Origin of the sequence: Treponema bryantii (assembly GCF_900113965.1) — a bacterium.
In the GTDB taxonomy this organism is placed as follows: domain Bacteria; phylum Spirochaetota; class Spirochaetia; order Treponematales; family Treponemataceae; genus Treponema_D; species Treponema_D bryantii_A.
Map to the genome: position 1 here is coordinate 57,672 of NZ_FORI01000010.1, position 56,874 is coordinate 114,545.

The window sequence follows — 56,874 nt, forward strand, 5'->3', positions numbered from 1 at the left end:
AGGAGAGTCTTTGTCTCTTGCTTTGACAACTTCCAATTATCCTGTAATTGCATACTACGATGCAGACAATGGTGTTCTAAAAGTTGCTCGTGCCTTAAGTACTACACCAAAAGGTGGTGCTGCTACATGGAAAGTTCAGGATGTTTTATCTTCAACAGATAAAAACTACAAGACTATGGTAGACTACATTTCCTGTGATATTGATTCAAATGGTATTCTTCATATTGTATTCCAGAATACAAAGGGTGAATTATGCTATATCAAGTCAAACAATGCTTCTGCTGATGGCGCTGCAAAGTACACCTTTGGGCAAAGTGTTGTTGTTGCAGATTCTGCTACAAACATTGACCTTACATTACATGGAACAACACCATACATTTCATACCTTACCCGTGTAAACAGCTTTGATGGTATGAACATTGCCTTCTGGGATTCAACTCTTGATTTGAATTGCGATGGTACAGCAGAAGGTGGTTGGGAAACAATGACTGCAGCATTGAGTCAGAAAGTCTCAAATGTAAAGTCTTGTATCGAAGCTCATCCAAATCCAACAACAAATGGAGTTGATTGGGAAGCAGCAGTAGGCTTTACACCTGGAGATCTCTACCGTGTAGCTTACTATGTTGGAAACGGTAAGGGCCACTAGAAAAAAAATCCACTTGACCCCACCGGCCAAGTGGTATGTATTTAAAACATAAAGCGGCACAGCGCAATCAAGCGTCTTGCCTCCGTAGTTGGTTATGTCCTTGTGGACAAGGCCCGCCTACAGTGCTGCAGACACAGAAGGCGGGCTATTTTTTTCTTTTATGCTTGTACCGGAGTGGTTTTCTGAAGTTCAAGAACCTGCTCGAGGGAAAGACCTGAGTAATGAGCAACCTTTTCAGGTGGAAGATTATCAGCTAACATTGTTTTTGCTGTTTCCACAGCTTTATTCTGTTCGCCTTCTTTTAAGCCTTCTTTAAAGCCTGCTTCTTTGCCTTCGCGGAAGGATTGTGACAAATGATGTTTAAAATCCATAAACTGTTTTCTCCACTGTGTATTACGCTTAGCGTCTTCAACAAGCTTTACGATTTTATCAGCAAAGGCACTTGTGCTCTTATTGCTGGTAACCAATTGTAAAAATGATTTCTGTTCTTTATTTAATATTTTATCATAATTATTTGCAATAAAAAAGTATTTATAACTACGATCATTCAGCTTTAAGTCCGGTTGTTCGATACAGGTATTTTCAAATGTATATTTAGCAAGTCCTTTTCCGAAGATATCCGGAACACAGATAAATATGATGTAGCTTGTTTTTAAATCTATATAATCTGTTCCTGCATTTAAATCGTCTAAGTCTAATGCACTTTGATAAAACCGTGAACGTTCTGGCAGTTCTTTTGTATCAGTTGCCTGCATTTCAAGATTAAAGGCACGCTTTGCTCCAACTGCATAAACATCGAGCCTGATTGCTTTCTTACCGAAATCTATGTCAACATATTCTTCCTGTGTCATTTCGATATGGTCAATCTTTATTTCAAGAAGAATCTCGAGCAGCTGTTTGCAGACATCCGGATTATATCGCATAACTTTATAAAAAATGAAGTTATTAGCGATTGTTGCATTTTTCCATTCTTCTTCTGGGGTTGGAATTGTATTTGGATTTGTTTCTGGTGTACACATCTTGTGCCTCCTTGTAGTTTTGGGGTGTAAGGATAAAATCCTCTACCTATAAAGTAGTTTTGATATGACGTTTTTGACAAAAATTTGGGAAAAAAGTGATAAATTTTTATAAGAAATTTATGAAAAGGCCATACATTAGGAAGCGTATTTCAAACCAAATGTAAGATTCAGGTGCCCCAAGCGTGGAGCAACGCCGAAGGCGGCCACTGGAGCGAACGAACGAAGTGGGTGAGTGAAGCGGCTGAGCACCAGCGAATTGCGGAAGGCGTCTTGGACGGAAAATTCGGGCTGGTATTCTTAAAATGGAGACAGCTATGACTTCATATGAAGCTTTTTACACAGCGAGTTTGCGAAGTATTCGACGGAGTTTTAATTATTCAGGCTTGAACGGTGCTTTCTTTCTGAAGTTCAAGGACTTTTTCGAGGGGGAGGCCGGTTATTTCAGAAATATCAGAAGTGGGATAATTCTTTTTCAGCATATTCACAGCAGTTTCGATAGCTTTCTCTGTACGACCATCTTGTCGCCATGTATTTATGGCTAATTCTTCATCAAATTCTGTCATACACATACCGATTACCTCCGCCTTATTGACTTTGAAAAAGTCTCCAAGCAGTTCTTGTTTTATTGCCTCATCTACCGCTGTTTCAACTGCTTTCTGATTATCCATGCCTGCAGCAATATTTGCAGTTATCATCGAAATAAACTTTGTATAATGATACAACGGAGTACAGTTTTTGTTAAGAGGAACATTCTCATCAGGACGAAGATTTAGTACGGTTGCAGTCCATTCAAATTGCTCTTCATCCCTTGGTTCTCCAAGAAATGAATCCGAAAGTTTTAATTTGATAGTTTCAGGTTCTGTTTCTTTACCATGATAGAAAACAAAGAATCTTGGACGGGGTATCATTACTTTCTGGGTACTGAGGATGGTCATTTTATTTTTAACTAGATACTTTTGATAAAGTATTGAAAAATAAATAAAACCTCTTAATGGCATATTCGGATTCCAGGAACTTTGTTCTTCGTATAAATTCATTTCTGTATCAAAAATAAATGAAATATCATTGTGCATAGATATAAATAAAACATTTTCAATTGTATTAATCACAAGTGCATCTGCGTCTGTAATATTTGTTCCATTCAGCGCATTATAAAGCTGAAGTCTCCAGCGTTTACTTTGTTCCGTGTCTTTTCCAAAGATGAACTTAAATAATCTGTCTTTGTACTCACGATTAATTGTTGGTGCTACTTCATTTTCCATAAATCAACCTCGCTTATTATTTTTCTCCCATATATAAAGTAGTTTTGATATGACGTTTTTGACAAAAATTTAGAAAAAAAATTGGAATCTCGCTAAAAATTTTTTTGATAACACTATACATTTGCTATCAGTTCTATCTTATGTTATAGTTTAAGTGAGGTTTGTTGATGAAATTTTCTCGAAGAAAAATGGTTATTGTTTTGATTACTGTCGTAGTTTTAATAATTGTAATTCTGGCTATAATCTTTGGATCGAAGAGCTCTTCAAAAAAATCTGATTTAATTTCTGTTGGTTTTTATAATATTGGTGCTGCTCAGGAAAAAGCTTTTACAGAGCAGCTTACAAAAATCTGCGTGAGTGAAAATCAAAAGATTTCTTTTTATACATTCAATTCTGAAACAACTATTAAAGAGCAGATTCAGAAAAAGCATATTAATCTTATATTTGCAGCAGACGGTTATGCACTGGAAAACTCTCTATTTTTTGTAAAAGATGATGTTGATATACCTTATAGTTTCACTTCAGGTATGTATTCTTCTATGAGAGAGGCTGTCGTTACACGTGATGGAAAAGTAAGAGCGGTTCCTATAATTTTTGATAATTTTGAAATTGATATTAATATCTCTCAATTTAAAATGTCTGGTTTGGAACGCATTGCAACCTGGGATGATATTGAAAAACTTGCTAAAAAGATTTCTTCAGATGATTATTCACCTATAAGCTTTGCTGGTGCTGAGCCGGTTTTTCTGCTTGATTTTTTAGGGGCCTTAGGAGAAGCCGTAGACGGCGTTGAAGCCTATAACAAAGCTGCTCAAATTCTGAAAAATGCTGAAGGAGTTGGGGTAGAAGCAGCTGCTTTTGATGCTGAGAAAATTTTCAATGCACTTTTTATAGATCCAGATGCTCCGTTACCTTACAGTTTTTATTACCTTAAGCAATTGGTTGATAAGGGGCTTATTTCGCATTCTTCAAGAGAGTTTGTTCATCAAGATATAAACTCAATGGCAAACTATCGCAAGACTGATATTTTCTTTACAACTCTTTCAGTTCACAGAACTCTTGAAGATTATGCTTTGTCGGGATTTAGTTCGATTTATGTTCCTTCTAAAAGAACACCAGACCAGAGGGCTTTTACTGCTACTACTACTTATGCTGTACCGCTGGCTGCTGATGAAAAAACTAATCTTCTCGTTGAAAAATTGCTCAGCCCAGAAGTTCAGGAATCTCTTTGCCGCGTAACCGGCATTGCTCCAGTCCTTTCCAACTCCCGCGTCCCAGACAAACAGTCCGACGATGCCCGCTACTGGATTGCCTCAACAACCAAACCTCTGGCTGGCCTTGGTCACGAAGCCGCCTTTACATCACCCCAACTGAAACAACTTTCGTCATTTATTCTCGATAAGTTGTTCTTCTAAATAACCGCAGGATAAAACAAAGTCCTTGCTTTTTCACGGCAAGGGTATTTTATTTTGTTGACATAACACTTGTACAATTGTACAATGCAAATATGAGCGAAATTATTATTGATTCTGTTTGTATTTTGGAATTTCTCTTAAATCGCAAATCCAAGGAGGTTGTCCAGAATACGGTTGGAAAATCTCGTCTTCTTGCACCGGATTGTCTTCCTTGCGAAATTGGAAATGCGGTTAGTAAGTTAATCAAGAAAAGTCTTATTACTGTGGTTGATGGAGTTGCGGTATATCATGAATTGGCTCGAATTCCAATCAGATTTATAGAACCTGATATTCCGAGCTCAATAGTGATTGCAGGAGAATCAGGTTGCAGCGCATACGAAGCTTATTATATTTCTTTGGCAAAGCAGCTTTCTTTACCTCTATTTACTATGAATGAAAATATGAAAGAAATTGCAATTTCGAGAGGGGTAAAATGCTTGTAGTTACATATTCAGAAGCCAGACAGAATTTTGCATCTATTTTGGATAAAGCTAAAAGCGAAGGAGCAGTTTTAGTTAAACGTGCTGATGGTTCTGTATTTCGCATTACACCAGAGGGTGGAGGAGAGTCTCCGTTTGCAGGTGTAAAAACTTTGTTTAATTTGAATATTGATGATATTCAAAATGCATTGAAAGAAGATTAATAGAATTTGAGGTGCAAATTTTGCACCTCAAGTTAAGGATTTATGATAATAAGTATTGATAACTTGCAGGAAAAACTTTATCTCATACGTGGTGTTCAGATAATGTTGGATAAAGATTTGGCAGAAATTTATGGATATTCTGTAAAAGCCTTTAATCAGCAGGTAAAAAATAATATAGAAAAATTTGCAGAAGATTTTCGTTTTCAACTTACGGATGAAGAAGTACAGAATCTTTCAAGGTCGAAATTTTCGACCTTGAACAACGATACGAATGATTTGCGGTCAAAAAATTTGACCGCAATTATAAGTCCAATGAGTCGAAGTAATCCATATGCCTTTACAGAACAGGGCATATACATGTTGATGACAGTCCTTAAAGGCGAAATTGCAACAAAACAAAGTATTGCTTTAATCCGCCTCTTTAAACAAATGAAAGATTTTATTCTCCAAAGACAAAACCTTTTATCAAGTCCAGAATTATTGCAGATTTCTTTACAAACAGCAGAAAATACTAAAGATATTCAGGAAATAAAAAATAATATGGTTTCCAAAGATGAACTGACTCATGTGATTAAAGACTTTACTGACCCGAATATCAAAAAGGATTATTTATTTTTTAATGGTGAAACAGTCGAAGCGGACATTACTTATTCGACAATTTATTCTTCTGCTAAGAAGACTATTTATATTATTGATAATTATATTGGCCTGAAGACTCTCGTGCTCTTAAAATCAGCTAATCCTAACGTACAAATAACAATATTCAGCGATAATATTGGAAACAGGTTGCATAAGAATGAATTCTCCGATTTCTGTAAAGAGTACCCAGGAGTGCATGTTTCTTTTATAAAGACTAATGGTGTTTATCATGACAGATATATCATTATAGACTTTGGAACACCTGACGAAATTATTTATCATTGCGGCGGCTCTTCAAAGGATGCAGGGACAAAAGTTACTTCAATTTCGCAGGTTGAAGATAAAAGTAACTATCAAACTATGATTCTTACCCTTTTAAAAAATCAGACTCTTGTTTTGTAATGAAATAACGAGGAAAGAATGCCAGATAAGACAAAACTTGCGCAGATTCAAAAGAAGATTGGGTATCATTTTAATAATGTGAATCTTTTGCAGCAGGCTTTTACACGTAAGTCATTTGCTTCTAGAAATAAACAGCAGAATAATGAAATCCTCGAGAAGGTATAACATGGTAAACCAAAATCTTTTTCATCTTTGAATGGATCGTCTTTACAGATGGATAGACTCTTTTTAACCATTTCAGGAAGTTTTTGGGAAAGATTCTTTAAAAAAAACTTAAATAACAATATAATTTTAGGAAAACTAAGTTTAGGACGGAAAATATGGATTTGATGAAGCTTCAGAATGGTAGTGATATTCGTGGTGTTGCAATTGAAGGTGTTGAGGGGGAGAATGTAAATCTTACTCCGCAGATTGCAAAGCAGATTGGTTGTGCTTATGTTAGCTGGCTGGCAAAGAAGCTGGATGTGGACGCTACTTCGCTGCATCTTGGTGTTGGCCGTGATTCGCGCGTTACAGGGCCGGATCTTGCAGATGCTCTTATTGATGGTATGGTGAGCGCCGGTGCAACTGTTGTTGATTGTGGAATGGCAACTACTCCGGCTATGTTTATGTCTATTGTTTTTCCGGAGACAAACTTCAACGGTTCTGCAATGATTACTGCAAGCCATCTTCCTTTCAACCGCAATGGTATTAAGTTTTTTGATGATGATGGTGGTCTTGAGCATGAGGATATTACAGAAATCCTGAATCTTGCAGGCTTCCTTAATCCTGCAAAAATTAATGTTCCTGTTGAAAAACTCGACCTTCTTTCTATTTATGCTGAATATCTTAAAAATAAAATTGCTGATGGACTTGCTTCTCTTGGTAAGGGCGATAAGCCTCTTGCAGGACTTCACATTGTTGTAGACAGTGGTAATGGTGCTTCAGGATTCTTTGTTGATAAGATTCTTCAGCCGCTTGGTGCAGATACAACCGGAAGCCAGTTCCTTGAGCCGGACGGAATGTTCCCTAATCATATTCCGAACCCAGAAAACAAACAGGCTATGGAAGCAATCCGCTCGGCCGTTCTCAACAACAAGGCTGATCTTGGTTTGATTTTTGATACTGATGTTGACCGTATGTCTGCTGTTTTGAGTGACGGCAGCGAAATCAACCGTGACTCTATCATCGCTATGATCGCCGCAATTCTTGCTCCTGAATATCCTGGTTCAACTATCATCACAGACAGCGTTACTTCTGATCGTCTTACATACTTCCTTCAGGATGTTCTTGGTCTTAAGCATCTTTGCTATATGCGTGGTTACAAGAACGTAATCAACAAGCAGAAGGAATTGAATGCTAAAGGAATTGTTGCTCCTCTTGCTATGGAAACTTCGGGACATGGTGCTCTTAAAGATAACTACTTCCTTGATGATGGAGCCTTCCTTGCCGTTAAACTTGTAATTGCTCTTGCTCAGGCTAATGCTCAGGGAAAGAAGCTCGACAGTCTTATTGAAAAACTTCCTCCGCTTGTTGAAGAAGGTGAATACCGCTTTAAGATTTCTGGAGATGATTTTAAGGCTTATGGTCAGGGTGTTCTTGATGAGTTCAAAAAACGTGCTCAGGCTGCAGGCTATGAAATGCCACAGTCGTACGAAGGAATCCGTCTTTCATTTAAGGGAGATGATGTTCAGGGCTGGATGCTTTTGAGACTCAGCTTGCACGATCCTGTTATGCCACTCAACATTGAAGGTGCACGCAAGGGTGATGTAGCAAAGCTCGTAGAGATTGCCCGCCAGCTCACCGACGGTTTTGACAGATTGGACCGCTCTTGCTTAAAATAGCCCCACGAAAGCCGTCACTGACTTCTCCGGCGCCATAATGAGGGTATCCATAAGCGTAAGGCCTATGCGGGTACACGGCAGCAGCCGGAAAAAATCCTTTTGAACTTCAAGAGGAACATCGCCGAATCCAGGACTGTAACGAGGTTTCGTTTTCAGCCCCTGCGAACCGGCGATTTTTTTTATCTCATCATTTACAAAATCAACAACTTCTTCTATATACATGGCACCGGTTGCCTGCAGAATACTTGCATAAACCGGGTCGAGTGAACTGTTCTTACGAATGAGCGCATCTACCTGAGGTCCAATTGTAGCCGCGAGCAGTGCAACTTGAGAACAGCCCGAAAGGTTTGTGCTGAGGTCGCGGGAGTGGAGTGTAACGTCGGCGAAACGAAGTGTTCCGGTGGTTGAGCTTGCCGAAACTACCGCAGATGTCAGTTCGTTCATTGATAAATCAAACACTTCAAACACCGCCTGTGGCTTCATCACAGCCTGCATTTCGCGGGCTGCTTTTTCCATAAGCGCTGTCACATCACTTTCTGGGCCGGCTGCTTTTCTGTAGCCCAGATAACGTGCCACTTCCTTAAAATCTGGTGAAAAATCATTACTATCTGGAAAAAGAAATGTTGCACTCATAGTTGGAAGTATAATTCATTTTTGATAAAATATAAATCATGGAAAATTACAAGAAAGAATTTATTGATTTTATGGTCAGCTGTGGAGTGCTGAAGTTCGGGTCGTTTACTCTTAAGAGCGGAAGACAGTCACCTTTCTTTATGAATGCCGGTGGTTATGTTACTGGCGGCCAGCTTGCTAAGCTTGGAAGATATTATGCACAGGCAATTCACGACAATTTTGGCGATGATGTTGATGTGTTCTTTGGTCCAGCTTACAAGGGTATTCCTCTTGCTGTTGTAACAGCCGTTGCTTACAGCGAGCTTTATGGAAAAGAAATCAAATACTGCTGTGATCGTAAGGAAGAAAAAGATCATGGTGCAGATAAGGGCGCAATCCTTGGTTATAAGATTCAGGATGGCGACCGCGTTGTAATTATTGAAGATGTAACTACTTCTGGAAAATCAATCGAAGAAGTGTATCCAAAAATCAAAGCACTTGAGACTACTCCAGGTTCAATCAAAATCGTTGGTGAAATTGTAAGTTTGAATCGTGAAGAGCGTGCACCAGAAAGTGACAAGGCTGCCCTTGATGTAATTTCAGAAAAATACGGATTCCCGGCTCGTGCAATTGTTTCTATGAGCGACGTTGTGGAAGCACTTTATACAAACGGTGATAAGAAAATTATCACAGATGAGATTAAAACTCAGCTTGACGCGTACTATGCCGAGTGGGGTTGCAAATAGAAGCACACACACGGTGGTTGAGTAGGCCGAAGGCCGTATCGAAACCATAATCTATTAGAAAACGAGGACCACAAATGAAAAATCGAAAAATAATATCTTTATTTATTTTACTTGCATTTACTTTCTCGGCTTATGCCAAAAAGCCAAAGTCTAGTGAAAATGAATATCCAAAATCAATTGTTGCTTTATCACCTAGTGCTGCAGAAATTCTTTTCGCGGTAGGTGCCGGCGATCAGGTTGCTGCTGTAAGTGAATATACAGACTATCCTGCAGAAGCTGCTGCAAAGCCTGTTGTTGGCGGTTTTGATGGAAAAACTTTGAGCATTGAAACAATCATGTCGTTTAAGCCGGATCTGGTTTATCTTACAGAAGGCATGCATAACTTTTTGATTTCAACTTTGGAGAGTAATGGAATTGCCTATTATATTTCTAAGGGTGAATCAATTGCTTCTGTTGAACAGGAAATTCTTGATGTTGGTAAATTGACTGGTCACGAAAAAGAAGCTGCAAAAGTTGTAGATGGTATGGAGAAAAAACTGAAGAAGGTTGCTAATGCAGCAAAGAAGAGTGGTGCTGTAAAGGTTTACTATGAAGTTTGGAATGCTCCATATATGTCTGTTGGAACAACTTCGTTTATCAATGATGTAATTGTAAAAGCCGGCGGCGAAAATATTTTTGGTGATTTGACAGATGCATATCCAATGGTAAGTGAAGAAACAATTATTTCTCGCGAGCCTGCAGTAATTCTTATTCCTTCAAGCACAGGAATGGAAGCATCTGCTGTTGGACTTCGCAACGGCTGGTCAGATATTCCTGCAGTAAAGAACGGACGTGTTTATGTTGTAAATGATAATGTTTACACAAGACCAGGTCCAAGAATTGCAGATGTTGTTGTTGAACTTGCTGATTTATTGAAATAATAGTGAAACGAGATATTATCTGGAAAATCTTATCTCCCATCCTCTTAATCATTTCTGTGATTCTTGCCTTAATGCTTGGCGCGGAAAAGGTTAGCCTTGCGGCTGTTTTTGGACAGGGAGATAAGTTCGATAATATCATTCTATGGCAGCTGCGGCTTCCCCGTGTGCTGCTTGTTTTTTTAACAGGACTTTTACTTGGCGGAAGCGGTGCTGTGTTTCAGCTGTTTTTCCGAAATCCACTGGCAGAGCCGGGAATTATGGGGATCAGTTCCGGAGCAACGCTTGGCGCAGTTATTGCAAGCATTGTGCCGGGTGTAATGGCACTCACCGGTAAAGGTGGAGTAGGGGCCTATATATCGCCGGTAAATCTTTGTGCCTTTGCGGGGGCCCTCGTTGCAGGCCTTCTCGTGACATCTCTTGCTTTCAGTCGCGGTGGAAAATCTTCGTCTGTAATGCTGCTGCTTTGCGGTACAGCGCTTGGCACCCTGTACTCTTCAATAAGCTCAATGCTGCTTCTCACCTGCAACAAAGAGTTGCATTCGATATACACCTGGATTCTCGGAAGCTTTAACGGCCGCGGCTGGAATGAGATTCTGTTCATTTTGTTGCCTTCTGCGGTTTCTATAATACTTATGTGCCTAGTGGCGCGCCCGCTCGACTTACTCACCGGTGGCGAAAAATCCGCCGCCGCGCTCGGCGTCGAAGTCAACAAGCTTCGCGTCCTCGTTCTACTTTGCGGTGCTCTCGCTGTGAGCGCCGCCGTGTGTGCGGGCGGCACCATCGGTTTTGTTGGATTAATTGCCCCGCATATAGTTCGTAAGTTCCTCGGCCCGCGCGCCCGCACCCTCGTTCCATTCAGCATGATCTTCGGGGCTACGCTTCTTTTACTCTCAGATACCTTTGCGCGAGTTGTAATTGCGCCAGGCGAACTTCCTGCGGGAATCATCACGTCGATTCTTGGAGTTCCGTTCTTCTTAACTCTATGCCTGGGAGGTAAGAAATGAAAGTGACGAAATTGCCGGTGGTTGAGCTTGCCGAAACCACCGCGGCCACAGAACTCCGGATTTCAAACCTCAATGCTTCCTACAAAGAGACTCCAATTCTTCGTGACATAAATCTCTCCCTTCTCCAGGGCGAGTTTGTCTGCTTGTGCGGCCCGAACGGCGCGGGTAAATCCACGCTGCTTTCGGTAATGGCAGGGGTGCAGGACGCAGCTTTGAAGGTGACTGGCGAGGTACGCTGGTTGAGTGCCCGGTCCCTGACCGGCGAGGTTGCTGAGCGGAGTCGAAGCACCGATGGGGCGAGTGAACCGGAAATGGAGCAGACCTCGGTTAATCTTCAGAAACTCGCCCGCCGCGACGCCGCCCGAATCATCGCGTACCTTCAGCAAAATGAATATTCTGAGTGGGATTTTACGGTTCACAACTACGTGCTTCAGGGGCGGTACGCGCACGCTCAAAGTGGATTTTTCGGACGGTTTGGTCCTGCGAACTACACCGCTGCGGACAATGCTGTGGTGGACGGAGTGCTTGCGGACCTCTCCCTCCAGCAATTTGCCAACCGCACAATTCATACGCTTTCCGGCGGCGAGTTCCAGAAAGTTCGTCTTGCGCGTGCGCTCGCACAAACTCCAAAGTTTCTCCTGCTGGACGAACCGGCCGCAAACCTGGACTACGTTTTTGAGCCTCACCTTATGCAGCTGCTTAGCGACACCGCGCATTCAAAAAACATCGGAATCCTTGCGGCCGTTCACGACATCAACCTTGCCGCCCGCTATGCAGACAAAATCATCCTGCTTCCGCCTGCGCGAACCTCGGCCAACTCGGAGACCTCTGCAAGCACTGAGACCTCTGCCAGTTCAAAAAAATCCGTGCTTTCCGGCACACCCTCTGATATAATGAATACAGATAACTTAAAGTTTACATTTGGAGTTGATTTCGAATGCAGAGAGATAAAGTCTTTTCAATCATTACAATAGCCTGTTTTTGTACAATCCTTCTGATTCCAATTGGTCTTGCCCTCATGTGGTTTCAGACAAAATGGAAAACCAAGCGAAAAATCATAATCACTTCTGCCGGCTCTCTTTTGTACATTGCCATTGTTGCCTTTGTGCTTCTGCTTGAGCCTTCGTATAACACGGGTGGAATTTCCCTTCCGTTCAAATATTATGGCGGAGAAACAGCTTATGAGGCTTCGGCAAATCCTGGCCGTCCATCAAAAAAAGACAAGAAAGTTTCTCCTGCTTCAAATAAAAAACAAAAATCAGATTCAGAGCAGTCTGAAGCGGAAGAAGAGCGTATTCCGCGTTCTGTAAAAAAACAGAGTGGTCGTGCTCTTGGCCGCGGTTTTTATATCTTCCTGTTTTTTGTAATTGTGATGATTTTGATTCTCTGGCGTAATTTTCGTTCGGCCGGAAAAAAGGATGAGTACGAAAATCCTTATGTCGATACGAATCTTTATAAACTTCCACTTGCCGATGATGCGAAAATGCCTCTTGTTCACTTTCTGCGCTTAAAGGCTGCTCAGGGTGAAAAAATCTTATATGCAACTGAAACTGTTCAAAAGGATAATGAAGGGGATTTTGTTGTAACTGATAAACGGGTTGTGATTTTCTCGAAAACCGGAACAACTGAAGTTCCTCTTACGGCTCTGTCTGCTGTTCTTTCGGTTTCGAATAGTGTAATGCAGCTTACTGCTTCCGGCGAAGAAGGCGAGCAGAAGTATTATGTCTTCCTGCCGGAAAGTCAGATGAAGTTTGCCCTGGCGATTGTAAAGTGGGCGTACTCTAAAGCTTAAACTTGCGGTCTTCCGGCTCTTTTGCTTCGCGGTAAAGAATTGCTGTAAAGCCGATGATGCGAACGAGTGTTGCGTCGCACTTTTCGCAGATTTCTGAGGTAAGCTCTTTTACTTCGTCCTTATATTCGTTGAACTTTACTTTGAGAAGTTCGTGAGAAGCAAGAGAATTTTCTACCATCTGAATAAGGCCATCAGTTACTCCGGCGCCGCCAACAATTACAACCGGCTGAAGGTCATGTGCTTCTTTTTCGAGATATTTTCTCTGTTTACTGGTTAATTCAATCATGTGCTCTATTTTAGTGATTAAACGAGCTTCACGCAACCGTACGCAGTATCGCTGTAAGTCTTGAAGTCATCAATGATGCGCCGTGCCTTTTCCGAGACCTCAGAGAGCCGACTTATGTTATTGGCATCTACGGTGGTTGAGTAGGCCGAAGGCCGTATCGAAATCATAACTAGTGGATTTATATACCTCTGCTTAACTCTCAGATTGACACAAAAATAACTATCGTTAGTTAGTTCACACTCTGTGTGTTCGATAGAAGTCATTGTTCGGAAAGTTCTAAAGTAATTTCTGAGTTTTTCTATGTTTGTAGATTGCTTCGGCTCCGCCTCGCAATGACAATCTTCGTCATTGCGAGCGAAGCGAAGCAATCCATTTAATTTCTCCATCACCTGGCTTTCACTTAATGTCATAAAATCCTCTTCACTAAGTATGCCTTCTTTTTCTGCGAGGTTCATAATCTGGCCAAGAAGGTGGAGGGTAAGTTTGTTTTCATTCAGCTGAAGAATATGACCAATCATGCAAAAGTGTTCACAATAAAGCTCTGCAATTTCAACATGTTTAAAACCAAGCTCATCCTTTCCATCTTCATTTTTTAAAATGACAAGGTCGTTGTAACACTGGCGAATCTCATCCATTGTCCAGCTTCCGTCCAAAGCCATTCCCGAAGGAAACATATACTCCAGGCGGTCTGCACTCAACTGCGGAATCTCGTTATCTGCAATAGGGTAAATATGATAGTCTTCTACCTGAGCGGGAGTCAGACCATCTTCGCTAAGCAATCGGCCTAACTCAGCATCTCCACGAATAATTCTCGCTGTCGGCTCCTCAGTAGCAGTTTGAGTAAGCGCATCACCTTTTCTAAAATCAGAAACATGCGAAAAAACTGGAGTAGAAATATCGTGCAAAAGACCTGCAATTGTCTGTGCCTTATCATGGGTAAAATGCCACACAATAAGAGCAACACCAAGGCTGTGATCTAAGCGTGAATAAAAAAATCGATTTTTATAAAGAGGTGTCCAGTCGGTGCCGCACAAAAGCCCAACTCCAGAGAGGCGCTTGAGTACAGGCAGCTCAAGATACCGGTTCAGAAAAACCGGCCAGTCGTCCTTAGGACAGAGAATCTCAAAATATTCGGAAATATCATAATTTCTGGCAGGGTGCTGCGAAAGCATCGTCTGCCAGTCGTAGGAATCAAAGTAGTTCATATGCTCATCGTCATGCTGAACTTGTTTCAGCATCTGAGTAAGGCCGCTGGCGGCCGGTGATAAATAGCAAAGCGTTAAAAAAATTGCGAAAGCAATTTTTAGCTTTACCATATAAAACAGATCCCGAAACAAGTTCGGGATGACAGTCTATTGTTTAATCTTCACATCCAGCTGGTTGAATGGAATTGAAATGCCTGCTTCGTCGAGCACCTGCTTGATTGCAATGTAAAGATCATTCTTTGTCTGCAGGAAATCAACCGGCTTAAACCATACTGCCACAACAAGATTAATGCTGCTTGCGTCAAAACCATCAAACCATACTGCCGGTTCAGGATTTTTCAGAACAGTAGGGCAAAGTTCCGGAGCCTTTTTCAATACTTCAAGAGCCTTCTTCATATCTGTTGAATAATCAACTCCAACCTTGAGTGTAAGGCGGCGCTTGTTATGATATGAATTGTTTGTAAGATTGCTGTTAATAATAGTAGAGTTTGGAATACGAACCATCTGATTGTCGTAAGTGTGAACGCGGATTGAAAGAAGCTTAACTTCATCAACAATACCAGTTACATCACCAACAATGATTGTATCGCCAACGTGAATGGAACCTTCTGTCAAAACGAAAAGGCCGCTAATCAGATTGCTCACCGAGGTCTGCGCTGCAAAACCGATTGCAACTCCGGCAATTCCAGCTGCTCCCCAGATGGCTTTAAGATTGATTCCAAAAAGTCCAAGTACATAAAGTACTATGATTATATAAAAGATATATTTCAGAAAACGAATTATGATGGCAGTTCGCTGAGCGGGAAGTTTTGCTTCCGGCACCTTACGGATTGCCTTGGCTATGAGACGGAACGCAAGCCAGATTACAAAAATAATCAGAAGGGTTCCAATAAGCTTAAAAAGATGTTCCCAGGTAAGAAGTCCTTTTACCCATGTCAGAAAAGAACTTGTCTGACTCAAAAGTACGTCGTTTGCGGCCTGACTAGCGGCTTCGCCAATAGAACTAATAGTATCACTCATTCTTAAAATGTATATCCAATTTTATTTGATTTCAAGTATTTCGGTGGTTACATGACGTAGAACTCAGCTATTATGTTTACACAGATCACTAATTATACACTCTTCGCACTTAGGCGCACGTGCCGTACACACATAACGTCCGTGGAGTAAAATCCAGTGATGGGCGTCGTGTAAGAACTCGGCGGGTATGCGCTCGAGCAGGCTTTTTTCTACGGTCTCAGGAGTATTTCCTTCTGCAAGACCAATTTTTGGTGCAACACGGAGCAGATGTGTATCTACCGGCATGGTTGGTTCATGAAAAATCACATTCAAAACTACGTTTGCAGTTTTGCGGCCAACGCCTGGCAGTGTCATTAGAGCCTCACGGTTTCCTGGAACTTCGCCGCCAAAATCATCAATCAGCTTTTGGGAAAGTCCCAATACATGTTTTGCCTTATTCTTATAGAGTCCGATTGTTTTGATATAGGAGATTAGCCCTTCTTCGCCAAGGGCAAGCATTTTTTGAGGGGTGTCGGCCACTTTGAAAAGCGGACCTGTTGCTTTGTTTACGCCTTTGTCGGTGGTCTGCGCACTGAGCACTACGGCCACCAGCAGCGTAAACGGATTTACGTATTCGAGTTCAGAAACCGGGGCAGGATTCGCATCCCGCCACCGTCTGAAGATCTCAATCATTTCCTGTTTGGAAAGTAAAGTCATTATTTTACCGCAGCTTTAAGCTCTTCAACCTTATCAGTCTTTTCCCAAGGGAATCCGTCGCGGCCAAAGTGTCCGTAAGATGCTGTCTTGCGGTAAATTGGCTGTTTAAGGTTCAAAGTTTTTACGATTCCAGCTGGTGTACAGTCGAATACCTTTTCTACTGCAGCTTCAATAGTATTGCGTGGAGCCTTTTCAGTTCCGAAAGTTTCAACCATGATAGAAACAGGGAAAGGAACTCCGATTGCATAAGCAAGTTCAACTTCTGCACGGTCTGCAAGACCAGCTGCAACAACGTTCTTTGCAATGTAGCGTGCCATGTAAGCAGCAGAGCGGTCTACCTTAGATGGGTCTTTTCCAGAGAAAGCACCACCACCGTGGCGTCCCATTCCACCGTATGTATCTACGATGATTTTGCGTCCTGTAAGACCAGAGTCTCCGTCTGGACCTCCAATTACAAACTTTCCTGTTGGGTTGATAAAGTACTTTGTATCACCCTTAAGAAGTCCTGTTGGCTCAAGAACAGGTTTAATAATCTGTTCTATGATTGTGTTTTTGATTGTGTCGTAATCTACATCAGGATTGTGCTGGTGAGAAACAACTACAGTGTCGATGCGGCAAGGTTTGTTGTTTTCATCATACTCAATTGTTACCTGAGATTTAGCATCCGGGCGGAGCCATTTAATAGTTCCGTTGTGGCGTAATTCATGAGCACGAAGAAGAATCTGATGTGAATAGTAAACTGGAGCTGGCATCAAAGCTGGTGTTTCGTTACAAGCGTAACCGAACATCATACCCTGGTCTCCTGCACCCTGCTGACCTTCGTATTCATCAAGACCTTTTCCTACAACACCCTGGTTGATATCTGCTGACTGAGCGTGAAGGCGGTTCATGAAAATACAGTTAGCACCGTCAAGTCCAATTTCCGGAGCATTATAACCGATATCCAAAGCGACACCGCGGGCAATTTTTTCAACCTGAGCATTGAACTTCTTTGTAAACTCAGCATCAACCTTGATATTCTGGAAACCGATTTCACCACCAACCATCAAAAAGTCAGTTGTAGAGAAAGATTCACAGGCAACGTGGGCATCTTTGTCCAAAGAAAGACAGTAATCGAGAACTGCATCAGAAACCTGATCACAAAGTTTATCTGGGTGACCTTCACCTACAGATTCAGATGTAAATAAATAATGATTGTTAGATAAGACAGACATATTAGTCTCCTATTTAGCAAGAATTTTTCTTCTCATACGAGAAGAAGGCCGCCCTGCAATTTGGATAACTCGGCGGCATGATGATCATAAAATAGTCTCCCTACTATATTGCATAAAAAAGAAAAATGCAATATTTTAATAAAAAAGGTTAGGGGAAGGAGATATCATGTCATTAAAAAAGTCTTTTTCGAAAGATAAGCAGACATGCAAAGTTACATTTACAGTATCTAAAGAAGCTGCTCAAGGTGCAAAATCCATTAATCTTGCTGGTGATTTCAACAGCTGGAGCAGTACAGACACTCCCCTTACCTTAGGAAGCGACGGCAGTTTTTCTGTAACACTTGAACTTGCCGCAGACCGTGAATATCAGTTCCGTTACCTTTTAGACGGTTGCCGCTGGGAAAATGACTGGAAAGCAGATAAATACATTCCAGCACCTTTCAGCAACGCTGACAATTCTGTGGTAGTAACCCGCCAGTAATTCGAATGGTGATTTCGATACGCCCTACGGGCTACTCAATCACCGGTGGTTGAGTGTTCGCGAAGCGAATGTATCGAAACCACCAGTTACAATCTATCAATCTCCAACTTTATCATCCAGCTTAAAATTCACCAGATTATCCAGATTCTCAATTTCTTTTATAAAATTAACAAGACTTAGTCTGTCCGGTGTTTTTGTTGTAAATACAAGTGTAGTCTGATTTTCAGGCTTGTTATATTCAATATTCATGTCATGAATTATAAAGCCGTATCGAAGCATAATTTCTGACAAGAGTTCTTTTTGAATATCAGTTCCTGAAAAGGTAATTGTAAAAAGTTTAGATTTAGCAGCAGGGAAAATCTTCTTTTCCAGACGGTTCATAATAAAAAGCACTACAGCAAGCGCAATCATTGTAAGGAAGGCTGGAATATAAAGAGCAGCTCCGCAGGCAAGTCCAACGGCCGAAGCTGTAAAAATAATTGCTGCAGTTGTAAGGCCACGGATATTAAGACCGTAGCGCATAATTGCACCACCACCAATAAAGCCGATTCCTGAGGCAACTCCGGCAGCAATTCGGGTAGGGTCACCGGTTACATTAAAGTTTTCTGCCATATAAATAGAAAGAATAGAAAGCAGACACGAAGAAATACTGATCAAAACAAGGGTTCTGATTCCAACTGAATGCTGGCGAGACTTTCTTTCAATTCCAAGACAAAAGCCGCATACAAAGCTTACTAATATTCTAACGGCATAATCAGCATAAAGTTCGTAATTCATATAATCTCCAAATAGATCCTGAAACAAGTTCAGGATGACAGCTAACGGAACAGTGCAAAACCTGTAGAAACTTTTCCGCCAACCTTATTCCATCCGCAGGCCTGTTTTACAGTCTGAGGATTTTTCATAGATTCTACGGTATTGAGGGCCGAAACAACCCAGTCTGCAATTGCATCTTCATTTTTATAAAGTTCATTTGAATATGCACATTTAGCAAGAACAACAGAAAGATAGTCGCGGTCTGCAACGTTGGTAGAAAAGTTTTCTGCAAGAGAGCAGAAGGCTGCCTGTGCCGCATGAACAATTGTGCTTGCCGGAACAATACCTGCTGTTTTAGAAGAAATCATTTCATATTTAGAAGGATATTCTTTTACAAGGAACAAAACAGAAATCTTTTCTTTTCGCTGATCAATACGCTTAAGAAGCTCAGTTGCAGCATAAACAAAGCCGCTGATCATTGTATCAATACCATTTGAAATATCTTCTGTGCGGTCCAGCTCAAACTGAGTGCAGAAATGAGAAGCGTCAAAGTAAAAAACTGCTTCATCAAGATTTTCAAGCTTAGTTTCTGCGCGGATAATGACAGAATGAGAAGAAACTGCCGAAGATTTATTCCAGGTAGTTGCAAAAATGTTTTCTGATTCAAATTTTGTGGCGTCGGCTTCTGATTTTGCAGTACCAAAAACCTTACGGCCTGAATCTGCCAGAACTTCGGCAAAGCCAAGGCTTTCCGGCAAATCTTTTCCTATAAACAGCATGTTAGACATATCATTAATTATAACACACTATGGCATTGCATTCCATACTATGTTATAATGATAAGCTATGAAAGTTTGGATTAAATATTTGATTGGCCTTGCATTAGGTGTACTTGCAGCCTTTATTCTTCCTATTGAAAATGCTGCTTTTGCAAATGCGATTGCGTTTCTTACAGAGCTTTTTATAAGAGTAGGAAGATATGTAGTAGTTCCACTGCTTTTTACCAGTGCAGTTGTTGCTGTTTGTAAACTTAGAACTTCCAAACTCCTGCTTAAAACAACAGGTTTAACCTTTCTCATCATTGTAGCATCTTCGCTTATCCTTACCCTCGTAGGACTTGCTTCTATTCTGATAGTAAAGCTTCCCCGTATTCCAATCACAGTAGATGTTGCAACAGATGCCTTCCATCTTGATGTAAAGGGAATGATTCTTTCAATGTTCCCATATTCAGGCTTTGAAGCTTTGCGTGAAGGTTCTTTCCTTCTGGTTTGTCTTGTATTCGCCTTTATTATTGGTTGGGAAAGTGCTTCAGAAGAGACAGCCTTTAAGCCTGTTTTCGCACTTGCTGATTCGCTTTCAAACCTTTTCTATAATATTGCAAACTTCTTTACAGAAATCATGTCTATTCTCTGTATTGCAATTGTCTGCTACTGGACAATTGATTTCCGTAATGTAATTGAACCTGGAATCTATACTCCAATGGTAATTATGTTCCTGGTTGATTTTGTAATTATTGCAGGAATTATTTATCCGGTTATTCTTCATTTTGTATGTCATGACCCTCATCCATACAAAGTGCTTTATGCAAGCATTGCTCCACTGATTCTTTCTTTCTTTGGTGGAGATTCAAACCTTGTAATTCCTCTTGCAAACCGTCACCTGCGCGACAGTCTTGGAATTCGCCGTCGCTGCCGTGGTTTTACTTACCCAATGTTCTCTATTTTTGCCCGCGGTGGTTCTGCCCTTGTAGCTACAATTTCGTTTATTCTGATCTGGCGTTCTTATTCAAGTCTTCGTATTCCAGTTGCAGATATCATGTGGATTTTTAGTTTGTCCTTTGGACTTTCCTTCCTGCTCGGAGGTATTCCTTCTGGCGGAGCTTTTGTTCTTCTTACAATTCTTTGTTCTAAATATGCCCGTGGTTTTGAGACAAGCTTCCTCTTGCTAAAGCCTGCTTCTATGGTAATTTGTTCTTTTGCAGCATTGTTTGATACACTTACTGCAATGGTTGGTAGTTATATAGTTGCCGTAAAGACAAAGAATATAGAACATCATTCAATTACACATTTTATTTAAGCCTAGGCAAGCTGTGCTTGCCGAATAATGATAAAAATTCTTGTTTTTTCTGAAGTTTGAGATATAATAATTCGAATTAGAGGCTTAGTTTGGGAATACCAGTTGAAGAGATTGTTACAGGCCGAAAGACCTTTTTTATATTGCCAGATACATCTTTGATGCCGGAATCTTTTCTGGATGATTATTTTGCACTTGGATACGAATGTTATTATGTTCCATTTGATAAGAGAATTAATGTTCAGAAAAAGGTAAAAGTAATAACATCTCTTTTTAAGGATTTGATTATTTTCTTCAATATTGATTATGAACTTCCTGGTTTAGACTGGGAAGATTATATCTATGATTATATTCATGAATATAATAATGCAAATTCGGTAGGTATTCTTTATACAAAACGTCAGTCAAAGCTTGAAAAAACTCAGCTGGAGCGTAAATATCTTTATGAATATGGCTGCCGCTGTGGTTGTATTCAGCTTGAGTATCAGAAAAATAATAATTTCGACTTGATTGGAAAGATTCTGTTTGCAAATCAGGCTCAGGGACGTCGTAAAACTATCCGTGCCTTGTGTTCTTCTTCTTGTACTTATACTTATTACAGAGGTCAGAATTATAATGATCCTGTAACCGGAAGTCTTCAGGATATAAGCCTTTCTCATTTTACTATTCTTGTATCTGGAGATGATTTGGGAATTAAGCTTTACGAAAAGATTCAGGATATTCACTTCAATCTTAAGGGCTTTCTTTTCCGTTCTGGTGCAATTCTTGCTATGGAGCGTCCTGTTAATGGCGGAATGCTCTATGTATTCTCTTTTATAAACTCTAATGGCTCTGCAGGTCTTGATGATAGAATCCGTGAGCAGCTGATTCCAGCTCTTTATAAGATTCTTTCAAATAACTGTAATCATCTTCTGGACCAGACCTATGCCGCAACTCCAGATGACCTTCCACCTGAAGATTCTGACGAGTCCGGAGATAATTAAGCGCCCTGTCATCCTTTGACAATTCCCTGTCATCCTGAACTTGTTTCAGGATCTTATTTCAATAGATTCCGAAACAAGTTCGGAATGACAGACTTTTCTATTCACAAAGCTTTGACTTTCTACTAAAATATCTCCCACTATGGAATTTACACAAGAAACTATCGACGCACTTTCAGTTAATGAAGTGGAAATTATGAAAAAAATTGCTGCAGAGCTTAATATCCGCGTGCAGCAGGTGAGTGCAGTTATCAGCCTGGTTGAAGAAGGATGTACAATCCCGTTCATCAGCCGTTACCGCAAGGAAAAGCATGACAATCTTGATGAGGTTCAGGTTCGTGACTGTGACCACCTCTATAAATCATATCACAACCTTGAAGACCGCCGCCTTGAAATCGTAAAGGGCGTTTTTGCTCAGGGAAAACTCACAGAAACTCTTTATAACGCAATTATGTCTGCCACAACAATGACAGCATTGGAAGACCTCTGGGCTCCCTTCAAGAAAAAGAAGAAGACCCGCGGTATGATTGCTGCAGAAAAAGGCCTTGAACCACTTGCAGATTTCATTCTTGCAGACCATGATGACGCTGCAGTTGAGAAAGAAGCAGAAAAGTTCATTAAAACTGATAATGAAGATGCTGCTTTGAACGTAGAAACTGCTTTGGACGCCCTCGCTGGTGCAAAAGATATTATTGCAGAGCGCGTAAGCCAGGAAACTTCTAACCGCGAAGCTGTTCACGACCTTTATATGAGAACCGGTACAATCAAAACAAAGGGTATTGTTCCGGAAGGTCAGGATGCTGCTGTTGCAGAAAATACTTCTACTTATAAGATGTACTGGGATTACACAGAGCCTTTGAACGAAGTAAAACCACACCGCATTCTTGCAATTAACCGCGGTGAACGTGAAGCTGCCCTTGAAGTTACAATTGATGTTGATGTTGACGCAGCCGTTGCAGATCTTCAGCGCCGTGCAGACATTCACAATAACTATCATAAAGATGCAATTGAAGATGGTGTAGTTCGCTTGCTTTCTCCTGCCGTTGTCCGTGAAATCCGCAGTGACGAAGCAGACGAAGCTGATGTTCACGGAATCGGTATTTTCAGCGAAAACCTCAAAAACCTTTTGATGACTCAGCCTATTAAGGGAAGCCGCGTTCTTGGTGTTGACCCTGGTATCAGAACTGGTACAAAGTGTGCTGCCCTCGACGAAACAGGTAAATATCTTGGTTATTTCAAGTTCTTCCAGGTAACAGATCCAGATGGCTCATACAAAATGATTAACGATGCCATCGATAAGTATGATATTCAGGTAGTTGCTGTAGGTAATGGTACCGGCTCTCAGGAAGTTCAGGCAATTGTAAGCAAGGTTATCAGCGATAACTATAATGATGTAGTTTATACAGTTGTTGATGAATCAGGTGCTTCTGTTTACTCGGCAAGTGATATTGCCCGCGAAGAGTTCCCGGACCTCGACCTTACAATCCGTGGTGCCATCTCTATGGGCCGCCGTCTCCAGGACCCTCTTTCAGAACTCGTAAAAATTGACCCTAAGGCAATTGGTGTAGGTCTTTATCAGCACGATGTAAATCAGAAAAAACTTGCTGAGCAGCTTGATGAAGTTGTAGGCTCGGTTGTAAACAACGTTGGTGTAAACCTCAATACTGCTTCATACTCACTTTTGAAGTACGTTTCTGGAATCAATTCAACTACTGCAAAGAAGATTGTTGCTTACCGTGACCAGAACGGCAAAATCAAGAGCCGCGAAGACCTTAAAAACGTTCCTGGTCTTGGTCCAAAAGCCTTTGAGCAGTGTGCCGGCTTCCTTAAGATTGCAGAAAGCTCAGATCCACTCGATAATACCTGGGTTCACCCTGAAAACTACGACGCAGCCCGCGAGGTTCTTCCATATATCCAGAAAAAAGAAAAGGTTCCTGCTGACCTTATTAAGAAACTGGCAGAAAAATACAATATCGGCGAAACAACCGTCCGCGACATTGTAGACGAGCTTCAAAAGCCAAACCGCGACCCTCGCGACGGCTATCCAGCTCCAATCATGCAGAAAGGCGTTTTGCAGTTTGAAGACCTTAAAGAAGGTATGAAAGTTACCGGTAAAATCAAAAACGTAGTAGATTTCGGTGCCTTTGTTGATATTGGTTTGCACGAAACAGGTCTTGTTCACCTTAGTGAGCTTTCAGACAGCTTCGTAGAAAATCCTATGGATGTTGTAAAAGTAGGTGATGTTCACGAGTTTACAATCATCGAACTGGACCGCGACCGCCGCCGAATCGCCCTTTCTCTTAAGAGTGATGCTGCAAGCCGTGCCGGAACAGGCCAGAAGAGCACAGCCCGCCGCTACAGCCCTCGTGACAATGCAGGTTCTGGAAGTGGAACAGGTCGCCGCGTTGTTGTTGTAAAGAAGGGTGGTGCTGCTGGAAATGCCAGCGGTTTCGACAAGCTCAACCGCCGAGATGGTCGCGACGACAACCGTCGTTCTCAGACATACGACCGCAATTCTGGTGACGATGGAATGAGCTACAACCCATTCGCAGCCTTCTTTAACAATAAAAAGTAGCAAAATCCGTTTAACACTTTTTTCAAAAAAATACTTGGAAAAAGTGTTTATTTTGTATATCATGCGTGTTATAATACGTATGGTATACATATTATATATATTTAATAATATTAATTTAATAATACAAAAAGTCTTTTTATAAAATCCCAAAAGTCACAGAATATTGAACGAGGTATATATATAGAATACCATATTTCCGCTGTTGCGGACTAAGGAGGTTCTTATGAAAAAAATAGCAGGTGCTATAATTTCAATAGGATTAATTTTGGCGTTATCCGGTTGTCATTGGGAAATTCCTGAGACCATCTCTGTAAAAAGTGATGCAGAGTACAATTTCTCTCTGGGAACTTTTGAAAAAGAACTGGATAATGACATGAGTTTATCATCAATGACGGGAGATGCAGGTAAAGATAAAGAGGGAATCAATACCTACGATTATTTCCCAGGGAAATTAGATAAGAATACACAGCACTTCCTTATGGAAGTTGAAGCTATGAAGCTTACTATTTTTACAAAAGCACAGATTGAAACACTGCTAACAACATTAGCAACACAGGAATCATTTGAAGTTGGTACAGATATTCCTTTTACTCTGTCAGGTAATGATCACGGAAGTACAGATCTCGATTTTAATCCTTCATCAATGCTTTCTGGCATGAAAGATGCTTTTGGTTCAGATATGTCTGGAAAGATTTCTTTTGCATCAGTTCCAATGTATTTATACAGCGAAACAGCAGAAGGTCTTACAGCGGAAGTAAAACTTAAGATGTACTATGCATATGATTCAAACGGAAGTGGTACAATGGCACAGCGTGGAACCAGCGAAACATATATTCTTGGTTCTGATTCTGGATATGATTCAATCACAAATACTCCAAAACCTGCATATGCAAAAGAAGAATCTACAATCATTACTAATCTTGCACAGACAAATTACATTTCTTTAATTCCAATGGAAGAGCTTATTAATGCCGAAGGTATTGAAGAAGATGATAAGCTGTATGTTGATTATGAGATTCATTCTTTGACTGGATCAGTTTCACGTGCATATCTTGAATCACTTGTTGCTGCAGATAAGGATTTAGAGCTTAAGCTTTTCACACTCATTGATATTCCTGTTAAGTTCAAAGTTTCAGACACAGAAGATTTAAAACTTGATCTTAGCGAAATGACAAAATCAGATGGATCTTCTGGTTCAGATCCTTCAACTCCTTCTTCAGGAGATGAATCTTCAAAAAGCTCAGATTTTGAAAAGTATCTACAGATAATCGATACTCTTAAGGTTAAGTATATTGCTTACAAATTGCCATTCTACGCAACTTCTGGAATGAAGCTTGGAATTGATCTGGTTGGAGACGGAAACTTTGAATATTCAAGCCTGTCTGTAGTAGATAAGAACAAAACTATTACAGAAGACGATAAGGGACTTATCACCTTGCCATATACAACAGTTCAGAAGTTGAAAGACACAAGCAGCTTTACTCCAAATATTCAGATTCTGATGTCTAAGAGTTCAGTGTTCTCTATTCCTCGTGAAAAGGCTATTGAGATGAATATTGAATTAAGTCTTAAGACAGACGGTGTCGTTCAGGTAAAATAAGGAGGTAGTATATGAAAAAAATTCTTGCTTGTATTTTTGCAGTTTCAGTAATTACTACTGCTGCCTTTTCTAAGAACTTTTTCTCACAGCGCTTTTTCGAAATTAAAGTCGGAACAGATGTAGATTTTTCAAACAATCTCTTTGCAATGAACGACTTCATGAAAAAGGATCTTGTAATTGATTTGCGCAAGATTGCAGATGATTGCCCTGAAGAAGGTTTTAATATCCGTGCTGATTTAGCTCCAGTATCCGAAATTAATCTTAATATCAAAGACTTCCACCTTGGACTTTCTTCTGGTATTGAGATGTATGAAAGCTTGTCTGTAGGAAAAGATCTTTTTGATTTTCTTGGTTACGGAAACTCAATTGGCGAAACTCTTAATTTCAGCTTGAATAATGATACAGATGTTTTTGCCTTTTCTCAGCTTTCTGTTGGCTTTAAAATTGCCAGACTTAAGATTCGTGTTGAACCTGCTGTATTTATGCCAATTCTTTCAGTTCGTGGTGGCGGTGGATCTGTTACAGTATTGAATGATGCAGACGGCAACGTAAACATGGGAATAGATCTTAATCTTGATGTTTACTCTGCAATTGAACTCAAGAAGAATGATGAAGGAAGCGTTTCTTTCGACGTAGATAAAATCGAATCAATTCTTACGAGTGGCTATGGTTTTGACTTAGGTGGTGGAGTTGCTCTGGACCTTACAAAATCTCTTACACTAGATACAACTTGTCGTATTCCAATTATTCCAGGCCATTTGAATTATAAGTCAAATGTTCAGGGTGGATTCGATTACAAGATGAAGCTTTCAGATTTTGAAAATGCTGAAAAAACTGAACGCGAAACAACAGTTACAAACATGGAAGATTCGCTTGCAGTTCATCGTCCTTTGAAACTTGATGTTTATCTTAATAAGAACTTCCTTGGTTCACTTTTTAATGCCCGTGCCGGTGCTGGTTTTGGTATTAGAAGACCATTCAGCGATTATGCAGTATTCTATCCTGAATACTATCTTGGCTTTGGAATTAATCTTATTGATATTATTAAGGTTGGCGTTTCAACACAGTATAAAGACCAGCTCTTTATCCATCAGCTTGGAACAACCTTTAATATCCGTTTAATCCAGCTTGATTTGGGAATCTCTTCTCAGTCTTCAAGCTTCAAAAAGAGCCTTTCTGTTGGTGGTGTAGGCGCTTACGCTTACGTAACAGTGGGATTCTAAATGCATAGGCGGCTCGCTAGTCTCGCCGCTTGAGGCATTATCATGATGAAACTAAAAAGAGTTGCTGTTGCAACTCTTTTTTTTAACGTTTCTTCGATTTTAGCCTTGTTTGGGCTATTTTTTTGCTCCGAGTCCAACCTTAGAATCTTCGACATTTAGAATCCTTTGTGTCATTGACTCAAATCTCCCCATATTATACAATTATTTACCATTTATTTTTTAAGAGGACTGAAGATGTTTAAAATTATTGAAAAAAAACAGCTTTCTGCCGGTGTATTTTATATGAAGGTTACTGCTCCTGAAATTGCACGCAACCGCAAGGCAGGACAGTTTGTTATCGTTCAGGTTGATCTGGACTTTGGTGAGCGTATTCCGCTTACAATCGCTGATGCAAATGCCGAAGAGGGCTGGATTGCTCTCGTTTTCCAGGCTGTTGGTGCATCTACTTTGAAACTTTCTTTGAAAGAGGCTGGTGAGGAACTTCCTGCTGTGCTCGGTCCTCTTGGAAATCCATCTAAAATCGAAAAATATGACCGCCCTGTACTTGTTGTTGGTGGTGGTTTTGGTGTTGCTCCATGTTACCCAATCGTTCAGGCTCACAAGGCTATCGGAAACAAGGTAATCATGGTTATCTGTGCACGCAATAAAGACCTTTTGATTTATGTTGATGAAATGAAGGCTCTTGCAGACGAAGTAATCATTATGACTGATGATGGTTCTGCCGGCCGCCAGGGTGTTTCTACAGTACCTGTAAAGGAAATGTGTGAAAGCCAGTGCCCACCAGCAGAAGTTATCGCAATTGGACCTCCAATTATGATGAAGTTCTGTGCTCTTACAACTAAGGAGTACGGCGTTAAAACAACAGTTTCTTTGAACACAATTATGATTGACGGAACCGGAATGTGCGGTGGCTGTCGTGTATCTGTTGGCGGAGAAACAAAGTTCGTTTGTGTAGACGGTCCAGAGTTCGATGCTCACATTGTAGACTGGGACAACATGATGATGCGTATGAAGTCTTTCAAGCCACGTGAACAGGAAGATTTCCACAAGTGCAAAATTGGTTTGGGCATTGAGAAATAGACCTACGGTGGTTGAGTAGGCCGGAGGCCGTATCGAAACCACCACTAATGGAGATAACAATGATAAACGTACAAGAAGAACTTAATAAAATTAATGATTTGATTAAGGCTAACGGCAAGCTCACTGCTAAAGACCGCAATGCCATTCCTCAGATGGAAATGCCTGCCCGTGATCCAAAGGTTCGCGCCCGCCAGATGGACGAGGTTGCTCTTGGTTTCAGCAAGGAGCAGGCTATTGTAGAAGCTAACCGCTGTCTTCAGTGTGCAAAGCCATTTTGTATGGAAGGCTGCCCTGTAAATATTGATATCCCGGGCTTTATCCGCGAAATCGCTAACGAAAACTTTAAGGCCGCTGTTGATACAATCAAAAAGACATCTCTCCTCCCTGCAATCTGTGGACGTGTTTGTCCTCAGGAAAAGCAGTGTCAGGGTAAGTGTACAGTTGGTAAGGTTTGGAAGAACCCTGAAAAGGCTGTTTCTATCGGCCGCCTGGAACGCTTTGTTGCAGACTGGGAGCGCGAAAACAATCAGGTAACTATGCCTGAGGTTGCTCCAGCTACAGGAAAAAAGGTAGCAGTTATCGGTTCTGGTCCTGCTGGTCTTACAGTTGCTGCAGACTGTGCTCGTGCCGGTCATGAAGTTACTGTATTTGAAGCCTTCCACAAGTGTGGTGGTGTAATGATGTACGGTATTCCTGAATTCCGTCTTCCAAAGAAAATTGTTCAGGACGAAATTGAAAATCTTAAGAAAATCGGCGTAAAGTTTGAAACAAACTTCCTTGTTGGCCGTACAGATACACTCGATCAGCTTCTTTCAGAAAAGGGCTTTGATGCTGCTTTCGTTGGAACAGGTGCTGGTCTTCCAAAGTTCTTGAACATTCCTGGAGAAAACCTTATTGGTGTATTCTCTGCAAACGAATATCTTACCCGTGCAAACCTTATGAAGGGTTACGATAAAGACCACGCTGCAACTCCAATTTACGAAGCAAAGCACGTAGTTGTTTGTGGTGCCGGAAACGTTGCAATGGATGCTGCCCGCATGGCATTCCGCCTTGGCGCAGAAACTGTTGATGTTGTTTACCGCCGTACAAGAAACGAAATGCCAGCCCGTCTCGAAGAGATTGGTCACGCAGAAGAAGAAGGCGTAAACTTCCGCTTCCTCGAAAACCCTGTAGAAGTTCTCGGCAACGAAGAAGGTAAGGTTGTAGGTGTACGCTGTCTCAGCTATGAACTCGGTGAACCAGACGAATCAGGACGCCGCTCTCCAGTACCTATTCCAGGTTCAGAGCACGACGTTCCTTGTGACGCAATGATTGTTGCCCTTGGAAACGGTTCAAACCCACTTCTCGTAAGCACAACTCCAGGTCTCGACGCTGACAAGCGCGGTCACATCCTCGTAGACGAAAAGCAGGCTACACACCACGCCAAAGTATGGGCCGGTGGAGACATCGTTCTCGGTGCCGCTACAGTTATCCTCGCTATGGGTGAAGGAAGAAAGGCTGCTGCAGGTATCAACGAGTACCTCGCGAAATAAACGGAATCCACGGTGGTTGAGTAGCCCGAAGGGCGTATCGAAACCACCGCAGATGCAAAAGGAAAAGGAGATTTCAATTGACTTGAAATCTCCTTTTTTATTATATTTAACTTGTAAAGCATTCCGTGCAGAAGAACATTTCCAACGAACAGATTACATTTATTAGTATGCACGTGATTATTAGATTGCCGTATTGAGCACGGCAATGACAGTTTATTATCTTCGTTTTTTCTTTACCATAATTCAGGCCGGGGGTTGGACAGGCACTGAAAAACTAATGTCTCATTTTAAGGAATGGTTATGGATAAAACAATCAAAGAAACAATCCATGCAAAAGGAATAGAAATCGGTATTTATACTACTGATTTTGAAAATGAGTTTATTTCCCTTACTGATATAGCGCGATATAAGAGTGATGACCCTTCGGCTGTTATTCAGAACTGGATGCGTAATCGTGATGTAATTGAGTTTTTGGGATTATGGGAAACTATGCATAATCCTGATTTTAAACGCCTCGAATTCGAGGGGTTTAAAAAAGCTGCTGGTGCAAATGCGTTTACTTTATCACCACAAAAATGGATAAATGCAACAAGCGCTATAGGAATTGTTTCAAAATCAGGTAGGTACGGTGGTGGAACTTTTGCGCATTCTGATATAGCAATGGAATTTGCGTCCTGGATTTCCGCAGATGAGGCAGATTTGTTGAATGTTGCCTTGTTTGGACAGACAGCTTCAGAATGGCGAAAAGAAAATTCAGGAAAGAAGGGAAATATTCGTGATTATGCGGACTTGCATCATCTTCTAGTTCTTGCAAATCAAGGCCTGGACTTTTCATCACAGAAAATTTTGCCAATTACTGATAAAACAGATGATTAAAATTTGTAACGTACTGCGTCACAAATTTTATTAATCGAGAAACTGGTGGTTTCGGTACATTTCGCTATGCGAAGTACTCAACCACCGGTCTTTTTTCTCCGATAATCAAAATATGGCACAGAAAAAAAAATCATCTAAGAAAAAGAACAATACTTTATTTGCAGCAGCTTGTGTTTTACTCGGCCTGCTGATCATTTTAATCATATTCCTTGTAAAAAAAGACCAGATTTTTACAAATCTTAAAGAAACAGCCTTTTTTGACAGAGTTTTCGGTACAACTCCAACAGTAATTGAAAACCATGAACCGGCTGAACCTAAAGAAACAGAAACAATTCCTCTTAAGAATGATGAAATTACAATCCAAATAGAAACTGAAGAGCCAAAAACAGTTTCTGCAAAACCAAAAGATGAGGTGGTTTCGACAAACTCAACTACTGCAAATAGTACTCCGGTAACTGAGAAAGAAACTGCAAAGACAGAAACTCCTAAATCAGAAGATAAGCCAAAAACAGAAAAGCCTGCAGCTACAGGCACAACAGAACTGCAGCTTTGCTTTGTAAATATAGATGGTGATGGTTCAGTTGGCCGCCAGCTAATTAAAAGAAAGGTCCCAAAAAGCGATTCTCCGCTTACAACAGCCATCAATCTGCTTCTCCAGGGCCCAGATACCACCAAATCCGCAGAACGCAACTGCATGTCCTTAATCCCAGCCGGCACAAAGCTTTTAAGCGCCAAAGTATCCGGCGGCGTTGCATATTTGAATTTCAATGAAAATTTTGAAATAAACACATACGGAGTAGAAGGCTACATCCATCAGCTAGAACAGGTAGTTTTCACCGCAACATCATTCTCTACAGTTACAAGTGTTCAGTTCCTAATTGAAGGCGAAAAACGTGATTATTTAGGAAGTGAAGGTGTATTAATAGCATCTCCTCTTTCGAGAAGTTCATTTTAATAAGATTTAATTAATCAGTATATGTGAGATTTTGGTGCGTAGTCGGAAATCATATCAGGCTGCCTCGAGAAGTTTTGGCGCTTAGCCATCGAAAACAAATAAGCGGTTTTTCTTTGAAAAACCGCTTATTTGTTAACACAAAAAACTGGCTCGCGAGCAGCCTGATGTGATTTACGACGTGAGCACCAAAAGGTCACAAGATGTCAGTTGATTACTTATATGATTTCACAATCTTATCAAAATAAGAAGCTGCTTTCAGATACGCTGTCTGATAAGTTGAGATTGAAAAATAATCAAATCCCGCATCCTTATTCCGAGTCAAAATCTTAGTAAGACAAACGTTAGTATCATTCTCCGGGAAATAAGAAGTAGTAATAATCTTATAACTGTCCTTAGCCGCAGTATAAGTAATTTCAGCATTCTTATAATCAATATAAGACCCTTCCGAGCTCTCAAGCAGCTTTCTCTGAACATATAAATCATTTAATTTCTTATTCTCAGAAACCTGTGGAAGAACAGACATTGTAACAAGCGATTCATTACCCAAAGTCCAGAAGTTTTCCATTTTCTGTTCCCAGTTTTCGTCCAGAGTTACAGAACGGTTTTCAAACTTGCAGATCTTTGATTTTGCGGTTGGTCTTGTTGCTTTCTGAACAGAAGGTTTTTCAGAAGGAAGTCCTTCAAACTCAGAAAAAGTATTATCTTCGCTGGATTTAATAGTTCCAATTGTTACACAGTCCAGTACAGCATTTCCTTTATCATCTGTAATCTTTCTAATATTGAAAACAGGAACTCTTGCATCAAAAGTGATAGTTACGTTGCCGCCAAACTGAGGATAATCCTGGTCTATCTGGATATTTGAATCTTCTACAGCATCTGCCTTAATGCGGCGTGCTGAAAACTCATAAAGTAGGTCGTGAAGGTAGTTTACAATGTCTGTATCATCAGTGTCTGGAAGAATGGTGGAGATGATTTTTTCACCTGTCATAGTCCATACATCTGCTTTTGAATCAACAGTAAGAAGAATTGCAATTTCCTTTGCAGGAAGCATTGCTTCGTCGTCCTGTGGTGCATAATAGCGGATCTGAAAAGTTCCTGCATCATAAGACAAAATGCCAACATAACTTTCGCGGGTGAATGAAGTATCTTTGTAGTAAGCATATTCACCGGCGCTATCTGGAATAAACTGAGTTACCCCAGGAAGTGCAAAGATTGAAGTTGTTATGATGATTGATGTTATGATTGATAGAATTAGTTTTTTCATGGGCTGTCCTGTGGGAGATGGATTGCTTCGCTTCGCTCGCAATGACGATTTATTGCCGTCATTGCGAGGAGCCCGAAGGGCGACGTGGCAATCTAAGCGTTCAGCTTCTTCAGTTCTGCTCTTACGATATCAGCTGCTTTCTTAGCAACTTCGTCTGCTGGTACAAGTGTTGCTTCAGCATCGCTTCGGAGCTTCATTTCTACGTTTGGAAGGTTCTTGTCACCAACTACAATGCGGATTGGGTATCCGATAAGTTCTGAGTCTGTGAACTTTACGCCTGGGCGTTCGTTGCGGTCGTCGAGGAGAACTTCAATACCGTCTGCCTTCAAGTCTTCGTAAATCTTATCTGCAACTTCCTTCATCTTATCCTTGTACATAACAGGGATAACAGCAACCTGGTAAGGAGCTACTGTCATAGGCCAGATAATACCTTTATCATCATGATGACCTTCGATAATAGAAGCGAGAGTACGGTCAACACCAATACCATAGCAGCCCATCAAAGGAGTAACAGGTTTTCCGTTTTCTGCAAGGTAAGTTACGTTCATTGATTTAGTATATTTAGTTCCAAGCTTAAAGATATGTCCAAGCTCGTTACCTTTCTTCATGTAGAACTTTCCGCCACATTCAGGACAAGCATCGCCTTCTTTACAGGTACGAACATCAACAGTCATAAATGCAGTAAAGTCGCGGCCTGGTTCAACGTGCTTAATGTGATAGCCTGCTTTGCCGGCGCCTGCAATACAGTCGTGCATATCTACAGTAGATTTATCTGCAATTACAGGAATCTTAATTCCAACAGGTCCTACAAATCCGTGTGGAGCACCGCTGTACTTAAGAACATCTTCGTCGCTTGCAAGTTCTGCACCAGATGCCTTAAGTTCTGCAGCAAGCTTTGTCTCGTTTACATCGAGGTCGCCGCGGATAAGTACGCAGAAGAAGGTTTCTGGAATATATGTCTGTCCGCCTTCTGTAACAGTTTCAGCGTTCTTGTAGAACTCTGTTCCAGATAAATCAACAGCACAGTTGTAAACCTTGTAAACAAGAGCTTTAAGGAAAGTAGTTGGTTTTTCACCAAAGAACTTTTCCATATCTTCAATGCTGAATACATTTGGAGTAGCAACTTCTTCAATTGCCGCGTCAGTCTTTTTTTGTGGCTGGCCGTTGCTGTCGAGTGGAACTTCTGTCTTACAAGCAGCCTTTTCAACGTTAGCGGCATAGTCGCAGTTTGGACAGAGGAGAAGTGTATCATCACCAACTTCAGATTCAACCATAAACTCTTCTGAACCAGAACCACCCATAGAACCTGTATCTGCCTTTACAGAAATTGTTGTAAGACCCATGCGCTTAAAGATACGGCGGTAAGCGGCAGCTACGTTGTCATAAGAAGCATCCAAATCAGCCTGATCTTTATCAAAAGAATAAGCGTCCATCATTGTGAATTCGCGGCCACGCATTACACCATAGCGGGGACGGATTTCATCGCGGTATTTTGTGTTAATCTGATAGAGTGTGAATGGAAGCTGTTTATAAGAAGAAAGTCCGTCGCGAACGATAGCTGTAAAAGCTTCCTCTGCTGTAGGAGAAACTACCATGTCCTGGCCCTGACGGTTCTGTGCAGTAAGCATTTCGCCTGCCATTTTGTCCCAGCGTCCAGATTCCTTCCATAAATCACCGGGTACGATTACTGTAGGTTTGATTTCGAGAAGACCTGCGTTGTCGAGTTCTTCGCGGATAATTTTTTCAACTTTCATTAAAGAACGGAATCCGAATGGCATGTAAGCATAAAGTCCGTTTCCAAGTTTGCGGATAAGACCGCTGCGCATCATAAGCTGATGGCTTGCAATAACTGCGTCGTTTGGAGCTTCACGCAGTGTAGAGATAATTGTTTTTGTAGCTTTCATAACGTATTATTTTAATGAAAGTACGTTATTTCTTCAACACACAGATAATTTTGTCAGAGTCGTTTGTGTAAGGAGTCTTCTTGTAATCGTTGTAGAATTCAACTGATGAATAGCCTACTTCCTTTGCATAGGAACGGATAGATTCCATACTGATAGGGCAGACAAGTTCGTCCTTTACTTCATCAATAACTTTTCCACTGGCTGTAACAACATGCTGGAAAAGCTTGTAAGAAATCTGATCGGAATTCTTGATAACAGAAGAATAAAGTGTAGCTCTCTCTGATTTTTTAGCTGGTAACTCAATCTTTGTTTCTGAGAAATCGTATTTAGAAAAGTTTAAGAGATCGAGAACAAGGTATCCGCCGTCTGAAAGAAGCATCTTTGAATCAAAAAGGAACTTTTTGATAAGAGTGCGGTCTTTCATAAAGATAACACGGTAGCAGAGACAGGTAACAACATTAAAGAAGTTTTTGCCAAGATAGCGTGCAATATCAGCTGGATTCAGATTAAAAACGTGTGCAGGTGTTTCTTTTGTAGACTGACGTGTATTAACGACATTAACAAATTCTGCGAAGGAGTCTGTAAGTGTTATGTCAAACTTATCCTGTAACTGCTCTGTAAGTAAAGCCGGGCCGCATTCTACGCCCAAAAATTTTGCAGGTGCAGGAAATTCATTTCCCATTGCAGTGAAAAACTCAAGCTGGTTCGGTTCAATCGGGAAAAAATCTTCGTAATAGTCTGTCCACTTCTTAATGTAAATCATAGTACATTATATTATAAATCATAATCGTGGAAATTCAAGTTTTTAGTTATTTAATATGGATTGCTTCGCTGCGCTCGCAATGACAGAGTTGTTCGTCATTGCGAGGAGCCCGTAGGGCGACGTGGCAATCTAATTAATCTTCCAGCGGTTGCCATCTCTATAGAAGCGTTTTGCGTTTACTTCGAGGAGGCGGCCATCATCACCAAGCATGCGTACCATTGAAGTGAGAGGATTTACTTCTGTAATGCGGAAGTCTGTGCCATCATAAGAAAGGCGTACACCCTCATTAGGAAGATTTTTGCGTGCTTCGTTGTACCAGTCGTATTCGTATGAAAGACAGCAGAGAAGGCGTCCACACTGGCCGGAAATCTTCATTGAGTTCAAAGAAAGATTCTGATCCTTTGCCATTTTGATGGATACCGGACGGAGCTTATCAGAAACTCCGTGGCAGCAGAATGGGCGGCCGCAAACTCCAAGTCCTCCGGTAATACGAGACTCATCACGTACACCAATCTGGCGGAGCTCAATTCTCATTTTGAAAACAGATACTAAGTCTTTTACAAGTTCGCGGAAGTCTACACGGCTGTCTGAACTGAAGAAGAACAAAGCCTTCTGCTCATCAAAAAGAAAATGTGTTTCTACAAGCTTCATGTCAAGTTTGTGGAAGGCAACCTTTTCCTTAAAAATGGGGAAGGCTTCTTTTTCTTTCTGAATAAGTTCTTCGCGGCGTTTTAAGTCTGCTTCAGAGGCCTTACGGTCAATTGTAACAATGTCGGCCTGTTTAATGCCAATAGGCTTTTTTGCAGTTCCAAGAACGCGGGCCATGTCTTTTCCATAACGTGTAGGAACAATAACAAAATCACCGGCGTTAATCTGAATCTTTCCTTCCGGAGCTTTTGCGTAAAGAGTTTCGCAGGAATAATCAAGTTTTAAATGATAAAGCGGATAATCAAAAACAAGGTTTTCTGTAGACGATTCTATAATATCGTTATCTTCAAGAGAGGAAAGGTTTTCGCTCTCTGCATCTATATCTGTTTCAAAAATGTCACTCATACTTTTTTAGTATACCTCACGATTTATGAACTTAGCAAGTCTACAATCAGACCTTTTATTTCATTTACTTGTGCCAGAATCTTAAGATTGTTAGCCTGATTAGAAAGTGTTTCCCGGGCAAGTGCATCAAGTTTTTCATTAATGATTTCTATAGAAAATTTTGGTTTTGGTTTTGTAGGTGGAACAGAATAATCAGAAAAGAAGAACATACGTGACGGCTGACCGTTTTTTCCGAATCTTCGTTTTCTCTGAGCAGTATTTACATCAAAATTATTTACAACAACAAAGCGGATAAACTGACTTACAGCAGTCTTAAACTTTTCAAGATTTTCCTGTGTCTGATTTTCAGAAAAGTCGTTGCCGGCAGAACCTACAGCATCGGCAAGATAAACGGCAGCGTCATCAATAGACATTGAGCGAACTTTAAGCGGAAGACCATCTGCAATAAACTGAGGCTCTTCAACTTCTTCGCCTTTAAGCAGTTTTGCAAAATCTACCTTTTTAGCTTTATCGCTTTTGCGTACTTCTTCTTTTTTTGTATTGCGCTTTATGGCTTCGTTTGAGGCATTCTGAACGCCTGAGTAGTAAAAGTTTGATCCAAGAGAATCTATTTCTGCCATTTACAGAATAACCTTTTCCTTAATTGCTTTAGACTGAAGATATTCACCGGATGCATTATTGTATTCAGTTTCATCTTTGATAGAAATGCAGTGACCGTGAATGATAGCGGAACCGTCCACCTGAACTTTGCGCGAAATTACATCGCCAATAACAGCAGCTTCTGCGAGAATCTTTACACTCTCGTTAGCCTTAATATTACCTTTGATGATTCCACCAATGATTACAGATTTAGCAGTGAGGTCTCCGCGGATTCTTGCGTTTTCACCAACAATAACATTTCCGTCTGTTTCAAGGCTACCGTCAATATCGCCATCAATGCGGATAAAGCCATTAACCTTCATATTACCGGAAATAGCAGAGCCCTTTCCGATGATTGTGTTGATTGAAATGTCATCTGTTCGTAAAGCCATAGGAACCTATTTTGAAAAATTGATGTTGATATACTTAGCAGGATCTACTACGTCAGAACCGATATGAACCTCGTAGTGAAGGTGAGGACCAGTTGAAACACCAGTGTTACCGATAGTACCGATAATCTGACCCTGGCTTACAGTTTCACCCTTCTTTACACGGAAAGAATTCAAGTGAGCGTAGCGGGTATACATACCGTGGTTATGCTTTATGATGATATAGTTACCAAAACTGTTATCGAAACCAACTGTTACAACCTGACCAGATGCTGTTGCAAGAACACCGTCTCCAGAACGCCATGTAGAGAAGTCCAGTCCCTTGTGAATGTACCAGTTTCCGTTGAGCGGGTGGATGTTTGGTCCGAATGCCATAGAAATGTGGTAGTTAGGATTTTTTACCGGACAAATACTAGGAATCTCTGTAAAGAGGTTCTGCTGTGTCTTAAGCATTTTTCCAATCTGTTCGATAGGTTTTACAGCATCTTCAAGATATGATGTAAGTTCCTTTACATCGGCAACTTCTTTAAGAGAGCCCTGGGTAACTTCTGTAGAAGAGAAGAGGGCAGAAAGGTCGCCGTTAGAAGCAGATGTTTCTGAAGTATTTTTTACCTGCTCAATACCGAGCAAAGAAAGACTCTGTGAAAGTGATGTCTGGAAACGTTTAGCAGCCTGGAAGAGGTTAGCGTTTTCGTCGCGGAGTTCATCAAGGCTGGCAAGTGTGGCGCGGTTCTGTTCTACAAGAGAAGAGATTTCCATGTTTGCCGAAATTGAACGTCTGTTATAATAGAAGAAGGAAGCAAGAACACCGATTGTAACAAGAACTCCAAGCAGCAGTGCGAACACGTTTGTCTGGAAGTTGATTACCTTGCTCTGTGAGTGAGGAACAATCATGATTGTAAGCTTGCTATCGAAAACTTTAAAAATGCGAACAAAGAAGTTGCCGACTTTGTGTGTAAATGCACCAAAGCCGTGGCTTACGTTTGAGGCGACTTGTTTTTCAAATTTCTTCAAAGCTTTCTGAGTCTTCGACATAATCAAAAAATTATACCATATATAAAGAAATAAAGTCAAACCTTCAACCATTAATGATTAAAGATGAGATATTATACCTAGATTATTATCGGCAAATTTTCTGATAATGATGATGTCTGAATGCTCCCGTGGGAAAACCTATCAGGCTGCTCGCGAGCTAGTTTTTTGTGTTAACAATCCTGCGGTTTTTCTTCGAAAAATCCTCGGATTGTTTTCGATGGCTAAACGCCAAAACTCCTCGAGGCAGCCTGATAGGTTTTCCCACTCCGCATTCAGACATCATAATTGACAGTGTTTTAATAAAATTTGACGTTTAATCATTACTATGGTATCTTTATATTTAAAGTTTAACTCATCTTAGGAAGAAAATAATCATGAAGTTTTTTGATACTCACGCTCACATCGGGCTGATATACGATGATCCTATTGAGCAATTGCGCGTAATTCAACAGGCAAAGCAGGCAGGGGTTGCCCGCATTGTCAGCATCAATAATAGTCTCTATGATTTTAACAAGGTTTATCCTAATTTAAAGTCTATTTCTGGAATTTACCATGCTGTAGGTGTAGCTCCATCTGAAGTTACTAACCCTGGACACGACTGGATTAACACTATCGAAAAGAGTCTCTCTTTGCCTAATGTTGTTGCAGTAGGCGAGACTGGTTTGGACTATTTTAAACAGTTTGGTGATAAGAGAAGCCAGATTGAGCTTTTTATTACTCAGCTTGAAATTGCGCAGGCTCATAATCTGCCTGTAATTATTCATAATCGTGATGCAGGCCGCGATCTTTATGATGTTCTTACAGAACGTATGCCGGATGCAGGTGCAATCCTTCACTGTTATTCAGAGGATGCTGCTTTTGCAAAGAAGTGTCTTGATAAGAATATCTGGTTCAGTTTTGCAGGAAACCTTACATACCGCAATGCGCGTAATCTTCACGAAACTGTTTTGAACATTCCTGTAGATCGCATTTTGATTGAAACTGAAAGTCCGTTTATGATTCCAGCTGAATTCCGTGAGAAGAAGCGTACTATGCCGGCATATCTGCCTTCTACTGCACGCTTCCTTGCAGAAATGCTCGAAATGGATCTTGAAGCTTTGAGCGAGCAGTTGTGGAAGAACAGCTGTAAGGCTTTCAACCTCCCTGAGTAAGCCGGTGGTTGAGTTTGTCGAAACCACTTTATCATCCGGTAAAAATCGGAAACGTTGAATTAAAAGGAAATCTCTTTCTTGCGCCGGTTGCTGGCTATAGTGACGCGGCGTTTCGTTCTGTCTGCATAGAAAACGGAGCCTGCTTTACCTATACCGAAATGGTTAGTGCAGAGGCTCTGGTACGCAAGAATCTGAAAACAGAAATCCTCATGCGCCGCGCCTGCAATGAAAAGGCTTATTCAGTACAGATTTTCGGTGGCGAGCCGGAGATTATGGAAGAAGCGGCACATATTGTTCTCGAAAAAACTCATTGTGAAGTCATAGATATAAACTGTGGCTGCCCTGTTCCAAAAATCATTAAGACTGGCGCGGGTTCGGCACTTACACGCGACCCGGACAGACTGTTTAAGGTAGCTGAGGCAGTTGTGAAGGCTGGGGCTGGTGTTCCGGTAACTGTAAAAATCCGGTCGGGCTGGGAATCTAAACAGATGACCTGGCGCGAGGCGGCAACGGCTGCTCTTGAAGCCGGGGTTAGTGCAATCACAATTCATCCTAGGACCCGCGCCCAGGGTTATGAGGGTCATTCAGACTGGAATATAATGAAGGAACTTGTTGACCTTGTACACGATTGGGAAACCCGAGAGGGAAAAGGCCGTCACATCCCTGTTTTTGGAAGTGGAGACCTTTTTAAGCCGGAAGATGCACGCCTTATGCTTGCTCAGACTAGGGCTGACGCAGTTATGTTTGCTCGCGGTGCAATGGGAAATCCTTTTATTTTCCGCGATGCTACAGACCTTCTGACCAAGGGAAGTTATGAGCCGGTTCCTCCAGAGGAACGTGTTCGCACAGGATTCGCTGAACTTGAGCGCCTTGTAGCAGAAACCAGCGAACAGCATGCGTGCCTTGAGATGCGCAAACGCTTTGCCGCCTATTCAAAGGGAATTTCCGGTGGCGCCGCCCTCCGAGCACGCATCGTCCACGCCGCTACCGTAGCCGACTACAAAGATATATTTGCCAATTTTATTAATCTAGGTTAAAATATTTGCGTAAAAATGGGATTTATAAAAACAATTTCGGAATTATTCGAATCAATATTTAAGCGCTCCTCACCAGAAGTACAAAAAAAGCAGCAGATGAAAAAGCTTGAGCAGGAAGTAAAAGATTTCCAGCCTGCAATTTGCCGAAACAACATGCTTTTACCTAATTTTGGCGAGGCCATTTTTGCCCTTTATAAGAATACCCGCCCGCTCGATAATCTTTTTTCAGTAACCGTAAGTCCAAATAACATACAGCGCCAGCGCCGTTTTGAAGCACAGCTTATAGTTACCGGTTATCCAATGGCAGATCAGGAAGCACTTGAAAGTCTTTCTTTTGAAAACCGTAAGGCAGATGTTCTTGCAGAAAGTCAAAATCCCGACCGAATCTATCTTCATCAGAGAAAAGAACTTGAACGGCTTATAAAATCACTGAATACAGACGGTTTTAAGAAAATGGATGCAGATTTGCTGCAGCTCCGCCAACTCGTAGAATTCTGCCATTATAATTACACACCGTTCCTTCAGGCCTTTGATACAAACTTTATTCCGGCAGATTTAATGTACAAGCCGGCATACAAGGAAATCTCCCTTGCAACAGCCCAGAACCTTCTGGAAGACCTTTATTACCAGGCAAGCGGACTTCAGATTTCTACATCAACCGCAGATGCAGTGCTTGCCCTTGCACAGCTTCGTTCAGGCGTGGAAATTTCAGATACAGAAAAACAGGGCTATCTTGGAAATCTTAAAAAAATCAATTACATACTTACAAGAATTCTTAATCCAGACAAACTTAAATCACTTATCAGATTGTGCCGCCAGGATCTTGCTTACGAGCCGGGTATTGCAAAATATAATGGTTCACCACGCCAGGATTTTGCAAACATGCTTCAGGCACGTTTTGATTCAGATGAACAGAGAATTAAAACCGAGATTCAGGATGAAACAATTTCTGATGAAGTTTCTGCTCTGTTCCCGGATATTCCTCTGGAAGAGGTTGGAGCTTACAGCCAGTCTTACAACAATCTGCTTCAGACAGAAGTTTCCATGTCTTTCAAATGGATTCTTCCTTTGCGAATTCTCAAAACCTTCCTCAAGATTTATATGCCGGAAGGTGCAAAGGCTCTGCTGAATGATATTGTAATTGAAGGTTTCTTTAATAATCCTGCTTACAAATCAAACTTCTCTTCTATCGTATTCCAGGCAATTAATGCAGACAAAGAGATTAAGGCCTTTGAGGAATCGTTCGGGCAGGATAAAAAGCATAGTATTGCGGTTCTGGAAAGCTATATAAAGGATAGTAAAAAGGATAAGGACTTTTTCAAGAAGCTTGAGAAGATGGTTGAGATGATAAATGATGACGCCCACGGTGTTCTTCAGGCAGCCTGCACAAGCCTTTCATCTTTGAGCCGTCAGCTTGGAGAACTCCTTGCAGATGCTAAAAAGCCTTCCAGCGAAATTATTTCAAATCTTAAAGTTCTGATGATGTCTTCGCGAAACAGGGATAATACAAACTTCCTGGAAGCAAATTACGGAAATTGGAATATATTTTTTGAAATTATGAAAAACTATGTTATTATTAATAGTGGTGATATAAAGCATGAGTAAAAAAAAGGCAGAAGAAATTAAAGAATCGTCTCAACATGTTCTGGAACAGACTGTCCAGTATGAAAAAAGAATTTATGACCTGGAACAGCTTCTTGATATTGCAAAATCATTCTGCCAGAATCTTGACTTCAGTAACCTTCTTGAATCTATTGTTTATATCTGTATGGCACAGATGCATGTTCTCGGTGCCGAAATCTTTGTACGCGACTTAATTACCAACGAAAACTTTGTTCTTGAAACTTCAAAGGACTTCCTTACAGAAAAAAAGGCAATGCTCCCGGTAAGTACACCGATTGCTTCAATCCTTCTTTCTCAGAAACGTCCTCTTACTTTTGATGAATTAAAACAGCAGTGCGGAAACTGCGAGCATATCAAACTTCTGGAATCATTGAATCCAACTCTTATTGTTCCTCTTATCCAGAAAAATCACTTGAATGGTATGCTTGTTCTACAGGAAAGAATTGCAATAGAAGATGATGCTTCGTATTCGGAGTATGAAATCAATCAGATTATGTCTATTGCAAGTCTTGCGTCTGTGGCTATTAATAATGCTGCGCTTTTGGAAATGTCTTCAACTGATATGATGACTCATCTTAAGCTTAAGTATTATTTCTTTAATCTTCTTACAGAAGCAATTGATGCGGCTTTCCTGAATAATCAGCATATTGCCGTAATCATGTTTGATATCGACTTTTTCAAAAAGTTTAATGATACCTATGGTCATGAATGCGGAGACTTTGTACTTAAGAGTGTAGCAGACCTTATCCGCAAAAATCTTAGAGATTCTGATGTTGCCAGCCGTTATGGTGGAGAGGAATTCACAGCCCTTCTGATTGACGCTGGAAAAGAAGAAGCAATGGTTGTTGCAGAACGAATCCGCTCTACAATCAACGAGCACGACTTTGTTTATAATGATCAGCATCTTCATGTAACAATTTCGGGTGGAGTTTCGGTATTTGATGCCCAGACAAATCTGGTAAGCTCTCCAAATGAGTTTGTAAATCAGGCTGACCAGGGTCTGTATATGTCTAAAAATAACGGAAGGAACCGCGTTACTTACTTTGATTCAAAGGCTAAGACTGCGCTGAAATCTGCAAATGCCAAGAAATAATTTCATTCTTAGAAGACCATTTCCGTACACTTACAGACGGTATGCTCTTTTACTTATCCTCATAAATTTTTTAGTTTATGGTATACGTTTTTTGTATCCAAACGTGGCTGAATATGTTCATTACTATGGTGCAATGAATCCTATACTGGTGGAACATTACCATATGTACTGGCAGTTTCTAACCTATATGTTCGTGCATCAGAATGTGCAGCATGTGTTCTTTAATATGCTCGCTCTTCTTGTTTTCGGAATTGGGTTTGAAAAAGCCGTAGGAAGCCGGGAATTTCTGCTTTTCTATCTGATTTGCGGAGCTCTTAGCGGTTTCTTTTCGTTCCTGGTATATAGATTTACAGGACAGACCAGAGTGTTTCTTCTTGGAGCAAGCGGCGCGGTTTATGCAGTGCTTTTTGCCTACGCAGTGTTCTTTCCGCGCTCGGTAATCTTAATCTGGGGACTGATTCCTGTTCCGGCTCCAATACTTGTTTTCATTTATGCACTGATTGAATTGGGAAGTCAGTTCTTTGGCAATGGTTCGAATGTTGCTCATATGACGCATCTTTTCGGATTTTTTGCAGCCTGGCTTTATTTTGTAATCAGAATGGGGATTCATCCTGTAAAGATATGGAAAGATACCTACAGAAAATAAAAAAGGAAGTTTTCGCAGTTTTAGTGTTCTGCCTTGTGCTGCCACTTTTTGCGCAGACTCCTTCTGTAATCCGCAATATCCGCCTTCCTTTATGGGCCGAACTGGATGCCTTTCCAGGTCTTGAACTTTCAAGCGATGAAAATGAAGGTCAGTTTGACTATCCTGTTTCCCAGATGAAAAAGATAGCTCCTCTGATTATAAACGGAATGGTCTATGGCTGGAATTTCGTTTATGTTCCTTCTGATAAGGCGCGTGGGGTAGAAGAGTATCTTGAAATTACAGAAATTGTTTCTTCAGATGTGATTCGCGGCGGAATTACCTATGCTTCTCCGTGGATTTCTGAAAGCAACCTGAACTGCTGGGTAGAATACACCCGAACAGATTCCCAGGTTCAAAGTTATAATCTGTGGGCTTCAATTCAAAATCCTGTTATTGCAGGAATTGGGTATGGTTCAGTAGAGAAGGGCTTTGAAGGAATAGAGGAGGCTGTGCGTGAGTCTCTTAAAGCTGCAATTAGAAACTATTATAGAAAAACAATAAAAAACAAGCCGAAAGAAATTACCGGCGCGGTTTTAATTCGTAAGTTTCCCACTTTAGGAATAGATTCAGGACGTTATGTAATAAATCTTGATTTTTTCCTAGAATGCGGTAAAATAATTGAGTATAGTGTTTACTAACGGGCCGGAGGGCCCAGGACAGGAGTTTGCTATGAAGAAGATTTTATCAATACTTGCACTTTTTGCGGTTCTTATGGGTTCTGTTTTTGCTGAAACAATAGGAGATAATCCGGAAGATCCTTTTGAAAGAGATAGATTTGAGCGCGAGAAGCTCTCTACACAGATTATTGTGCCAGAAAATCAGCATTGTACAGATAAAAATGCGAATGTTAAGATTGAGTACATGCCAATGCATGATGAGCTCCGCATTTACTATGATACACTTTATGTAACATACGATGAAGGCGAAGCAATGAATACAATTATTGCTTGTATGGAAGACTTCGTAAAAGATCAGAAGTACTACAACTACAGATATCTTGAAAAGGATAAGAGAAAGCCATACAAGGATGAGCGTAATCAGAGAAGAATTGTATTCTCTTCTCATATAAAATTAACTCGCTAACCTATTTAGTATTTCTTTGAAATATTGTAAAATAAACCGACAATTTTCTAATTGTCGGTTTATTTTTTTTACCGGTGGTTGAGTAGGCCGAAGGCCGTATCGAAACCATCAACACATGGGACAAACAAAAATGGACGTTAAAAACATCATTAAAAATCTTCATCCGCTTGAAATTAAAGTTTTGTTGAAGTATTCAGGACAGGATGAGCTTACATCAGAAAAACTCCAGAAGGAACTGGAATACAAAGAGGGTCATGCAAATCAGGCATTCTCATGGCTTTCTGGAAAAGAGCTTCTTAAAGAAATCCGCCGTACACCACATACATTTTTTGAAATTACAGAGATGGGCCGCAAGCTTGCAGAAACTGGTACTGTAGAAGAGCGCATGGTAAACTTCCTTAAAGATAAGGGTGCTCACACAATGCCGGAAATTGCAGCAGGAATTGGTCTTGAGCAGAAGGATGTTGGTTCTGCTTTTGGTCCTCTTGTAAAAGATGGCGTTCTCAAAATGAATGCAGAAAAGAAGGTTGAATACACTGGTGCAGCTCTTCCTGAGCGCATTAAGGCAACTATGGACCTTGTAAAGAAAGCTTGTGCTGCTGCTGATGGTCTTTTGAATAAAGATGATTTGTCTGCTGCTGAAGTTTCTGCTATGGACGGCCTTGCTAAAAAGCGTGGTGCTGCAGATTCTCCATTCAAAATGATAGAACGCGAAACTGTATTCTACAAGCTCCAGAGCGGTTTTGAACAGGTTCGCGATGCTCTCAAAAATGCCGGCGTTACAGGTAACGAAATTGGTGAAATTACACCAAAGATGCTTGCAAGCGGTGAGTGGAAAAACGGAACCTTCCGTGGCTACAACATTGCAATTCCACCTGCACGTATTATTCCTGGCCGCACAAACCCATATGTTCAGTTCCTTGAGTCTGTAAAAGACAAGCTTTGTTCTCTTGGTTTCCAGGAGTTCGACGGTCCGCTCGTAGAAACTGAATTCTGGAACGGTGATGCTTTGTTCATGCCACAGTTCCATGCTGCACGTGATATTCACGATGTATACCGCATCAAAAATCCTACACACGCAAAATTTATTGAAGAACCATATTTGAGCAATGTAAAGGCTGCTCACGAAACTGGTGGAAACACTGGTAGCCGTGGTTGGAACTACACATTCGATAACGAGTTCACACGCCGCCTTATTCTCCGCTCACAGGGAACTGTACTTTCTGCACATCAGCTTCACAAGGCTGAAGTTCCTGGCAAGTACTTTGGTATTGCACGTTGTTTCCGCTACGACAAGGTAGATGCTACACACCTTTCTGACTTCTATCAGACAGAAGGTATCATCGCTGGTAACGACGTAACACTCCGCGACCTTCTTGGTATGCTCAAGATGTTCGCTACAGAAATTGCCGGAGCAGAAGAAGTAAAATATGTTCCAGGTTACTTCCCATTCACAGAACCTTCAATCGAAGTTCATATCAAGCACCCAGTTTTGGGATGGTTCGAGCTTGGTGGTTCTGGTATTTTCCGTCCTGAAGTTACAAAAGCTATGGGTCTTGATTGTCCTGTTCTTGCATGGGGTATTGGTATTGACCGTATGGCTCTTATGGCACTTGGATTGAACGACCTTCGTGAACTCTTCTGCGAAGACATTGAAAAGGTAAGACTTAGAAAGGCTAAGTTCTAGAAATAATGGATTGCCACGTCGCTGCGCTCCTCGCAATGACGTGGTTTAAGAATGGATTGTTTCGTCATTGCGAGCGCAGCGAAGCAATCCATTTTTTATTTAACTAAGCTTTAAATAAATCTACTGTAGTGTTGAGTGCAGCTCTTACGTCTGCAACATCATCCTTGTTCAAAACTGCAATGCGGAAAATTGCAGATTCCAGCAGGCCGTAAAGAGTATCATTAATATCTTTTACATTAAGTTCCTTAAACTCTTTATTCTGAATTCCCTTAATAAGAATTGTACTCAAAAGGTGGCGCAGGCGGATAACTCTGCGGCGAACACGTTCGCTAGTATCTACTCCAGATTTTTTGAGCTGCATAAGGTAGTTCAAAAGAACACTGAAAAGTTTTTTATTGCTTTCGATTGCATCTGCAAGAGTTCCAAGGACTTTGCGCAGAGAGTCTTCGGCAGATAAGGAAGAATCAGTCATGATCTGTTTAAGGGCAATCTCGAGTTCTGCAAGAAGCTCTTTTATACTGCCAAGAAAGATTTCATGCTTGTTCTTAAAATAAATGTAAAGTGTAGTACGTGTGATTCCGCAGCGATCGGCAATTTTCTGGAAGGTTGCATCTTCATAGCCCTCTTCGATAAAAACATCGAGAGATTTTTGCAGAATTTCCTGTTTTCGCTTGTCGTGTTCTACCACAATTGCCATTTAGCTTTCTCCTTATCGTCGGTACATGTAGAAAGAAGTATCCAGATTTCCGGCCTTAAGCTTTTTGATAGCAGAAGTTTTATGACCAAAATTATCCTGGAATTCTTCGTTAGAAGTAATTACGCCAATATCCCAGCCGGCAAAGTCTGTCCAAAGACTGCCCATCTTCTTATAAAGCTCGCGGGCCTGGTCTGCGTCTCCAAGGCGTTCACCGTACGGAGGGTTACACAGAAGAAGTCCCTGATCATAAGGGGCTGCAAGGTCGGCAAAATCAGATTGAATAAAGTCTGGGCGAGGAATATGTGCGCTGATATCAATTGATTTAAGGGCACGGCCTGCCATTACACAGGCATACTCAGCATTTTTCTTTGAACGTTCTACAGCAGCGTTATCGATATCAGAACCGGTAATGCGAACTTCTACATCTGTGCGGATTTTAGAAGCTTCTTCGTTCTTAATTTCCTGGGCGCGTTCCGCATTAAAAAACGGCAGATTTTCAACCGCAAAGCGGCGGCCGAATCCCGGCGCCACGTTAAACGCATACAAAGTCGCCTCAATTGCAATTGTACCCGAACCACAGAAGGGGTCGTGCAAAGGAGTCTTACGGCGCCACATCATCTCCTGCAGAAGAACTGCAGCCGTAGTCTCACGAAGCGGAGCTACCCCGCCGTCCACTCTATATCCACGTTTGTGGAGGGGGAGTCCGGAGAGATCCAGCAACACGAGAACCTTATTCTCATCAATGTAAACACGAACGTTGCTTTCTTCGCCAGTTTCCGGCATAGAAGACATGTGCCATACATCACCGAGTTTTGAATAAATTGCTTTGTGAACAATACCCTGAATAGAGTGCTCAGAGTTGAGCTTACTCTTATAAGAGCGAACTTTGTCTACAATGATGCGCGAGTCTTTACGTAAAAAGTCCTGCCAATTAACAGCGTAAGTGCCGTCGTACAGAGCATCAAAATCAAAAGCATCATATTCTGCAAGCTGAAGATAAACACGATCTGCAGTTCTTAAGCAGAGATTTGCTTTAAAAAGAGCATCGTCGTCACCGAAAAAAGAAACTCGTCCCGGTGCGTTTCCGTTGAGCTTATAACCTAAATGTTTGATTTCGTTGCCGAGAATTCTCTCGGCTCCTACAGCGCATAATGCGACCAGAGTATTCATACTGGTCTAAAATACCATTTTAACAGTTTTTGTTCAATTGTCAGAATAAAATGTTATAAGGTAAAAAGCGGGATCTCAGTTAATTAATAAACTGGCTGTGCTGTTAGTAATTTACCTGACGTACATTTCCTGAATAGTCGAAACCATCAGAACCTGTCTGAGAAACTACGTGAATTTTTTTAGAGCTTCCAGCGCCTACAACATCAATTTCTGCAGGTTCAGTCCATATAATCTGCTTAATCTGTTTGTCCTGAGAGTTTGGATTATCATAAATTGCCTTCTGACCAACAATTCCCTGAATTGTGATATCTGTGTCCAGGAAAGCCTGAGGAAGAAGTCCAATAAGAGGAATCTTTGTGTGATTAGCAATATCATCAGCCGAAATCTCAAAAGCCTGAGTAAGACTGTCACTCTGGAAGATAATCATAGGAACATATTCGCTGGCAAACTCTGTAAAGTTTGGAGCTGTAACTGTTCCGTCAAAAGTCAAAGTATTATCTGTTTTTTCAAAGATGATTTTGGCACCGTTTGTTCTATAAGCAAAATATGTAGTGTCTGGCTCGAATTCATAACCAGCTTTGATTTCAATGGTATCTGACCATTCAGAATAATAATAGGCATCAGCAATACAATAGCGTACTCTGTACTGATATGAATGACCTGTGTTTACAAGGCTATCAATATAAGTGTAAGTTTTCTGGTCATTTTCGAGAGCCAGAGGATGATACAGAATTCCAATATTGATTGATTTGTCGTTTAATTTGTCTCTGCGGTAAACGTTAATATACTGAGTGTCTGTATTCATTTTTGGAATGATAACGGTAACCTGTTTCTTAGTAACATTTACACCAGGTTTATCATAAAGATTTTCATCTTCAACTTTTAATTTGCATGAGGAAAAAGTGATTCCGAGAATAGCAGCGAAAAATAAAATAAATGAAGTTCCCTTTTTCATAATATAATACCTCAATTATTTATCGGCAGAAAAAGGGAACTTCTTGAACTATTTTTGAGCGGCTTCCATTACGCCGTAGTAAGCAGGTTTACAATGGAATTCTTTGTCGTTGAAAAGAAGAGGGTACTGAGTGTGACCTTTATGCATTGAGTTGAGCCAGGTCCATTCGTCGCGAACGCCCCAGAGGGTAACTCCTTCAATACCGTTTTTGCCTGGTTCTTTGCGGTTATCAATGAACATCTTAATCCAGGTGTAATAAACATCTTTAAGCTTCATTGCATTGTAGCTGGAGTTACCGTTAGCAACGTCCATCTCTGTAATCTGAACATTAATGCCCTTTGCAAGGAAGTTTCTAACTGCTGTTTCAAAAGCTTTTGCAGAATCATAAATGCCAATGTGAGTCTGCATACCTGCAGCATCAATACGAGCGTCTGGTGCAGCCTGAATTGCATCAATGATTTTACAGATTGCCTTGTTCTTTGCTGGGGAAGCACATCCGTAATCGTTGTAAACAAGTTTTACATCTTTTGGCGCATATTTATTTGCATAACGGAAGGCATTTACAATAAATGTCTCATTACCATAAATTGCAAACCAGTTGCTTGTACCGGCATCGCGAAGGAAGTTTGTGTCGGTGGCATTGTCGGAAGCGGCTTCGTTTACAACATCCCACGCAATAATCATATGTTCGCCGTTGATGTTTTTCTTTTCCCATTCTGCAACATGTTCAAGAACAGTTTTGATGTACCATTCCATTCGGGCATTCATTTCATCTGGTCCAACGAGTTCTTTTTCATCATTAAAACCATAGTTTTTCTGGAAGAACCATAGCGGAGTCTGACTGTGCCATACCAGAGTGTGGCCGCGAAGCTTAAGGCCAAGCTTTTTCATATCAGAAAGAATGCTGTCCATCTGTTTGAAGTCTGGAATGTCTGCAGGAACTTTGTAGTACTTTCCGTCTTCTCCGCGGAACTCTGTGAATTTATTAAACTTGTTCCAGCCAAAAATAAAGTCAGGCTTGAACTCGTTTTCCATTGTGATTACGCTAGCGTGAATAGGAAGTCCCTTCTGTAAAAGAGGTTCTCTGAAAGAGTTGTTGTAAGAAACGCAGAATCCAAAATAATCAAAATAATTGAGCATTGCATCTTTTACGCCAGGAACTTCTGTCCAAATTACTGGTGGTGTTGCTGCAAGAGCTTCTTTCTCCCGTTCAGGATCAAATTTTGAGATATCGATTTTAGGAGATTCTTTAGCGGAAAAATTAGTTTTTCCATCAGACTTTTTTGCGGCACAGCCTGTAAAAATCATAAGGGCTGCGGCCAGTGTTATAAGAGTTTTTTTCATCATAAATGATATTATTGTATCTAAGTCATAAATAATCTATAATGGAATTCAACTATTGTTTTATAACCAATTTTAAAGGAAATGATATGGGAATTATGTTGAAAGACAAATTCGGCAGTACATTTGCTGAAATGTCTAAGCTTTCGCACGCCGCTGCGAAAATTGATGAAACAAAAGTTTATGAAGAGGCAAACCTCCAGCTTCGCCCTTATATGTGGGGACTTTTGGATGAAGCCTTTAATTCTGAATCTGGCTTGGGAAATATTGAAAACTTCAAGGCTTTTTATGATTCAGTTGTAAAAGAAGGAAAAACTGGTCTTATTCTTATGGAGCACTACACAAATCTTGATTTGCCAGGAATTCTTTATCTTCTTGAAAAGAATGGTGAAGACTGGGCAAAAGATATGGCTTCAAGAATTGTTGCTGTTGCCGGAATGAAGTTGAACGAAGCAAGTGCCGGAGTTCGTGCATTTACAGAAGGTTTTACCCGCGTTGTAATTTATCCTACACGTTCTCTGAACGCTGTTGAAGGTAAAGAAATATCAGAAGAAGAAAAACAGGCAGAAGAGCAGAGAGCAAGAAAAATCAACTTTGCTGCTATGCGTGCAATGGACAGCTGTAAAAAGCGCGGACAGATGATTCTTGTTTTCCCAAGTGGTACACGTTACCGCCCAGGAAAGCCTGAAACAAAACGTGGCCTTCGCGAAATTGACAGTTACCTTCGCCTTTTTGATAAGATGATTCTTGTTTCAATCAACGGTAACTGTCTTAGAATTAATCCTGAAAATCCTGATGATATGCTTGCTGATATTCTTGAGCCAGGTAAATGTACATTTACTGCAAGCCCTGTAATTGACTGTAAGGAATTCAGAAATAACGTTCTGGCAAAGCTGCCTGCAGACGACCCGGATCCAAAACAGAAAACTGTTGATGCAGTTATGGATTATCTGGAGAAACAGCATACAGAGGTTGGTGAATAAGCCTAAAATCGAAAATCCGTTAAAAAACGGGCTGCGACAGCGGGCCGTTTTAGGATTATCGAAAGAACGGCTCAGAGGCAAGCTGGGCTTGCCGACTAATATAATTTGGAGAATAAATTATGAAATTAATAAAAGACGAACTTTCATCCACAACATACCCTGGACGCGGAATTATCGCTGGTCTTTCTGCTGACGGAAAATACGCAGTTTCTGCATACTGGACAATGGGCCGCAGTGCAGGAAGCCGTAACCGTGTTTTTGTAACTGATACAGAAAATGGAACTGAGGTTGTTCGCACAAAGCCTTTTGATGAGTCTTTGATTGCAGGTGACCTAAGCCTTATTATTTATGCTGCAGTTCGTGAACTTGGCAAAAAGACAATCGTAACAAACGGTGATCAGACCGATACAATTTTTGAAGGATTGAAAAAGGGACTTACATTTGAGCAGTCTCTGCGCAGCCGCAAATATGAGCACGACGCTCCAAACTACACTCCACGTATTTCTTCATTGCTCGATCTCGAAGGCGGTGTAAACGGTGGTTATGCTTACTCACTTTCAATCCTCAAGAGTGACTGTGGAAACGGCGACAACACACTTCGCTTTACTTACACATACGACAATCCTCAGAAGGGCCAAGGCCACTACATTCACACTTATATGGGCGACGGAAATCCTCTTCCAAGCTTTGAAGGTGAACCTGTAAAACTCAAGATTGAAGGCGACATTGAAACTCTTACAAATACAATCTGGACTTCTCTCAACGAAGAGAACAAGGTTTCACTCTTTGTTCGCTTCATTGATCTTGAAACTGGTAAGTACGAAGAACGTATTTTGAACAAGAACATGTAGTTCTTATTATATTGTAGATTGCTTCGCTTCGCTCGCAATGACAGCATAATCCTCGTCATTGCGAGGAGCGTAGCGACGAAGCAATCCATATTAAACAGGAGGTCTATAATGAAAAAAGCGTTTCACTTTTTTTTCTTTATGACCTCCTTTTTTATTTTAATTTTCACTTCCTGTTCTTCTGTAAAAAAGCGCACCTGGAACGACGAAGTAATCATTGATAAAAAATACTGTGATTTTGCGGAACGTGCCGACTCCTATTTGAACGAAGCTGGTTTTCAGGGCGCGGTGCTCGTGGGCCGAGGGGACAAGGTTGTATTTGCAAAGGGGTACGGTTTTTGCGATGAAAAGGCGGCGGCCCCCGAGCTGGTGCCGATAGGCATTAACAGCACGTTTGAGGCCGGGTCTATAACCAAGCAGATGACGGCCGCTGCGGTGATGCAGCTGGTGGAAAAGAAAAAGCTGGCGGTGGACGACAAAGTTTCAAAGTTTTTCCCAGACTTCGAAGCCGGTGACAAAATTACAATTGAAATGCTTTTGAATATGCGCTCGGGCCTCACCGACCATATCAATTCTGCAGACGAGTTCTTCCCGAAAAATATTTACCGCCACATTGAATTAAATCAGATGGCTTGCAAGCCGGTGGATGAAAATCTTGTTCTTACATATCTGAATGAAGCACCGCTTCTTGCCGAGCCGGACAGTACATATTTTTACTGCAACACAAATTATTATCTTCTTGCCTGCATAATAGAGCAGGTGAGTGGAATGCCATACAGCGAATATATACGGAAAAATATTTTTAGCCGCTGTGGAATGAATCATTCAAATCTGGAATTCCAGAATACTGACACCCGCGGTTATGATTATAAAAGCCGCTATTACAGCATTCCTTCATCTCTTGCAATTGGCTGTGGTGATGTAAATTCAAATGTTACAGACCTGTTCAAATGGAATGTTCTTTTTACCAGTGGCAAAGTTGTGAAGAAAAAGACCTTCCAGAAAATGGTAGATTCAGAATCGTATGGCTATGGAGTTTACTGCCACGACGATTCAATTTTCCACACCGGCATTACCAATGTTTTCAATTCGTACGACGGATATTATTTTGATGATAAGCTTTCGATTATTGTATTATGCAATTGTCCTGTAGCAAAGATAAACGCAACTTCAGTTGCAAGAAATCTTTATAAACTTTATGGTGACAATAATAACTAACGTTAGTTAGTAAAGGTGAGTCAATATGGATTTAATAAAAAAGTTTTTAAGCCTCTTATGGTTAAATATTCTCTGGTTAGTATGTTGTATTCCGGTCATTACCGCCGGTGCTTCTACCTGTGCTGCCTTTGCCGTAACTCTCCGCTTTGCCGATGAGGATGAAGAAGTTTCAACTTTTAGAGGTATTGCAGGTCGCTTTTTTAAGGCGTTCCGTCAGGACTTGCTTCAGGGGTTTCTGTTAGAGGTAGTAACTCTTGCTGGGTTAGCTCTTGGAGTTTTCCTTTCTTATCTTGCCTGGGACTCAGGTTTAAGTCTTGTTAAGATTGCGCTTCTTGTTGTGTATTTCCTTGTTGTGTTTGTAGTGCTTTTTTATGCGTATCCACTGGTTGCACGTTACACAAATAGTTTTGTAAATACACTCAGAAACTCGGTAGCACTGTTTGCGCAGTACCCGAATAAGAGCATAAAAACATTAGGCGTTGTTCTTGTAGAACTCGTAGTGCTTGCGGTGTCGTTTAAGATTTATTTTACCGGCCTTATAATCTTACCGTCAGTAATTTTCTACACTATCAGCCGCCCTGCAAAAGATATTTTTGTGAGAATGGAAAATCCTGCTCGGGCGGAAAGTGAAGAGCTCTCTGAAGAGAACACAGAAGAAACTGATTAATTAAATGGCACTTTTAATTATGAATTTTGTACATTGGGCCTACTAAAACATGGAAAATGTTGTTTTAGTAGGCCCAATTTTTGTGTAAAAAATATGTGCGGCCTGCTAAATCATAAATAATCAAATTTTGCAGGCTCAAAAGAGAGGATTTAAGCGATAAAGGGCATAATTTATTTGTTTTTGGATCAATTTGGGCCTGCTAAAATAATTAAATTGTAATTTTGTAGGCCTCACTTGTATTTGGAGCCAGCTTGGAAGCCTACTAAATTGATAAAATTGAAATTTAGCAGGCCAAAAACCTGGATAAGCCAATATTATAGTTCACCAGGGGGCGTTACGGGGGTGGAACCCCCGTATAGGGGGTAGCGGACAAGACCGGAGCGAACGGTGGTTGAGCTTGTCGAAACTACCGTGAGTGAGGACTTGGGAGCGCAGGGGGCTTCCCCCTCCTTTTTTTGATTTGAATTTTTACCCGATTTATTCTATTATGACGCTATGAAAGAACTTGAATTGAAATACGGATGTAATCCGAATCAGAAACCTGCAAGGGTTTACATGGAAAGCGGCGATCTTCCTATCACTGTTGTAAACGGAAGACCTGGATACATCAACCTGCTGGATGCTCTCAACGGCTGGCAGCTTGTTAAGGAATTGAAGGAGGCTACCGGGCTTCCTGCAGCAACAAGCTTTAAACACGTTTCACCTGCCGGTGCTGCTGTTGGACTTCCACTTTCAGATACACTTAAGCAGATTTATTTTACTGACAATGTTGAACTTACTCCGCTTGCCTGTGCTTATGCCCGCGCTCGTGGTGCAGACCGCATGAGCTCTTTCGGCGATTTTATTTCTTTGAGCGACGAGTGTGATGAAGCTACAGCTCTTCTTATCAAGAAGGAAGTTTCTGATGGTATTATCGCACCTGGATATTCTGAAAAGGCTCTTGAGATTCTTAAGGCTAAGAAAAACGGTAACTACTGTGTAATTCAGATTGACCCTAATTACGTTCCAGCTGATCTTGAACGCAAACAGGTTTTCGGTGTTACTTTTGAACAGGGACACAACTTCCTTAAGATTGATGAAAAATCAGCTCTTTCAAACATCGTAACTAAGAACAAGAACCTTAGCGAAGAAGACAAACGCAATCTTGTAATTTCTCTTATCGTTCTTAAATATACCCAGTCTAACTCAGTTTGTTTTGTAAAAGACGGACAGGCAATTGGTATAGGGGCTGGACAGCAGAGCCGCGTACACTGTACTCGTCTTGCTGGTCAGAAAGCTGATAACTGGTGGCTGCGTCAGTCTCCAAAGGTACTCGGACTTCAGTTCGTTGACGGAATTAAACGCGCAGACCGCGACAACACAATCGACGTTTACATTGGTGAAGAATATATGGATGTTCTCGCAGAAGGTAAATGGCAGAACTTCTTTAAGGTAAAGCCAGAAGTTTTCACTCGTGAAGAAAAAGCTGAATGGATTGCAAAGAATACAAACGTTGCTGTTGGTTCTGATGCCTTCTTCCCATTCGGAGACAACATTGAACGTGCACGTAAGTCTGGCGTAACTTGTGTTGTTCAGCCGGGCGGAAGTGTTCGCGATGACCTTGTAATCAAGGCTGCAGATGACTACAACATGGTAATGGCATTCAACGGAATCCGTTTGTTCCACCATTAATAGATTGTCGGGTCAAGCCCGACAATGACATTACTGTCATTCCCGGGCTTTGAAGTGCACCCCAATTATTGGACACTTTAACTAGGCTGATTTTAAGGACTGATTCCTGAATTGTAAAGGGGTCAGTCCTTTTAATTTAACCTTAATTCTTTTTTCGTTGTACCAAGACAAATATTCAACTAATTCTTTTTTGAAATGTTCAACGGATTCAAACTTTTGTAAATATAAAAGTTCGGATTTCAGCAATCCAAAGAAATTCTCCATTACCGAATTATCAAGACAGTTGCCTTTTCGCGACATGCTTTGCCTGATTCCTTTTTCTTTCAGTCGCCTCTGATAATCATACATCTGATACTGCCAGCCCTGATCAGAATGAAGAATCAGATTTGTTCCATCCGGAATCT

Annotated in this window: 57 protein-coding genes (1 of these 57 cut by a window edge); 35 read left to right on the forward strand and 22 right to left on the reverse strand. The window is 41.0% G+C overall.

Going from position 1 to position 56,874, the window contains the following annotated elements; translation table 11 throughout:
* A protein-coding gene (locus tag BM161_RS12200; RefSeq protein ID WP_074933108.1) for an Ig-like domain-containing protein crosses the window boundary here: on the forward strand, window positions 1-646 show its end. Its footprint begins 11,003 nt before the window's first position; only the last 646 of its 11,649 coding nucleotides appear in the window; the start codon falls outside the window, past its left edge; the stop codon is at window positions 644-646.
* Between the two features lie 158 nt (window positions 647-804).
* Here the strand turns inward: BM161_RS12200 and BM161_RS12205 are convergent, their stop codons facing one another.
* Window positions 805-1,665, reverse strand: a complete 861-nt coding sequence (locus BM161_RS12205; protein ID WP_074933110.1) for an Rpn family recombination-promoting nuclease/putative transposase — start codon at window positions 1,663-1,665, stop codon at window positions 805-807.
* Between the two features lie 377 nt (window positions 1,666-2,042).
* A complete protein-coding gene (locus tag BM161_RS12210; RefSeq protein ID WP_074933113.1) occupies window positions 2,043-2,927 on the reverse strand; it encodes a hypothetical protein in 885 nt (294 codons plus the stop codon).
* Between the two features lie 167 nt (window positions 2,928-3,094).
* Here BM161_RS12210 and BM161_RS12215 point away from each other — a divergent pair, with 167 nt between their 5' ends.
* The 6 genes from BM161_RS12215 to BM161_RS12235 all read left to right on the forward strand — a co-directional run bounded on the left by BM161_RS12215 (window position 3,095) and on the right by BM161_RS12235 (window position 7,888).
* Entirely contained in the window at window positions 3,095-4,342 is a 1,248-nt protein-coding gene (locus BM161_RS12215; RefSeq protein ID WP_074933115.1) for a hypothetical protein, read from the forward strand.
* A 92-nt stretch (window positions 4,343-4,434) separates the two neighbouring features.
* On the forward strand, window positions 4,435-4,824 hold the full coding sequence (locus BM161_RS12220) for a type II toxin-antitoxin system VapC family toxin (RefSeq protein WP_074933117.1): 390 nt from the start codon (window positions 4,435-4,437) through the stop codon (window positions 4,822-4,824).
* Window positions 4,815-5,024: a type II toxin-antitoxin system Phd/YefM family antitoxin gene (locus BM161_RS12225; protein ID WP_074933119.1), complete on the forward strand. Its 210-nt coding sequence runs from the start codon at window positions 4,815-4,817 to the stop codon at window positions 5,022-5,024. The genes BM161_RS12220 and BM161_RS12225 overlap by 10 nt, the downstream gene beginning before the upstream one ends.
* 42 nt (window positions 5,025-5,066) lie before the next feature.
* On the forward strand, window positions 5,067-6,065 hold the full coding sequence (locus BM161_RS12230) for an ORF6N domain-containing protein (RefSeq protein WP_074933121.1): 999 nt from the start codon (window positions 5,067-5,069) through the stop codon (window positions 6,063-6,065).
* Between the two features lie 18 nt (window positions 6,066-6,083).
* A complete protein-coding gene (locus BM161_RS14425; protein WP_177206244.1) occupies window positions 6,084-6,230 on the forward strand; it encodes a hypothetical protein in 147 nt (48 codons plus the stop codon).
* Window positions 6,231-6,385: 155 nt separating this feature from the next.
* On the forward strand, window positions 6,386-7,888 hold the full coding sequence (locus BM161_RS12235; protein ID WP_074933123.1) for a phosphohexomutase domain-containing protein: 1,503 nt from the start codon (window positions 6,386-6,388) through the stop codon (window positions 7,886-7,888).
* On the opposite strand, the gene BM161_RS12240 is transcribed toward BM161_RS12235, so the two are convergent.
* Window positions 7,880-8,521 (reverse strand): hypothetical protein, encoded by a 642-nt coding sequence (locus BM161_RS12240; protein ID WP_083425795.1) that lies wholly within the window; start codon window positions 8,519-8,521, stop codon window positions 7,880-7,882. The two genes, BM161_RS12235 and BM161_RS12240, sit on opposite strands and share 9 nt — an antisense overlap.
* A gap of 38 nt (window positions 8,522-8,559) precedes the next feature.
* Between BM161_RS12240 and pyrE the strand changes: the two genes are divergently transcribed.
* From pyrE to BM161_RS12265, 5 genes are all read left to right on the forward strand, one after another.
* Window positions 8,560-9,246 carry an orotate phosphoribosyltransferase gene (pyrE, locus tag BM161_RS12245; protein WP_074933125.1) on the forward strand — a complete coding sequence of 229 codons (687 nt, stop codon included), beginning with the start codon at window positions 8,560-8,562 and terminating at the stop codon, window positions 9,244-9,246.
* Window positions 9,247-9,320: 74 nt separating this feature from the next.
* On the forward strand, window positions 9,321-10,166 hold the full coding sequence (locus BM161_RS12250) for an ABC transporter substrate-binding protein (protein WP_074933128.1): 846 nt from the start codon (window positions 9,321-9,323) through the stop codon (window positions 10,164-10,166).
* A 2-nt stretch (window positions 10,167-10,168) separates the two neighbouring features.
* Window positions 10,169-11,170, forward strand: coding sequence for a FecCD family ABC transporter permease (locus tag BM161_RS12255; RefSeq protein ID WP_083425796.1), 1,002 nt, complete (start codon window positions 10,169-10,171; stop codon window positions 11,168-11,170).
* Entirely contained in the window at window positions 11,167-12,144 is a 978-nt protein-coding gene (locus BM161_RS12260) for an ABC transporter ATP-binding protein (RefSeq protein WP_074933130.1), read from the forward strand. Before BM161_RS12255 ends, BM161_RS12260 begins: the two co-directional genes overlap by 4 nt.
* Window positions 12,108-12,962, forward strand: a complete 855-nt coding sequence (locus BM161_RS12265) for a hypothetical protein (RefSeq protein WP_074933132.1) — start codon at window positions 12,108-12,110, stop codon at window positions 12,960-12,962. The genes BM161_RS12260 and BM161_RS12265 overlap by 37 nt, the downstream gene beginning before the upstream one ends.
* Here BM161_RS12265 and BM161_RS12270 read toward each other — a convergent pair.
* From BM161_RS12270 to metK, 5 genes are all read right to left on the reverse strand, one after another.
* Complete coding sequence (locus BM161_RS12270) at window positions 12,952-13,248, reverse strand: YhbY family RNA-binding protein (protein WP_074933134.1); 297 nt, start codon at window positions 13,246-13,248, stop codon at window positions 12,952-12,954. The two genes, BM161_RS12265 and BM161_RS12270, sit on opposite strands and share 11 nt — an antisense overlap.
* 17 nt (window positions 13,249-13,265) lie before the next feature.
* Window positions 13,266-14,564: an HD domain-containing protein gene (locus tag BM161_RS12275; RefSeq protein WP_244882839.1), complete on the reverse strand. Its 1,299-nt coding sequence runs from the start codon at window positions 14,562-14,564 to the stop codon at window positions 13,266-13,268.
* Window positions 14,565-14,600: 36 nt separating this feature from the next.
* A complete protein-coding gene (locus tag BM161_RS12280) occupies window positions 14,601-15,473 on the reverse strand; it encodes a mechanosensitive ion channel family protein (RefSeq protein WP_074933136.1) in 873 nt (290 codons plus the stop codon).
* Between the two features lie 63 nt (window positions 15,474-15,536).
* The gene (nth, locus tag BM161_RS12285) at window positions 15,537-16,169 is read right to left on the reverse strand and encodes an endonuclease III (protein WP_074933138.1); all 633 of its coding nucleotides are present in this window, start codon (window positions 16,167-16,169) and stop codon (window positions 15,537-15,539) included.
* Entirely contained in the window at window positions 16,169-17,383 is a 1,215-nt protein-coding gene (metK, locus tag BM161_RS12290; protein WP_074933140.1) for a methionine adenosyltransferase, read from the reverse strand. The genes nth and metK overlap by 1 nt, the downstream gene beginning before the upstream one ends.
* Before the next feature lie 166 nt (window positions 17,384-17,549).
* Between metK and BM161_RS12295 the strand changes: the two genes are divergently transcribed.
* Complete coding sequence (locus tag BM161_RS12295) at window positions 17,550-17,864, forward strand: isoamylase early set domain-containing protein (RefSeq protein ID WP_074933141.1); 315 nt, start codon at window positions 17,550-17,552, stop codon at window positions 17,862-17,864.
* 96 nt (window positions 17,865-17,960) lie between these two features.
* Here BM161_RS12295 and BM161_RS12300 read toward each other — a convergent pair whose 3' ends face one another.
* Both BM161_RS12300 and BM161_RS12305 read right to left on the reverse strand, forming a co-directional pair.
* A complete protein-coding gene (locus BM161_RS12300) occupies window positions 17,961-18,641 on the reverse strand; it encodes an MgtC/SapB family protein (protein WP_074933143.1) in 681 nt (226 codons plus the stop codon).
* 41 nt (window positions 18,642-18,682) lie between these two features.
* Window positions 18,683-19,408 (reverse strand): hypothetical protein, encoded by a 726-nt coding sequence (locus BM161_RS12305; RefSeq protein ID WP_143090567.1) that lies wholly within the window; start codon window positions 19,406-19,408, stop codon window positions 18,683-18,685.
* A gap of 58 nt (window positions 19,409-19,466) precedes the next feature.
* Here BM161_RS12305 and BM161_RS12310 point away from each other — a divergent pair, with 58 nt between their 5' ends.
* The 9 genes from BM161_RS12310 (at window position 19,467) to BM161_RS12350 (ending at window position 31,514) form a co-directional block, all read left to right on the forward strand.
* Window positions 19,467-20,696, forward strand: coding sequence for a dicarboxylate/amino acid:cation symporter (locus tag BM161_RS12310; protein ID WP_074933147.1), 1,230 nt, complete (start codon window positions 19,467-19,469; stop codon window positions 20,694-20,696).
* 89 nt (window positions 20,697-20,785) lie between these two features.
* Window positions 20,786-21,676 (forward strand): hypothetical protein, encoded by an 891-nt coding sequence (locus tag BM161_RS12315; RefSeq protein ID WP_074933148.1) that lies wholly within the window; start codon window positions 20,786-20,788, stop codon window positions 21,674-21,676.
* 139 nt (window positions 21,677-21,815) lie between these two features.
* Window positions 21,816-24,248, forward strand: coding sequence for a helix-hairpin-helix domain-containing protein (locus BM161_RS12320; protein WP_074933150.1), 2,433 nt, complete (start codon window positions 21,816-21,818; stop codon window positions 24,246-24,248).
* Between the two features lie 223 nt (window positions 24,249-24,471).
* On the forward strand, window positions 24,472-25,848 hold the full coding sequence (locus BM161_RS12325; protein WP_074933152.1) for a hypothetical protein: 1,377 nt from the start codon (window positions 24,472-24,474) through the stop codon (window positions 25,846-25,848).
* 11 nt (window positions 25,849-25,859) lie between these two features.
* Entirely contained in the window at window positions 25,860-27,071 is a 1,212-nt protein-coding gene (locus BM161_RS12330) for a hypothetical protein (RefSeq protein WP_074933153.1), read from the forward strand.
* A 234-nt stretch (window positions 27,072-27,305) separates the two neighbouring features.
* Window positions 27,306-28,151 carry a sulfide/dihydroorotate dehydrogenase-like FAD/NAD-binding protein gene (locus BM161_RS12335; protein ID WP_074933156.1) on the forward strand — a complete coding sequence of 282 codons (846 nt, stop codon included), beginning with the start codon at window positions 27,306-27,308 and terminating at the stop codon, window positions 28,149-28,151.
* 59 nt (window positions 28,152-28,210) lie between these two features.
* The gene (gene gltA / locus BM161_RS12340; RefSeq protein ID WP_074933158.1) at window positions 28,211-29,683 is read left to right on the forward strand and encodes an NADPH-dependent glutamate synthase; all 1,473 of its coding nucleotides are present in this window, start codon (window positions 28,211-28,213) and stop codon (window positions 29,681-29,683) included.
* A gap of 300 nt (window positions 29,684-29,983) precedes the next feature.
* Window positions 29,984-30,559 (forward strand): KilA-N domain-containing protein, encoded by a 576-nt coding sequence (locus BM161_RS12345; protein WP_083425797.1) that lies wholly within the window; start codon window positions 29,984-29,986, stop codon window positions 30,557-30,559.
* A gap of 112 nt (window positions 30,560-30,671) precedes the next feature.
* Complete coding sequence (locus BM161_RS12350; RefSeq protein ID WP_074933160.1) at window positions 30,672-31,514, forward strand: GerMN domain-containing protein; 843 nt, start codon at window positions 30,672-30,674, stop codon at window positions 31,512-31,514.
* 211 nt (window positions 31,515-31,725) lie between these two features.
* Here the strand turns inward: BM161_RS12350 and BM161_RS12355 are convergent, their stop codons facing one another.
* The 7 genes from BM161_RS12355 to BM161_RS12385 all read right to left on the reverse strand — a co-directional run bounded on the left by BM161_RS12355 (window position 31,726) and on the right by BM161_RS12385 (window position 38,561).
* Window positions 31,726-32,778 (reverse strand): DUF7954 domain-containing protein, encoded by a 1,053-nt coding sequence (locus BM161_RS12355; protein ID WP_074933162.1) that lies wholly within the window; start codon window positions 32,776-32,778, stop codon window positions 31,726-31,728.
* A 92-nt stretch (window positions 32,779-32,870) separates the two neighbouring features.
* Window positions 32,871-34,682 (reverse strand): proline--tRNA ligase, encoded by a 1,812-nt coding sequence (locus BM161_RS12360; protein WP_074933164.1) that lies wholly within the window; start codon window positions 34,680-34,682, stop codon window positions 32,871-32,873.
* A gap of 25 nt (window positions 34,683-34,707) precedes the next feature.
* A complete protein-coding gene (locus tag BM161_RS12365; protein ID WP_074933165.1) occupies window positions 34,708-35,445 on the reverse strand; it encodes a hypothetical protein in 738 nt (245 codons plus the stop codon).
* Between the two features lie 129 nt (window positions 35,446-35,574).
* Complete coding sequence (locus tag BM161_RS12370) at window positions 35,575-36,498, reverse strand: PSP1 domain-containing protein (RefSeq protein WP_074933167.1); 924 nt, start codon at window positions 36,496-36,498, stop codon at window positions 35,575-35,577.
* 23 nt (window positions 36,499-36,521) lie between these two features.
* Window positions 36,522-37,118 (reverse strand): DUF327 family protein, encoded by a 597-nt coding sequence (locus BM161_RS12375; protein WP_074933169.1) that lies wholly within the window; start codon window positions 37,116-37,118, stop codon window positions 36,522-36,524.
* Window positions 37,119-37,529, reverse strand: coding sequence for a bactofilin family protein (locus BM161_RS12380; protein WP_074933171.1), 411 nt, complete (start codon window positions 37,527-37,529; stop codon window positions 37,119-37,121).
* A 6-nt stretch (window positions 37,530-37,535) separates the two neighbouring features.
* The gene (locus BM161_RS12385) at window positions 37,536-38,561 is read right to left on the reverse strand and encodes a M23 family metallopeptidase (protein WP_074933212.1); all 1,026 of its coding nucleotides are present in this window, start codon (window positions 38,559-38,561) and stop codon (window positions 37,536-37,538) included.
* Between the two features lie 374 nt (window positions 38,562-38,935).
* Between BM161_RS12385 and BM161_RS12390 the strand changes: the two genes are divergently transcribed.
* From BM161_RS12390 to pheS, 8 genes are all read left to right on the forward strand, one after another.
* A complete protein-coding gene (locus BM161_RS12390; RefSeq protein WP_074933173.1) occupies window positions 38,936-39,712 on the forward strand; it encodes a TatD family hydrolase in 777 nt (258 codons plus the stop codon).
* A gap of 14 nt (window positions 39,713-39,726) precedes the next feature.
* On the forward strand, window positions 39,727-40,749 hold the full coding sequence (dusB, locus tag BM161_RS12395; RefSeq protein ID WP_083425798.1) for a tRNA dihydrouridine synthase DusB: 1,023 nt from the start codon (window positions 39,727-39,729) through the stop codon (window positions 40,747-40,749).
* A 15-nt stretch (window positions 40,750-40,764) separates the two neighbouring features.
* Complete coding sequence (locus BM161_RS12400) at window positions 40,765-42,354, forward strand: DUF5312 family protein (protein ID WP_074933177.1); 1,590 nt, start codon at window positions 40,765-40,767, stop codon at window positions 42,352-42,354.
* Complete coding sequence (gene dgcA, locus BM161_RS12405; RefSeq protein WP_074933179.1) at window positions 42,347-43,465, forward strand: diguanylate cyclase DgcA; 1,119 nt, start codon at window positions 42,347-42,349, stop codon at window positions 43,463-43,465. Before BM161_RS12400 ends, dgcA begins: the two co-directional genes overlap by 8 nt.
* 133 nt (window positions 43,466-43,598) lie before the next feature.
* Window positions 43,599-44,111, forward strand: coding sequence for a rhomboid family intramembrane serine protease (locus BM161_RS12410; protein WP_342351354.1), 513 nt, complete (start codon window positions 43,599-43,601; stop codon window positions 44,109-44,111).
* Entirely contained in the window at window positions 44,087-44,788 is a 702-nt protein-coding gene (locus tag BM161_RS12415; RefSeq protein ID WP_074933183.1) for a hypothetical protein, read from the forward strand. The genes BM161_RS12410 and BM161_RS12415 overlap by 25 nt, the downstream gene beginning before the upstream one ends.
* A gap of 31 nt (window positions 44,789-44,819) precedes the next feature.
* A complete protein-coding gene (locus tag BM161_RS12420) occupies window positions 44,820-45,233 on the forward strand; it encodes a hypothetical protein (protein ID WP_074933184.1) in 414 nt (137 codons plus the stop codon).
* Between the two features lie 130 nt (window positions 45,234-45,363).
* Entirely contained in the window at window positions 45,364-46,920 is a 1,557-nt protein-coding gene (pheS, locus tag BM161_RS12425) for a phenylalanine--tRNA ligase subunit alpha (protein ID WP_074933187.1), read from the forward strand.
* Between the two features lie 103 nt (window positions 46,921-47,023).
* On the opposite strand, the gene BM161_RS12430 is transcribed toward pheS, so the two are convergent.
* The 4 genes from BM161_RS12430 to BM161_RS12445 all read right to left on the reverse strand — a co-directional run bounded on the left by BM161_RS12430 (window position 47,024) and on the right by BM161_RS12445 (window position 51,089).
* Window positions 47,024-47,617: a TetR/AcrR family transcriptional regulator gene (locus BM161_RS12430; protein ID WP_074933188.1), complete on the reverse strand. Its 594-nt coding sequence runs from the start codon at window positions 47,615-47,617 to the stop codon at window positions 47,024-47,026.
* A 12-nt stretch (window positions 47,618-47,629) separates the two neighbouring features.
* Window positions 47,630-48,787 (reverse strand): THUMP domain-containing class I SAM-dependent RNA methyltransferase, encoded by a 1,158-nt coding sequence (locus BM161_RS12435; protein ID WP_074933190.1) that lies wholly within the window; start codon window positions 48,785-48,787, stop codon window positions 47,630-47,632.
* 103 nt (window positions 48,788-48,890) lie between these two features.
* Entirely contained in the window at window positions 48,891-49,742 is an 852-nt protein-coding gene (locus BM161_RS12440) for a hypothetical protein (RefSeq protein ID WP_074933191.1), read from the reverse strand.
* A 48-nt stretch (window positions 49,743-49,790) separates the two neighbouring features.
* Window positions 49,791-51,089, reverse strand: a complete 1,299-nt coding sequence (locus BM161_RS12445) for an endo-1,4-beta-xylanase (RefSeq protein ID WP_074933193.1) — start codon at window positions 51,087-51,089, stop codon at window positions 49,791-49,793.
* 83 nt (window positions 51,090-51,172) lie between these two features.
* Here BM161_RS12445 and BM161_RS12450 point away from each other — a divergent pair, with 83 nt between their 5' ends.
* The 5 genes from BM161_RS12450 to BM161_RS12470 all read left to right on the forward strand — a co-directional run bounded on the left by BM161_RS12450 (window position 51,173) and on the right by BM161_RS12470 (window position 56,470).
* Complete coding sequence (locus tag BM161_RS12450; protein WP_074933195.1) at window positions 51,173-52,066, forward strand: lysophospholipid acyltransferase family protein; 894 nt, start codon at window positions 51,173-51,175, stop codon at window positions 52,064-52,066.
* Window positions 52,067-52,185: 119 nt separating this feature from the next.
* Window positions 52,186-52,917: an IMP cyclohydrolase gene (locus tag BM161_RS12455; protein ID WP_074933197.1), complete on the forward strand. Its 732-nt coding sequence runs from the start codon at window positions 52,186-52,188 to the stop codon at window positions 52,915-52,917.
* 108 nt (window positions 52,918-53,025) lie between these two features.
* Window positions 53,026-54,132, forward strand: a complete 1,107-nt coding sequence (locus BM161_RS12460; protein ID WP_074933199.1) for a serine hydrolase domain-containing protein — start codon at window positions 53,026-53,028, stop codon at window positions 54,130-54,132.
* A gap of 25 nt (window positions 54,133-54,157) precedes the next feature.
* Window positions 54,158-54,799, forward strand: coding sequence for a DUF624 domain-containing protein (locus BM161_RS12465; RefSeq protein WP_074933201.1), 642 nt, complete (start codon window positions 54,158-54,160; stop codon window positions 54,797-54,799).
* A gap of 495 nt (window positions 54,800-55,294) precedes the next feature.
* Complete coding sequence (locus tag BM161_RS12470; RefSeq protein WP_074933203.1) at window positions 55,295-56,470, forward strand: phosphoribosylaminoimidazolecarboxamide formyltransferase; 1,176 nt, start codon at window positions 55,295-55,297, stop codon at window positions 56,468-56,470.
* An 81-nt stretch (window positions 56,471-56,551) separates the two neighbouring features.
* On the opposite strand, the gene BM161_RS12475 is transcribed toward BM161_RS12470, so the two are convergent.
* On the reverse strand, window positions 56,552-56,874 hold a 323-nt coding region (locus BM161_RS12475), incomplete at its 5' end, for an IS3 family transposase (RefSeq protein WP_177206245.1).

Coding starts and splice junctions, on each gene's coding strand:
- BM161_RS12430 (WP_074933188.1), bottom strand. CDS start 47,617: ATGGCAATTGTGGTAGAACACGACAAGCGAAAACAGGAAATTCTGCAA.
- BM161_RS12380 (WP_074933171.1), bottom strand. CDS start 37,529: ATGGCTTTACGAACAGATGACATTTCAATCAACACAATCATCGGAAAG.
- BM161_RS12460 (WP_074933199.1), top strand. CDS start 53,026: ATGAAAAAAGCGTTTCACTTTTTTTTCTTTATGACCTCCTTTTTTATT.
- BM161_RS12240 (WP_083425795.1), bottom strand. CDS start 8,521: ATGAGTGCAACATTTCTTTTTCCAGATAGTAATGATTTTTCACCAGAT.
- BM161_RS12435 (WP_074933190.1), bottom strand. CDS start 48,787: ATGAATACTCTGGTCGCATTATGCGCTGTAGGAGCCGAGAGAATTCTC.
- BM161_RS12230 (WP_074933121.1), top strand. CDS start 5,067: ATGATAATAAGTATTGATAACTTGCAGGAAAAACTTTATCTCATACGT.
- BM161_RS12470 (WP_074933203.1), top strand. CDS start 55,295: ATGAAAGAACTTGAATTGAAATACGGATGTAATCCGAATCAGAAACCT.
- BM161_RS12390 (WP_074933173.1), top strand. CDS start 38,936: ATGAAGTTTTTTGATACTCACGCTCACATCGGGCTGATATACGATGAT.
- BM161_RS12465 (WP_074933201.1), top strand. CDS start 54,158: ATGGATTTAATAAAAAAGTTTTTAAGCCTCTTATGGTTAAATATTCTC.
- BM161_RS12305 (WP_143090567.1), bottom strand. CDS start 19,408: ATGTCTAACATGCTGTTTATAGGAAAAGATTTGCCGGAAAGCCTTGGC.
- BM161_RS12250 (WP_074933128.1), top strand. CDS start 9,321: ATGAAAAATCGAAAAATAATATCTTTATTTATTTTACTTGCATTTACT.
- BM161_RS12270 (WP_074933134.1), bottom strand. CDS start 13,248: ATGATTGAATTAACCAGTAAACAGAGAAAATATCTCGAAAAAGAAGCA.
- BM161_RS12345 (WP_083425797.1), top strand. CDS start 29,984: ATGGATAAAACAATCAAAGAAACAATCCATGCAAAAGGAATAGAAATC.
- BM161_RS12210 (WP_074933113.1), bottom strand. CDS start 2,927: ATGGAAAATGAAGTAGCACCAACAATTAATCGTGAGTACAAAGACAGA.
- pyrE (WP_074933125.1), top strand. CDS start 8,560: ATGGAAAATTACAAGAAAGAATTTATTGATTTTATGGTCAGCTGTGGA.
- BM161_RS12455 (WP_074933197.1), top strand. CDS start 52,186: ATGAAATTAATAAAAGACGAACTTTCATCCACAACATACCCTGGACGC.
- BM161_RS12445 (WP_074933193.1), bottom strand. CDS start 51,089: ATGATGAAAAAAACTCTTATAACACTGGCCGCAGCCCTTATGATTTTT.
- BM161_RS12365 (WP_074933165.1), bottom strand. CDS start 35,445: ATGATTTACATTAAGAAGTGGACAGACTATTACGAAGATTTTTTCCCG.
- BM161_RS12235 (WP_074933123.1), top strand. CDS start 6,386: ATGGATTTGATGAAGCTTCAGAATGGTAGTGATATTCGTGGTGTTGCA.
- BM161_RS12450 (WP_074933195.1), top strand. CDS start 51,173: ATGGGAATTATGTTGAAAGACAAATTCGGCAGTACATTTGCTGAAATG.
- BM161_RS12280 (WP_074933136.1), bottom strand. CDS start 15,473: ATGAGTGATACTATTAGTTCTATTGGCGAAGCCGCTAGTCAGGCCGCA.
- BM161_RS12355 (WP_074933162.1), bottom strand. CDS start 32,778: ATGAAAAAACTAATTCTATCAATCATAACATCAATCATCATAACAACT.
- BM161_RS12335 (WP_074933156.1), top strand. CDS start 27,306: ATGTTTAAAATTATTGAAAAAAAACAGCTTTCTGCCGGTGTATTTTAT.
- BM161_RS12310 (WP_074933147.1), top strand. CDS start 19,467: ATGAAAGTTTGGATTAAATATTTGATTGGCCTTGCATTAGGTGTACTT.
- nth (WP_074933138.1), bottom strand. CDS start 16,169: ATGACTTTACTTTCCAAACAGGAAATGATTGAGATCTTCAGACGGTGG.
- BM161_RS12275 (WP_244882839.1), bottom strand. CDS start 14,564: ATGGTAAAGCTAAAAATTGCTTTCGCAATTTTTTTAACGCTTTGCTAT.
- BM161_RS12295 (WP_074933141.1), top strand. CDS start 17,550: ATGTCATTAAAAAAGTCTTTTTCGAAAGATAAGCAGACATGCAAAGTT.
- metK (WP_074933140.1), bottom strand. CDS start 17,383: ATGTCTGTCTTATCTAACAATCATTATTTATTTACATCTGAATCTGTA.
- BM161_RS12375 (WP_074933169.1), bottom strand. CDS start 37,118: ATGGCAGAAATAGATTCTCTTGGATCAAACTTTTACTACTCAGGCGTT.
- gltA (WP_074933158.1), top strand. CDS start 28,211: ATGATAAACGTACAAGAAGAACTTAATAAAATTAATGATTTGATTAAG.
- BM161_RS12350 (WP_074933160.1), top strand. CDS start 30,672: ATGGCACAGAAAAAAAAATCATCTAAGAAAAAGAACAATACTTTATTT.
- BM161_RS12300 (WP_074933143.1), bottom strand. CDS start 18,641: ATGAATTACGAACTTTATGCTGATTATGCCGTTAGAATATTAGTAAGC.
- BM161_RS12215 (WP_074933115.1), top strand. CDS start 3,095: ATGAAATTTTCTCGAAGAAAAATGGTTATTGTTTTGATTACTGTCGTA.
- BM161_RS12385 (WP_074933212.1), bottom strand. CDS start 38,561: ATGTCGAAGACTCAGAAAGCTTTGAAGAAATTTGAAAAACAAGTCGCC.
- BM161_RS12205 (WP_074933110.1), bottom strand. CDS start 1,665: ATGTGTACACCAGAAACAAATCCAAATACAATTCCAACCCCAGAAGAA.
- BM161_RS12260 (WP_074933130.1), top strand. CDS start 11,167: ATGAAAGTGACGAAATTGCCGGTGGTTGAGCTTGCCGAAACCACCGCG.
- BM161_RS12410 (WP_342351354.1), top strand. CDS start 43,599: ATGAATCCTATACTGGTGGAACATTACCATATGTACTGGCAGTTTCTA.
- dgcA (WP_074933179.1), top strand. CDS start 42,347: ATGAGTAAAAAAAAGGCAGAAGAAATTAAAGAATCGTCTCAACATGTT.
- BM161_RS14425 (WP_177206244.1), top strand. CDS start 6,084: ATGCCAGATAAGACAAAACTTGCGCAGATTCAAAAGAAGATTGGGTAT.
- BM161_RS12360 (WP_074933164.1), bottom strand. CDS start 34,682: ATGAAAGCTACAAAAACAATTATCTCTACACTGCGTGAAGCTCCAAAC.
- BM161_RS12440 (WP_074933191.1), bottom strand. CDS start 49,742: ATGAAAAAGGGAACTTCATTTATTTTATTTTTCGCTGCTATTCTCGGA.
- BM161_RS12330 (WP_074933153.1), top strand. CDS start 25,860: ATGAAAAAAATTCTTGCTTGTATTTTTGCAGTTTCAGTAATTACTACT.
- BM161_RS12320 (WP_074933150.1), top strand. CDS start 21,816: ATGGAATTTACACAAGAAACTATCGACGCACTTTCAGTTAATGAAGTG.
- BM161_RS12225 (WP_074933119.1), top strand. CDS start 4,815: ATGCTTGTAGTTACATATTCAGAAGCCAGACAGAATTTTGCATCTATT.
- BM161_RS12420 (WP_074933184.1), top strand. CDS start 44,820: ATGAAGAAGATTTTATCAATACTTGCACTTTTTGCGGTTCTTATGGGT.
- BM161_RS12325 (WP_074933152.1), top strand. CDS start 24,472: ATGAAAAAAATAGCAGGTGCTATAATTTCAATAGGATTAATTTTGGCG.
- BM161_RS12370 (WP_074933167.1), bottom strand. CDS start 36,498: ATGAGTGACATTTTTGAAACAGATATAGATGCAGAGAGCGAAAACCTT.
- pheS (WP_074933187.1), top strand. CDS start 45,364: ATGGACGTTAAAAACATCATTAAAAATCTTCATCCGCTTGAAATTAAA.
- BM161_RS12415 (WP_074933183.1), top strand. CDS start 44,087: ATGGAAAGATACCTACAGAAAATAAAAAAGGAAGTTTTCGCAGTTTTA.
- BM161_RS12265 (WP_074933132.1), top strand. CDS start 12,108: ATGCAGAGAGATAAAGTCTTTTCAATCATTACAATAGCCTGTTTTTGT.
- BM161_RS12220 (WP_074933117.1), top strand. CDS start 4,435: ATGAGCGAAATTATTATTGATTCTGTTTGTATTTTGGAATTTCTCTTA.
- BM161_RS12400 (WP_074933177.1), top strand. CDS start 40,765: ATGGGATTTATAAAAACAATTTCGGAATTATTCGAATCAATATTTAAG.